Genomic DNA, 56,910 nt, shown 5'->3' on the forward strand with positions numbered 1-56,910 from the left:
GGCTCGCTCCCACAATGGGATGCAGTGGGCACAAACTCCATCAATAACGCCAACTCCCCTGTGGGAACGAGCCTGCTCGCGAAGGGGCCAGTCCATCCACTATTCGTGCTGCCTGATACACCGCTTTCGCGAGCGAGGGCGCTCCCACAATGGACTGTGGTGGAAAACTAACTTCATGAGTAACACCAATTCCTGTGGGAGCGAGCCTGCTCGCGAAGAGGCCATCTGATACAACATCAATATCGGCAATTACCTCGCCTCCAGGCAGTCCCCTTGCCATGTCCCTCCCACAACTCCGCCAGGCGCCAAATCCCAGCCACAAAAAAGGGGACTTAACGTCCCCTTGTGGTGGTGTTGCTTAACGCCAGGCCATCAGTAGATATCTTTCGACAACAAGGTGAACGGTGTCTTCACCAGGATCTTCAGGTCCAGCCACAGGGACCAGTTATTGATGTACTTGAGGTCGATTTCGACGCGTTTCTGCATCTTGTCCAGGGTATCGGTCTCGCCGCGGCAACCGTTGATTTGCGCAAGTCCGGTGATGCCAGGCTTGATTCGGTGACGTGCCATGTAAGCGAGAATTTTCCCGGAGTAGTAGTTGTTGTGTGCAACCGCGTGAGGCCGTGGACCCACCAGCGCCATATGCCCTTGCAGGACGTTGAACAACTGCGGCAGTTCATCCAGCGAAGTACGGCGGATGAAGCGCCCGACGGCCGTGATACGCGAGTCATTGCGGCTGGCCTGCTTGACCTCTTTGTCATCGTGTACGCGCATCGAACGGAACTTCCAGACCTGAATCACCTTGCCGTTCCAGCCATGGCGGTCCTGCTTGAAGAACACAGGACCCGGTGAGTTGAGTTTCACGGCCAGCGCGATCAGCAGCAGCACCGGGCTCAGCAGAATGATGGCCAGCAGCGCCACGCTTTTTTCCACCAGGCTTTTGCTCAGTGCGGCAGTGGGCTGGCTGGTCAGCGGGCTTTCATTCAAATAGATCGCCGGCAGACCGTCTACGACCTTCACCGAGTGATTGAGCAGCGTCAGGCTATTCAAGTCCGGTACCCAGACCACATCAACGTTGGCATCCAGCAAATCGACGTACATCGCTTCGATTTTTGCGGCTTCCGACAGCGGCAGGGTGATGTACAGGCGTCGGATGTCATGAGCCTTGATCAGCTCCAGCAGATCTTCCTGGGCGCCGACGATGCGAGGCGCGTCCTGTTCCATGGGCGCAGAGTTGCCGGTGCTGACCATGCCCACCAATGGCAGGTTTTCCAGGTGGTTCAACTTCCTGGCCAGCCCAAGCGCCAACTCGCCCGTGCCGACGATAAGCGTTTTATGTTCGCTTTGACGTGAGCGCTGGTAGTACTTCGAGAACGCATGCAGCGGTGCGTATAGAAAGGCCTGTCCAAGGAACCCGTACACTGCCCAGCTCAGGATGACCTGCCGGGAAAACAGTTCATCGGCCTTGCAGATAAACGCCATGCAAGCCAGTGCCGCCATCGTCATGGACCAGCCCATGAACAGGCGTCCCAACCCAGTCAGGTAGTTGTCCCTTTTCCGGTACACGCCACTGAATGTATAGGCCGGGACCGACGCCAGTACCGTCAATGCCGCGCACACCCGGTAGTAGTACTCGACCATGCCGGTGTGTTGTTCAGCGAGTATGAACAGCAATGAAACGACAAAGCCCTGGGCCAATGCCCATTGGCCCCAAAAGGTAAGTCCCTTGAGGCCGGTAGTTCTATTGATACGTAATGAAAGATCCATGCGATATCCCCAAAAGACGTCCGTTCAGGTTTCGACAGCCGAAAACCAAGTTGTTGATGCAGACTTATTGTTGTTATTGCAGCGAGTGTCCTGAGGCAAACAACGTCGATAGGCCGAGCTGTCTTCAGTCAATAGATTAAGTTATTGGGTGAAGTCCCTGTCTGACGAGTTTTAACAAGATGGCAATGTGCCAACTTTTTAGAAGTGAAACAGTCTGGCGTTAGAAAAGGTCGACCATTGGAGGGTGAATATAAAGTGTGGAGTTGGGTATTGTAAGGGGAGAGGGAGGCAGGAGTTTTAAACGGGAGGGGAGGTAAGCGGAGTGCTCTTTTTATTGTTGTAGTCGCACTGCTCTATGGTTTTTCGATTCGCTCAGGCCGCACGTGTGTCGGACACAACTTCCTGTATCAGGCAATAACCACGATTTCTGACTGCGCGAAACAATCGTTCACCGTTACTGGCGTTTTTAAACTTGTCTTGCAGGCGACTCAGGCACATTTCCAGGCCACGGTATTGGTCCGGTTCCCTGCCGATGCTAAGTATCAACTCATCCCGGCTGACGACGCGTTCTTCATGGCCGAGCATTTTCCTGACAAGGGTAGCTTCCAGACCGGTCAGACTGATCTCGACACCTTCTTTAACCAATACATCCTGATCATTATCGAGTTGCCAGGCTTCGCTGTAAGGCGCCTCGCCCGCAGGTTCTCGGGAGTTGGCACTGGTTTCCAGCGAAAGACTCGGCACGCTGGCAAAAGGATTTACAGATTGCGCCGCCGCCCATTCGGCTTCGAGGGTTGCCAGTATTTTCTGTGTGTCATATTCGATGGTGTGCGGGACGTTCTTCCTGGTCATTCTCGGATAGGTAAACTCCATTAGCACCGGCATGGAAGAGGGTGGCACAACGCCTTCAATGAACATTTGTGCCTGGGAGGTCCCAAATGCGTTGAAGCGTTCGCTTGACAGTATGCTCTCAAGTTCACGCTGCGACGTTGTACTGTGCGTCACGACGACAAAGTATTTTCTTGGGAGGGTTGTACTAATTTCCATGTCTCTCTCCTGAGGTACACACACCAGAATTGGCGAAAAGATCATCGGCAGGGGAGCAATAACTCCCTTGAACGTAATCGAAAGGCAGGGTGATGGCCCGAAATGACCCTCGATGGGCTTCACTCGATGAGCTGTAGAATAAGCTTTTATTGTTATGGTTTGGTGTTAACACGGTCATGGAATTGAATAAATAATCATCATTGCGGCGAGTATCAGATACAAATACAGAGAGGCGGCTTATATCTTTGTATAGTTGATAGCGGCGTCTGGGCATGGTGGTACATGCGTTCGTGCATTTACCCGGCTCAGGTCGTCGAAATCAGACCTCTCATGAGACGGTAGCCATAGCCTCGAATGCTCTGGATCGCGTTTGTGCCATACGTTTCCTTGATTTTTCCACGCAGGCGGCTGATCGATTTTTCGAGCGCTCGAGGGTCGTAGAATTTGGTGTTGAGACCCATGATGCTGGCAATTTGATCGTGACTTAGTATGTGATTTCCGGTTTGTGAAAATGCCTCGAGGATTTTCATTTCCGCAAACGAAATATCCAGTTTCCTACTGGCGTCCATCAGGCAAATACGGGTGGGGTCCAGCACCAGATTCGTTTCTCTTTGCCATTCTTCAGTGTTGAAGAATTCGGCAAGCAACTCGGTGCTTTCGTCGAACAAGGTATTGAACTTGATGCAGTAATCGGCCCCTGCAAGATAGTACTTTATCTTGTTATAGGCGCCGCGACCGGCGATGACCGCACAAATGATAGGGGATAAGTTGTCACTGCGCAGGTTTTCCACCAGCGCGAGACCTTCATCGAGGGCTTGAGGGCCGTCGATGATGATGAAGATGGCCCGATAAGAACCCGGGTGATCATGCTTCTTAGATGAATGACTGTACGAACTGGCATCCAGCGTTATATCGGTACGCACATGCCTTGCGACTAACGCCCTAAAATGCTCGGCCACGCCGCGGGTACGAGCCAAAGTGAGAACACCTGGTTCTTCATTTGTCCGGCGCTGGCTTCTAGTCGCTAAGTTCCCTGTAAGCATCATGCATTGACTCGAATAGGTGCTGACATCGGGATGTTAAAGCACTGGTTCTCGTCTGTGACTGACAATTGGTAACATTTAGACAGAAATCAGACGTGGATCTCGAGTTTTCTAACAATAATTAAGCTTTTCAAGCTTTTAGTTGATTTTCTCGAAGGTCTGAATTAGTGAAATGGCGCGCTTAGATGGTGGCGATATGGAATTGTGCCACTATTTTGTAACTATGGCGACTGGTTTTTTAATGTCCTTTTGCCACTGTCAGGCTCCTCGCTGGTCGCGTCACTCCTGTCGAGCTGCCCGATCTGTTGAATACTTATAACGTGAAAACGGTCACAGTTTATTGAGTTCTTTCTCTCGCGCGCCTTTATTTGCAAAAAGTGGATATCCGGACGATTAATAACAAGTCTTGAGCCAGTGATTTGATAAAGCCTATTCTGCGCCGCCGGGGCAGGTCATCCGTGTGAGTCTACCCGTTGTTTTTAGTTGTGCATGCTTATATGCATTCGGCCTGACGGAGGATTAATGGATTTTTTGACCCTGGTTCATGTGTTGATTTTAGGGGCAGTAGAGGGCCTGACGGAGTTTTTGCCCATCTCCAGTACAGGGCATCAAATTATCGTTGCGGACTTGTTGGAGTTTGGCGGCGAACGCGCCATGGCGTTCAACATCATTATTCAGTTGGGTGCCATTCTTGCCGTTGTTTGGGAGTTTCGTCCCAAGATTCTGGATATCGTCAAAGGCTTGCCGACCCAGCGTCGTGCACAGCGATTCACACTCAGCCTGCTGATCGGTTTTCTGCCGGCCGTCGTGTTGGGCGTGTTGTTCGCCGACAAAATCCACGAATACCTGTTCAACCCGATCACCGTCGCGGTGGCGCTGGTGGTGGGTGGTTTTGTCATGTTGTGGGCAGAGCAGCGGGAACACGCGGTACGTGTCGAGCATGTCGACGATATGCACTGGTCCGATGCGCTGAAAGTAGGGTTCGTGCAGTGCCTGGCGATGATTCCGGGCACGTCCCGTTCCGGATCGACCATCATCGGCGGCCTGCTGTTTGGCCTGTCACGCAAGGCCGCCACGGAGTATTCGTTCTTTCTGGCGATGCCAACTATGGTCGGCGCCGCTGTTTACTCGGGCTACAAGTACCGGGAGCTATTCCAGTCCAGTGACCTGCCCGTATTCGCCCTGGGCTTTGTGACTGCATTCTTCTTCGCGATGATCGCCGTACGCGGCTTGCTCAAGTTCATTGCCAGCCACAGCTACGCCGCATTCGCTTGGTATCGAATCGGTTTTGGCGTGCTTATTTTGGCGACCTGGGTATTCGGGTGGGTCAACTGGACGGCGGCCGCTGCCGCCTGACCGCTACTGTAGGAGCGAGCTTGCTCGCGATTAACGGCAGAGCCCCGCTGGGTAGCAGTCTGTCACGTCCATCGCGAGCAATGAGCCATCAACGCCCTTCAAGCAACGCGGCCGCCTGGTCCAGCAACGCCAACGGTTCCTTGGCCTTGTGGATATCCACCGATAACAACTGCCGAAACTTGCGCGCCCCCGGAAAACCGGTGCCCAGCCCCAACACATGCCGAGTGATGTGGTGCATTGAGCCGCCTGCATCGATATGCGCGGCGATGTACGGTCGCAGTTGCGCCAGCGCCTCGGCACGAGTGATCACCGGCGCAGTGCTGCCGAACAACTGCTGATCCACTTCAGCCATCACATAAGGGTTGTGATACGCCTCGCGGCCCAGCATCACCCCGTCGAATGTCTGCAAATGCTCGTGGCAGGCCTCCAGCGTCTTGATCCCGCCGTTGAGAATAATCTCCAGCTCCGGAAAATCCGCCTTCAACCGCGCCGCCACGTCATAACGCAACGGCGGAATGTCACGGTTCTCCTTCGGCGACAACCCCTCCAGAATCGCAATCCGCGCATGCACGGTAAAACTCGTGCACCCGGCCTCACGAATCGTCCCGACGAAATCACACAACTCTTCGTAACTGTCGCGCCCATTAATGCCGATGCGATGCTTCACCGTCACCGGAATCGACACCGCATCGCGCATCGCCTTCACACAATCGGCCACCAACTGCGGATGCCCCATCAGGCACGCGCCAATCATATTGTTCTGCACCCGATCACTCGGACAGCCGACATTCAGATTCACCTCGTCGTAACCGTGGTCCTGGGCCATGCGTGCACACGCCGCCAAATCCAACGGCACACTGCCGCCGAGCTGCAACGCCAGCGGATGCTCGGCCTCGTCGTGGCGCAGGAAACGCTCGTGATCACCGTTGAGGAGCGCGCCGGTGGTGACCATCTCGGTGTAGAGCAGGGCGTTTTTTGAGAGCAGGCGCAGGAAGTAGCGGCAGTGGCGGTCGGTCCAATCCATCATAGGGGCGACGGAAAAGCGGCGGGAGAGCGGGGCGGGTGTAGCGATGGGTGCGGGCATTGGGGATCTGGAATCGGTGAGGCTGGGAGGTGGGGGAGTTTAACAGGAATGCGGGGGTGGGGCTGAGGTGGCTTTTTAACCTTAACCCCGGGGCAAATGGTTGGCGACAGGCGTCATCCCCAGTTACCTGCTATTAATCAATGACTGCTCGAGTGCTGGTCCTTCAGGGAGCGCATCATGAATCCGTTTATTCGCATCGGCATTGTCGACGATCACCCGCTGTTACGTGAGGGCGTTGCCAATACATTGAAAAAACGGCTGGACCTTCACGTCGTCGAGCAGGGCGCCAATGCGGACGATGCCAGGGAGATTGCCCAGAGGATGCTTCCGGACGTGATGTTGATGGACGTCAATATGCCAGGCGATGTTTTCGCCGCGGTTCGATTCATTTCCACTCAACTACCGGACGTGAAGGTGCTGATGCTGACGGTTTCAGAATCCGAAGATGACGCCTTTTCGGCACTGGAGGCAGGCGCACGCGGGTATGTGTTGAAAGGAATCAGCGGACCGGAACTCGTCCTGGCGATCAGGTCGGTTGCCAAGGGTGAGACATTTATCACCCCCGAGGTTGCCAACAAACTGCTGGGTAACATCAAGGAAAACGGAGCCGAAATTCAAAATTTGGAACTGAGCCGTCGCGAGGAGCAGGTCATCCGAGAAGTTTCAGCGGGGCTGACCAATAAGGAAGTTGCGACAAAGTTGTTGATCAGCGAGCAAACCGTCAAGAACCACATGAACAGCTTGATGCAGAAGTTGCACGTCCGAAATCGCGTCGAAGCGGTCACAGCTCTACGGCGCTATTGGGAACGCGAAGCGGTCGGGCGAGTTCAGGCCGGCGTGGAAAAAACACAAATGGATCCGCAGAATCGCTCCTGACTAGAGTTTGAACTGTGCTTTTACCAAAGTGCCAGCGGCGCAGGAATCGATACTGAACAACCCGCCCAGAGACTCCACGCGATAGCGCAAACCGGCGAGCCCCAATCGGGATCTACCGGATTTCTCAAGCAACATTGCATCCGCCGCCATGCCAGGACCGGCGTCCTTGACGCTGATGATCAATACCCCATCAATGTATTGCGCCTGGATAGCCTGACCCTCGCCGTTGGCATGACGGTAAGCGTTGTTGAGGGCTTCTTGCACAAAACGGTACAAACAGAGTTTGAGCGGAAGTGGCGCTGCTTTCGGTAGCTGCGCCAGGGTTAACGTGACCTTGGTGCCCGTGCGTTGCTCGTGCCGTTGCGCCACCAGTTGCAACTCTTCCTCCAGGCTCAAATCGTTGATTTCCGGAAGTGCCAAGCCTCGGGATAAATCGCGGACCTCACGCAGTGCGTCAGTGGCGGCACCACGAATGGTTTCCAGTGATTCCTGATCGACAGCGGAGCAATTCTCGACCAGGTCGTCGAGCCGGATCAGAATCAAGGTCAATAACTGCGCCGGCCCATCGTGCAGGTCTGCACCAATACGCCTCAAAGTGAGTTCGTTGACTCGGGAAAACTCTTGGGTAGCCGTCGACATCTTGCGCTGGAGTTCGGCATTGCTGATGTGCAAACGGGTTTGCTCCAGCAGTCGTAAGCGCAGTGCCACTTGTTGTCGCTGGATAATCTTGTCACCGCGTCGCACGATGAAGAAAAGCAGCATCAGCATTGATAACGTCGCGGCGCCAACGACCACCCATACCTCCTGTCGGACGCGTTTGATCTCGCGCTTCAGACTGTCGGCCTTTTCATAAAACTCGCCCACCGCAATGACTTTTCCGGAGCTTGCATTGCGCAGGGGTGCATAGATCTCATAGAGCGGCAGGTTGAGCTTGCGCTCGAACTCGTTTTCATCCTGATTCGGATCCTCAAGGTCGGTGACCACTTTGCCCTTGAGTGCTTCGCTGATCTCATCGAGTGGGAATTTTTGGTTGGTGACGGCTTTATTTGTGCTGTAGACCACCGTGCCATCCGCTCGCCAGATTTTGATCGAGACAATGTGCTGTTTTAGTGAATGACTTTGCGTGAGGCGGTCCAGGGACTGGACACTTGCCGCCGAGAGATTGTTGTCCCGGCTCATCTCCTGCACATAGGGCTCAAGAAACGTATCCATGTACTGAGCACCTGCTTCTGCTGCGCTATTGACCGCAGCACTTTCTATTCGAACGCTCACCAGATTGCCGACGAAGAACATGGTAAGTCCCAGGATGAGGGAGGCGGCAATGACAAACTGGGTCGAGCGACTCAGATTGTGCGTCAGTGTCGTGATCCGGGTGTGCCAGCTAACGTTGCGAGCCCTATCGGAGACCGGAGCCGGTCCGATCAACGTCTCAGTCTCCTGCGCGTTATTAACAGTCCCGTTCTTTGATTCGACGCCTGCATTTGCCATCGGCTTGGTTCCCTGAACGTGATAAGTCGATTGGAAAACCTTGCAACTCAACGGACATCTGGTGATTACCTGGGCGGACGTTCCTGTGGGTGCCATGCCCATGACTGACAGTAGTTCACTGTAAAGCGATCCGGTAGCTTCATGGGTGGACTGACCATCTGTGGGCGTTGGGGGGCTGTATGAAAAGGTTGCCGCGGCGATGCGGGTCTTGCGCTGGTATTGCGAAGGGGGGCAGATCAATTTTTATGGATAAATAAATCTGAGAATCATCTGGCGGGCCTCCCCACCTCACGAATGCTACGTCGAAGTTTTTGCCGGCGGTGCCGCGCGTCCCCAGCCGTCGTCGGTTGAAGTCCTCAACGACATCAATGGCGATCTGGTGATGCTCTATCGCGTCGTGCAGAACCACTCGAAGAGTTCGTGCGCCAATTCAAATGGGCACTGAGCTCGCGCCAGGTGTTCGAATGGCAGAAAATGACCCGCCCTGAAACCCTCACCGACATCCAGCGCGCTGCCCTATTCTTCTTCCTGCAGCACCATGCCTTTGCCGGCAAGGTCACCAGGCAGACGTTCGACACCGCCACCACTGGCCCGGCCATCAACCTGCTGCGGGTCGAGGAAAACCTCTCGGTCGCCTCGCAGCGCCTGTCCGGCACCTATGTCGAAAATCTCCCCTGGCTTGAATGCGCTGAGCGCTACGATCGTGCCCATACTTTTCACTACATGGACCCGCCTTACTGGCAGACCGCTGGCTATGGCGTGGACTTTACGTTTGCGAACTACGAACGCATGGCCGACTTCATGCGCCGTTGCAAAGGCAAGGTGATGGTCAGCATCAATGATCACCCGGACATCCGGCGCGTGTTTGATGAGTTTCATTTCGAAACGCTCGACATCCGTTACTGCAACGCCAATCAGCGTCAGGGGAAGGCTGACTTCAGCCGTGAGCTGGTGATCATGAACTGGGAGCCAGTAGTTTTTGGAGGATTGTTTTAGTTTTCAATAAGGGTTTTTTAACGATAAGTTGAAACAATCGAATAGGCTAAAATTTCAAGAACTGGACACTGGCCCCAGTCTGGGGCGCAGGGGGCAAATTCATTTTTCTGAAGTGATCTTTGCTTTGAAAAGTAAATCTGCCTCCCTTTGTTGAATTAATTTTTCCTGGCAACAATATAAATGATATCACTCGGCAGGAGCCGCATAATCGGCAATGCAATGGCGATCATGCAGTAAATAAAAATTTTGGTAATTATCCCCAATTTTCCGGTATATGAAATTCTGGTGTAAAGACCTTTTAGTCCTATAGTAGGTAGCGTCCCGGACTTGATCACAGTGAAATTTTTATTTTTCAGTAGATCCGAAAGATTTTTGCTGTTGAAGTAGTGGACGTGTGGTGAGGGTAGATCCTTTTGCCAGAGCCTTTCGAAGAATCCAAGTTTTCCTATCCGACCAAAGAACCTGGACAGTTTGTAAAAAAAACCATCACTACTTGGCAAGTTAATGACCAACAGGCCACATTCATTCAAGCGATCATGGCATGCCGCTAGCACATTGTCGATACCCGGTATGTGCTCAATCACATCGTTAAAAACAACAATATCAAAAGTTTCAGAAGCTTCCAGCGCGTCAGGAAAGTAGCCTCTACGAACTGGAAGACCTTTTGCGACCGTAGATTTAAACACCATCTCATCAGGCTCTACACCTAGTACATCAAATTTTATCATGGCGGATTCTACAAACCAGCCATGTGCACAGCCTACATCAATCAGACTTCCCCCTGTAGGTTTAAATTTAGAAATGACATCAATCAACGTATTGAAATTACTAGTTCGAATTTCACGAAGGCCTGTTTCTCTATCCGCTTCATTGATAAGCTCATGTGATGACAAGTCATTAATAGTCGGTTGAAGATCACCTTTCTCATAATGACAGGTTGCACACTCAAAATGCCAGGGTTGGATCCCCGGGACAAGAGTTTCATTACAGATGGGACAATTATTGTTCATATGTCTCAGTACCCTATATTTAGCGGAAAAGTACTACATCAATGTCGTCATGTCTATATCAGTGACTCACACGTTCATAACGAGCCGCCGCCTTATGGGCTGCGTGCTCGGATCGGAAGTCGAAGACGTTTCCAGCGACTGATGTTGATTTGCGGTTGATTTTGCTGGAGTCCCTCTAACTGAACGGCCTGCAGTATCGAATGGTGGCTGGAAGTCACCATTCGACTACAGCTAGGCCTGGTTTTTTTTGAATGTTTTGAACGCTATAAGCACTGTTCATAACTAAAAAAACTTCTGCGGTAAAATTCCGCTGACTTCCTGTTTTTACAGCATTTGCCGGCACATATTCCACGTGTACTATTGTTATTTTTGTTTAACCCAAAAAGAATAGCCGCTAATTGTATTTTGCTTTTTGTATCCTTCTGTGCTTAGGATGTGGGTGGCTAGTGTGGTTTCATTGTTTAGGTTTAGGACGATTAATGATGTTTTTATAGAGTGGAGAGCGGCCCTTACCAGTTCACCGTTTCCTTCAATTTTACCAATCGTAAAGTCATGCAGAGCACGTCTTTTCTCATATTTTTCATCTCCGATGGTCGGCCTCAAAAGATCTAAATATAGTCCCCGGGTACTTACGAGTCGAGGATGCTCTTCGAATCTCGAAATGATGCCTGCGATTTCATCTGGCGCGAGCAACATCCCATCCCCATCCCCCATAGCAGTTGCTTTCTGGGCAACAAGAAGGTCGGATCTTGGGATTTTCCATGCTGCAAAAGTTTCAATTTCACCAATGTTAGCCGAGCGAAGTGTATTGAATGGGAGTGAGTACAATGTTAGGCCAAGTAAAATTGCAAGCAGGGGGGCGACAAGGAATCGGTACGCCTTTCGTTCAAATAGCTCGGTAGTTATCATGCAGAAAGATACTGCAGAAAACACCAAGATTGGGAAAGACCAAACTACCCTCCAATAAACTGGAGGTGTTGTTACGTACCTTGATATCAAGTCAGATAACCACGGGTTAAGGTAGATCGCAAAAAATATAAAAGAAGGAACAGCCAGTCTCCATTTGGTTATTGTATCTTTGGCTAGAACTGGGCCAGTCAAAAGTAAAATACCTACCAAATATTGCTGGTGAGCCCCAAATACATTGGTCCATACGCTCTCTGCTGTCTCGGTTTCATAATCCATAATTGCCGTTCCCTTGATTTGCAAGGCAACATTTATCAAGTAAGGGAGAGGGATCAATAAGACAGCTAGTGCACAGTAGAATTTTCGCTTTCCACCTTTTAACGCCAACGGGATATTAGATGCTAAAGCTCCAAAACCCGCGATTGGGCCGGCGAGCATCCCAAAATTAGATAGTCCAATGGCTGCTACTTGACAGCACACTAGTAGAAACAAATCAGCATTCGTGCCCCGTTTGGAAAAATAACGCGCAGTAAGGTAGAAAATAGCTGGAACAATTACTGACAGTAAAACAGATTTTCCCTGAAAGAGACGGACGAATGAAAAATTTGCAGGGCTACGATGCATCTCTCCGAGCAGCAAAGTAAGCAGAAATGTTATGATTCCAGCAAAAATCCAACTATTAGGTATTAGTTCCCTTGTTAAAAGAAAGGTTGCAGCTATGCTTGCAATAACCCATATAGGCAAAAGGTAGATGTAATAAACGTCCATTGAGGGAATGGAGAGTAAGTAAGAAAAAGCGCCAGAAAGCAATTCGAAAGAAGCAAAGCGATAACTTGGAAATATAAGTGGCAGTCCAGTTTCCCCAAGCATCGGGTCACCTGCAAGAAGACTGTGCTCTGGATTTGACGATGAATATGCTGCGATTGCGACATAAAATGCGTCATCCAAATCACTTCTCGAAACGGTGTAAGAAAGTGTGATTGCAGTGGCTGCAAGTAATAGGATTGTTAGTGGAGAAAATTTTCTCCATATTTTAGCTGTGTGTGAGGGCTTTGATTCTGTTTTTGTCTCTGGTGATATAAGGCAAGCTATTAACAGCAATAATATAGAAAGGCTCCAGAATGCTATCCATGACCAGTATAGAGATGCAGGCAGTATAAGTAGTATGGCTAGAGCGCAAGGACGTGTATATTTATAGATTGGCTTGCCTGTCTTGGCTGTGGAATTTGTATTCGGTGAGTTGGTTTGATGTGTTTTTGGTATATAAACATATGCTAAAAATAATGAGGCTATTACAAGGGGGGCGAAAACCAGAAGATTTTTTAGGTTCCATCCAAACAAAACGCAAGCGTTCGCCGAGATGGTCCATCCAGCAAACGCAATCAAAAAAGTAGAAGTAATTGTCCGTAGTGTCATCTCACTTGAGTCATTGAAAAATGATGGCTGCGGAACTCGGTGGATTTTTCTTGGGTCGAAATTAGTATTATTTACTTCGAAAATTTCATCTGCCATAAGAAATCATCCGGTTAGGAGTGTTTTCCACGAGTGAAATGCTTGTGGAAAATAGTGTGGTGAGTATTATCATTATGATTTTTATTTTGAGGGGGGGTCACTATTAATTATAAGTGTTTGTTTGAAGGCTAGTGGCTTAGCTTTTAATGGTGATTATGATGCCCGCAACAATCATGATTAAACCAATGAAATATTGTGCCTGGAAGCGCTCACCAAAAATAAAATGACTACCGAGGGGCACAAAAACGAAGGCTAATGCCATAATTGGGTATACGCGACCAAGCTCGATCTTCTGCAAAACCCAAACCCATGCTACAGAGGTGACGCCATAAATAATCATGGCAGTAAGGAGTGGTAGGGCAGATTTTACTGATAGTAGAGTCCCGGTTAAAGCAAGCGATGTTGAGCTAAGTTTAAATAGCAACTGCCCAATGGCCAAACCCAAAACGCAGAAGAAAGCCACCATGTACGCAACCATTATACAAACTCTTTTTTGTTAACAATGGCATGAAAGGAAAAGAATAAGTTAAGGTCAATTGATGGAATGGGGAGTGGCCACCAAGACTCCTTTGCATCGGGAAAGTAGTGTCTCAGAATTGCAATAAGATTATGGCATGAGTTTACATGCTCTCTTGCCATGATGTAGTCATATGCAATTCCTTGAGAAATTGCATATCTTCGTGGTCCAAAGTGTCTACCGAGCCGCCAAGCAAGCCCAGGATCTGTTGGGATCAGTATTGAAAGAACACCTCCGTCCTTCACTACTCTGACCCACTCCTTTAATACCAGGTGTGGTTGGTAGATGTGTTCTAGGACATGAGTTGCTATTAGTCTATCGAAAGTGTTGTCTTCATATTTTAGCTGGCTACCTTCTTGGATTTCAAATTTAAACTTTCCTCTGTGATTTTTTTCAAGTTTAGACTTTGCAATGTCCAGTGTTTTATGGTCTAGGTCGGTGAGGGTGTATTCTTCAAAGTTGTGTTGTACAAAGTTGACGTGTTCACCAGTACCAGCGCCAATTTCTAAGACTTTACTAAAGTTCGATTCATCGTTGTATGCTTTCTCGGTAAGCTTGTGGCTTGCGCGCATGACTAAAGACTGGAGTGGGCTCGAATAATTTGAATCATCATAAAGTTCAGAGAATTTTTCCCTGAAATCAATCCAGGCTTTATCTTCTTTGTGCATTCTGTGCTCCGTTATTTTTATCTTGGATAAGGGGGCTTCTAAGTTTTTGCAGGGGGTTGTTTGGGACGGAGTTTATGTCATACCCCAAAAAGGCCAGTGTAAGCTGTAGTCCAATTATAATGGGTAAAGCGGAAAGCATTACAGTGCCAGCAGATGAAGGCAAGCCTGTGCTGGCAGAGTTTATCCATTGATAACTACCAAATGTGAGCCCGAAAAAAAAGAAGCTCAAACCAAGTGGAAGCTCAATGGAAGCAAGGGACATGTCTCTCAAATAATAATTGTAAAATATCCGTTTGACAAAATTTCGAGTATGCTTAGCAAAGAACTCGCCAATGATTTTAGATACTCTAAGATTGCTAATCTCTTCCCCGTATTTCGCATGCATCGGAATGTCCGCTACTACCGCGCGGAGTGTGTTTAGTCGAAATAACATGTCGGTTTCGAAAAAATAGCGGTGGCTTATTTTTTTAAACGGCAGGCTTTTCGCTACCTCTCGGTGAATAGCGGTGAATCCATTTGTTGGGTCGAATAAGTTCCAATATCCGGATGATAGCTTGGTCATAAAGGATAGAGCTGCATTGCCGAATAAACGTAAATTTGGCATTGCGCGGATTTCTTCGAGATCAAAGAAGCGATTTCCCTTAGTGTAATCAGCTCTACCATCAATAATTGGAGAAATAAGACTAGGGATCAGTCTCGGATCCATTTGGCCATCACCATCCACTTTCACGATGATGTCCGCGTCTTCATCGATAGCTGCTTGGTATCCCGTCATTACGGCACCACCAACGCCTTGATTTTCAACATGACGGATTACTCGAAGGCGCTCATCATTGCAGTTGCTTTCTACGAAGTCACCTGTTCCATCCGGGCAGCAATCGTCAATTACGTAAATTAGACTAATTTCTGGCCCGATCGCTTCAATTACTCCTAAGACGTGGTTTCTTACCTTGAAACTAGGAATCACAACTGCGACTTTATAGCTTAAGTACATTCGGGCTTACCATGATGACATAAGTTATGTGAGGGCTTCTAATGGATGCATTGTATGGCGACAAGTTAGCAGCTCTTAGTAGTCGATTATAGTCATTGGAGCTATAGCTCTCCCAGAACGCTGATCACTACTTAGTGATAGCGGTGAGTAGACTATGGATAACCGCATTTTATAGGTTAATACCTTCAAAGTGCGATTAGTTTGGTGTTAAATAAAACATACTCCAAGCCTCTTCTGGTTGATTGGACATTAACAGCTGAAGCCAAGCCCTTCGTCGTTCTCAAAAAATGGTTGTTCAGCGGCACGCCTAAAGGGGACACTGCCAAAGCCGACGGCCAAGAGCACTATACGTGGTTGCGCCACGTACTTGAACTCCTACCGTAAGCTAATTCGATTGAGGAGTTCGAAGCTTTGCTTTCGTGAAATTGCTTGTCAGAGATGCCCTGGCGGAAGGTCGGTTTAATGGCGCGCATACGATTGATCTGCGCTCTGCGCGGCGGGAGTGGCTTCAGTTCGTTCAATTTACATATCACAGCGGTTCGCGCACTGAATCGTAGCCACTGCGTTCTGCGGCATGCTAGCAGCCAGCAGCAAATAGATGTGCAAGATAGTGTGAAGGTCCTTACGGCTAATGTTCTTGATCGAGCAGAGGTTGTACTTCACCTGCTAGATCAGATACCACCGTCCTATACGAGCTAGGCCTTGATTTATGTGACCTGCGTTTCGCCAATCCAGCGTTTTTCCGCTCAGCCAATGGAGATAGCTCCATGACGGCCGCTTCCAAAGCGGTTTCATTGTGATAGACCTTTTTCCGTGCTCGGCGGCTTCGAGTACGAGTTGGTTTTCGTTGATCTTGAAAAGCAGGGAAGGGACCTAGTCTGAGTTGGGCATCACTATTCCTCTGTGAAGTGGAGAGCGTAGCACCATGTAAAGTTCATGGATCGAGTGAGTACGGAGGATGGGCGCCAAGGGGCTAAGGGTTTTTGACGTTAGCGACAGTGCTCATGATTGGTGCCGAAAAGGGTTGCTTAAAATTTGCTACAGAGGATTAGGGGGGGCGAGCGGAATTTGATAAAACGCGAATATTACTGGTACGAAACTGGTACGGGGGTTTTATTGTAGTCTTTTAGGTCCTTATTTATTGATCCGCGGTGGTAGGTCGGTCCAATCCATCATCGGCACGATGAAGAGGTAACGGGAAGAGGTCGGCAATCGGGGAGGGGGGATGGTTTTCCGTACGTCAGTTCAGGGCGCAGTGGCGATCTTGCCCTTGATCACAAATGCATCAAACACCTTCTGTCCATCATGCGCTGCCTGCTGAACATCCATGAATGTTAGTTTTTTGTGGATGGTCTTTCTGCGGATTTTCTTCTGTTTTTTGGCTTTGGCCATCGAAACCCTCAACGATGAGTATTCATGGTGAGTGGCCTCCGTGAAGCCAAATGGGCGCCCAAGCTGGACGCCCCTTTTCACATCACGACGACTCAGCATCCATGCGTCGCGCAATGACATCCAGCACATCACAACCATCACGCAGCGGCACGCAACAGAGCAACGCAAAGTCGCTGAGAATTACTGAGTCGGTAGTGATGTCGCCCCGCATCGCGAGGTTTTCAAGGATCTGCGTCAGAGCTCGAATTCTGTAGCTGGCAGTGCTGAGCAGTGAGTGCAGGGGTTGTGTGGTGTTGACGAACAGCGAGGGAAGGTCGTCGGCGTTGCTGGTTAAAGCCATGTATTCGTTCATGAGTGATCACCATGTAGTAGAAAGGACCTACCACTCAATCGTCGCCAAACAATCGGGTGGTAGCTGTACGCGGGTTGGCGAACCGGGCCATGGTAAAACCGGCAGACCTTAAGGTCTCCCACGCACAGCCACCAAAAAAAGGCAGCCAAGTACGTTCAGAAACGCTCCGAGATAACTCGGAGGCTCCTGTACCAAGGCATCGAGTCGCCAAACCCGATACGCCATTTTGGGCGCGTCCGGACTATAGGGCTCATGACAAAGGCACAGCAATGCGCAAGTGTACGGATATTTCCCAGCGTCGTGTAGGACGGTGCTCTTTCTGACGGAGTGGCTCATAAAACCAGCAAACCTGAACCAACGCTGTCACCCCGCCAAGTTTCACAATCCCCACCCACCCAGCAGCCTAGGATGAAGGCGCAAATCCATCCCGCCACGCCTCCACCCCACAGGACACAGAAAATGATCTCAAACCTCGCCAAAGTCGCGCTAATCGCCGGTGCTTTGTTGTTGAGCGCCTGTTCGGGAGTGAGCACGACAAATCGCTATTCCGCAGAAAGCGTACCGTCCAGCGGCTTTGGTCCGGGGCCAACCCATAGCGCCGACAAGATGAGTTTCCATGGCAGTGCGCTTGGCAATAGCTTTGGTGAGTACAGTTCGGGGCTATTGCACGACGACTGATTTGATACCAGCGTAAAAGGGCGGCGCCAGGTAACAATGCTATTCACTTAAGTCTGAGACTTTAATTTATGGCGACAGACGCAGGGGGCCGCTTCGCGGCCCAACGGGGATGAATCCCCTCGCCACAGGCTCTCGCTGTTTGAAGATGACTTGAGTGAGCTGTCTTTTCCGAAAAAGCGGTTATTCGTTACTTACCCTCAGGCACCGCAATCCACTGCCCCAACACCTTCTGATAATTCCCCGTCACCTTGGCCAGATGCAGCCACTGATCCACATACAACTTCCAGGTCATGTCATCACGCGGCAGCAGGTAAGCCTTCTCGCCGTACTGCATATATTGTGTCGGATTCACCGCACACAGCCCCGGTTTGAGCTTCTGCTGATACAGCGCCTCCGAGGCGTCAGTGATCATCACGTCAGCCTTCTTATCCAGCAGCTCCTGAAAGATGGTGACGTTGTCGTGCAGCTTCAGTTGCGCCTTGGGCAGGAAGGCGTGGACGAAGGCTTCGTTGGTGCCGCCGGCCGGTTCGACCAGGCGCACCGTGGGTTGGTTGATCTGCTCAATGGTCTGGTATTTCGCTTGGTCTTCACAGCGCACCAGCGGGATTTTGCCGTCGACGTCGAGGGTGGTGCTGAAGAAGGCCTTTTTTTGTCGTTCGAGGGTGACGGAGATGCCGCCCATGCCGATGTCGCATTTGCCGGCGAGCATGTCGGGCATCAGGGTTTTCCAGGTGGTGGGCACCCAGTCGACCTTGGCGCCGAGGCTGTCCGCCAGGGCGCGGGCCATGGCGATGTCGATGCCTGAGTATTCGCCGTTCTCGGCTTTGTAGGTATAGGGTTTGTAGTCGCCCGTGGTGCAGACGCGCAGTTGGCCTTGTTGAATGACGCTGTCCAGGTGCGATGGGCCTTCCTGTGCCTGGGCGCCAAGCGATAGCGCGAGCAGGCTACTGAACATCAGGGTGCTGTTGATCGTTTTCATTGTTGTCGGGCTTTTGTAGTGGAGTGGTTTTGAACGGGCAGTGTAGTGAAACTTTTAGCAAAAACGGGCATTCACTACAGCTCGCCCATTGCCGTTTCCGGGCTCAAGGTTCCGAGCCAAGCCACCAATCCCACGATCAACGCCGCTGCTGCCAGCTCAACCACGACGCTGCGCCGTAAGGCATTTGCCGCCACCCGATATTGCCCATTGCGCAAAGAGCGCGCCAGAAGCGGCCCCAAATGAAAGCGGTTCAGCGCGGCGAGAACCAGCATGCCGGTAAACAGCGCGACTTTGGCGAACAGCAAAATCCCGTAAGTGCCAAGCAACACCCCTTCGATTTTCGGCCCGGCGATGTAGAGGTAGTTCACTACCCCGGTCACCGCAATGACAACCACGATCACTGCGCCAACGGATTCAAACCGGGTCACGGCACGGGCCAGCAGGCGGACGTGATTTTCGGTGTGCAGCGCGTCGCCCCGCGACATCCAGGCAAACGCGACCAGTGCCCCCAGCCAGGCGCCTCCCGCCAACAGGTGCAGAATGTCCGCCGTGAAATGCCAAACACCCTCATCCATTGCACCATGGCCGCTCCAGGCCAGAGAGGCGAGGGCTATGCCGCCAGCGATAGTTGCCAGCAACACGCTGAGGGTGGGGGCGCGTCGGTTAAGCATCGTTGCGATTGCAGCGACAACCAGCGCAATGATTCGAACCGTCCAGGCCAGGCCGACATCCGTTTCCAACACCATCATTTCAATGTGCGGGCGCAGTGCGGCGATGTCCGACTCACCGCTCATGGCACTCGCCAGCCACACTATGCCGGCGACGGACAGCACTGCGCCGAACGCAATGGTTCCCATCAATAGTGAGCGAAACGGCAACACCGTCCCTGTTATCCGTTCTTGTCCTTTGAGGCTGTACAGCCCAAAGAGCGCCACCCCGAACAGCAGCATCAAATCCATGTACAGCGCAAAACGCAGGATGATGTTAGCCAGTTCGCTCATCGATCATTTCACTTTGAACGTAACGTTGCCGGTAATCGGGTGGGTGTCCGAAGACACCGCCCGCCATTCGACTTTGTAGGTACCGGCGGGCAGCGGCGAACTTGGGGTGATGAACATGGTTTTGGGGTCGCTGCCGCCGCTGACCTTGGCCTTCATGGGCATGGGCGAATGGGCCATGCCGGGCATTTCGGTCATGACCAGTTTTGCCCCGGAAAACTGGGTCACGAGGTTCTCCGAGAATTGCAGTTCGATGCGGTTCGGCGCTGCGCCTTCAGCGCCTTCGGCAGGTGTGGAGGAGAGCAGTTTTGGGTGGGCCTGGGCGAGGCTGCTCAACAGCAGGCCGGTTGAAAACAGGGTGGCAACAGCAGTGATTCTGAACGCGCGCATGCAAGGCCTCTTTCCGCTTCAAGCGGTTGGTGGTGGGTTATTGGATTAATGGATTCAGAACCACATCCGCACGCCGAGAACCAGTCGTGCTTCGCTGCGGTCCTCGCCTTCGTCGGTGGCGTAATCGGCGGTTTTGCCGTAAGTGCGATTCCAGGTCACGCCGATGTACGGCGCGAATTCCCGGCGGATTTCATAGCGCAGGCGCAGGCCGGCTTCGCTGTTGGACAGCCCCGAGCCAATGCCCCGTTGCGGATCGTTTTTGCCATGGAAATTGAGTTCGGCGGTCGGCTGCAGGATCAATCGGTTGGTCAGCAAGATGTCGTAGTCGCCCTCCAGTCGTGCAGCCGTCTGGCCGCCCTCGCCGATGAAGGCCGTGGCCTCGGCTTCGAAGTTGTACAACGCCATGCCCTGCACGCCCAATGCGGCCCAGGTTTGCGGGGCGCCGGGTTTGAAGTCCTGGCGTACGCCGCTGACGACGTCCCACCATGGCGAGATGGCATGGCCCCAGAGTGCCTGGATTTCGGCGTCGTCGGTCTTGCCGTTGGTGCGCTCGCCTTCGGAGCGCAGCCACAGGCGATCGATGTCGCCACCGATCCAGCCCGATAGATCCCAGGCCAGGGTGCTGCCGTCATCGGCGTCCTGCCATTCCAGTTTGTCGGCGAGGAAGTAGGTGTTGAGTACGCTGTCGTGCACGGAGTGGCCGTGGGGACTGGCGTAGACGGCGGCGCGGTCGGTATCGGTCAGTGGCGGGATGGGGGTACGGCTTTCGGTCGGTGCAGCAGGCTGCATCTGGCCGTCGTCCATGGGCTGCATCTGGCTGTGGTCCATGCCGGTCATCTGGCTATGGTCCATGCCCTGCATGTCGTGGGTAGCGGCCAATGCCGAAGGAAGTGCCAGCCCCTGGGTGACGAGGGCCAAGGCAATAGCGGTGATTCTGGTCATGGGTAGCGCCTCATTCTTCCACGCGAACTTCACGGAACATGCCCATTTCCATGTGGTACAGGAGATGGCAGTGATAGGCCCAGCGCCCGAGCGCATCGGCGGTGACCCGATAGCTGCGCCGTGACCCCGGCGGCATGTCGATGGTGTGTTTGCGCACCATGAAGTCGCCGTTCTCGTCTTCGAGGTCGCTCCATAGGCCGTGCAAGTGAATGGGGTGCGTCATCATCGTGTCATTGACCAGCACCACCCGGACGCGCTCGCCGTACTTGAGGCGCAAGGGTTCGGCGTCAGAGAACTTCACGCCGTTGAACGACCAGGCGAATTTCTCCATGTGCCCGGTGAGGTGCAATTCGATGGTGCGACCGGGATCGCGGCCATCGGGGTCTTCGAAGGTGCTGCGCAGGTCGGCATAGGTCAGGACCCGACGCCCGTTGTTTCGCAGGCCAAGGCCGGGGTCGTCGAGTTTGGGCGAGGTGGACATGGCTTGCATGTCTACCAACGGGTTGTCGTTTTCCGATTCGGGGTGGGCTTGCATGCCGGGCATGGCCATGGCGCTGTGGTCCATGCCGGCCATGCTGCCGTGATCCATCCCGCCCATGCCCATGTCATCCATGGTGACCAGTGGACGCGGATCCAGTGGAGGCACTGTCGCGGATAAACCGGCCTTCACCGCGAGGCTGCCACGGGCGTAGCCGGTGCGGTCCATTGACTGGGCAAAGAGGGTGTAGGTCTCGAGGGTCGGCTCGACGATCACGTCGTAGGTCTCAGCCACGGCGATGCGAAACTCGTCGACGCTCACCGGTTTGACGTGCAGGCCATCGGCGGCCACCACGGTCATTTTCAGGCCCGGAATGCGCACGTCGAAGTAAGTCATCGCCGAACCGTTGATGAAGCGCAATCGCAGCTTCTCACCGGGGCGGAATACGCCCGTCCAATTGGCGTCAGGCGCCTGGCCGTTCATCAAGAAGGTGTACGTAGCACCGCTGACGTCGGCCAGATCGGTGGGGTTCATCTTCATCTCGGCCCACATCTTGCGGTCGTCGACGGTCGAGCCCCAGCCTTTCTCACTGACGTCGTGGATGAAATCACCCACGGTGCGCTTGTTGTAGTTGTAGTAATCGGATTGTTTTTTCAGGGTCTTCATCAGGCTGGCCGGGTCTTCATCGGTCCAGTCGGTCAGCATCACCACGTAATCGCGGTCGTACTGGAAGGGCTCCGGGTCCTTGGCATCGATCACCAGCGGGCCGTACACGCCGACCTGCTCCTGAAGCCCTGAATGGCTGTGGTACCAGTAGGTGCCGTTTTGCCGGACCTTGAACTGATAGACGTACACGCCTCCCGGTTCGATGCCTTTGAAGCTCAGCCCTGGCACGCCATCCATGTTGGCCGGCAGCAAGATGCCGTGCCAGTGAATGGAAGTGCTGTCCTTGAGCCGGTTTTTTACCCGCAACGTCACCGTATCACCCTCACGCCAGCGCAGGAGCGGGCCGGGTAGGCTGCCGTTGATGGTCATGGCGGTACGCGGATTGCCGGTGATATTGACCGCTGTTTCGCCGATGAACAGTTCGAAATCGCTTCCTGCCAGCACCTGTGGTTCGCCGGGGCTGGTGATCGCCCAGACCGGCGTGCGCCACAGCCCGAGACCGCCAAGCAGCCCGCCGGCAGCCAGTCCCTTGACGAAGGTGCGTCTTGAAGTGTTGGAGTGCATGCCGTTTTTCCCGTCAGCCTGGTGAACGTGTCGACGAGGCTAACGGGCGGCGCCTTTCAGAAGGCTGAGGCGGGGATTACAGTTTTGACAGGTGGGGCGTGGGTTACTGGCGTTTGGTGGTCTTGTCCGACGACGCCACGGTGCCGCTCCCGCAATTGATGTAGGAGGAGGACTTCAGCCAGCGTTGATCCGGATAGTAGGAAAACAACAGTTGCCCATCCTTCATCGAATCAATCAGTCGATGGGCAATTGCCGGTCGGACCGCCGGGCAACCCAGGCTTCTGCCGATGCGCCCGTTGGCGCGGGCCAGCACCGGACTGACGTACGGTGCGCCGTGAATGACGATTGCCCGATCAAAGGCGTTATCGTTGAAGCCCGGTTCCAGGCCTTCCATGCGCAGTGAGTAGCCGTTCTGGCCTCGATAGCTTTCCTGCGTGCGGAACAGCCCGAGACTGGTGGCGTAGCTTTCGTTCTGGTTGGAGAACTGGGTGGCCATGTTTTCGCCGCTGTTGCGGCCATGGGCGACCAGTTCGTGGAACAGCAGTTTGCGCTTTTTCAGGTCGAACACCCACAACCGTTGTTCGGTCGAGGGCAGGGAGTAATCGATCACTGCTAGTCTCTGTGCCGGGGCTTTGCCTTGGGCGCGGGTGCATTGGGTGGCACGGACCGCCAGGGCAATAACCTTGGCATTGGCATTTGGAGCAGCTTTGGCCAGCGCGACTTCAAGCGATTCGGCGTAGGCTGTGGAGGTGAAGGCCGACGTCAACAGCAGCGCTGTGAGTAGAAAGCCAAAGCGATGTAGCGCCATAAAAATGTCTCATCAGGAATATGTCGAGTCTAGCAGCGAGTGGAACGCTAGCTTTTTGATTTGCGGGAGATTAAGGATTATCCATGGTGCAATTAACAAGGTTATTCGTCATAAGCCGTGCTTTTGTTATGGTCTTTCTGATCAGCGGCACTGCGTTCGGTGAAACGTCGCCGATTGTGCCGGTATCTCCGGAATCCAGTGTGTTGAGCGCAGCACCCGACGATGTCGTTGGCCAAGCGATCCAAGCGGTACTGGAACCGCTGCAATCGGCGTTCCCGCCGTTGCTCACCTCACGCAAGCATCAGCGTGCAGACATCAATCGTGTGGTGCTCGATTTTTATTCTCATCGCAACTATCGCGCCGCCTGGACGAATGGGCGCGATGTTACCCAGCTGCTCAAAAGTCTGAATGAGACTGAAATCGATGGCTTGAACCCTGCGGATTACCGGGTCGGCGAATTGGCCGAGGCGCAACTGTCGATGCAGGCTGCCGCACCGACGCCGGCGCAATCAGCGGCTTACGATATCGGGTTGACCCGTACCTACATCACTGCGCTGTTGCAATTGCGACGCGGCAAGGTCGACCCGTCCCGACTGGATTTTCACTGGAACTTCGATCCGGAAGGGGTGGACCCCCGTGAGGATGTGACCAGTTTCTTTACCGCCCTTGATGATCACGATGTGGCCCGTGCTTTCGCTCAAGCGCCACCGCAAGAGGCGGTGTATCGCAGCATGCGCGACGCCTTGGCGCAGTTGCGGCAGGTTCGGGATGCCGGTGGTTGGCCGAGAGTCACCGAGGGGCAATCGCTCAAGCCGGGCATGGACGGTGCGGCCGTTGCGCAATTGCGTGCCCGACTGGTGGCCGGCGGGTATCTGGAGTCGCACAAGGGCAAGCGCAACGATTACGACGACAAAGTCATCGTGGCGGTGAAGAAATATCAAGTCGAGCAGTACCTGGGCGCGGACGGCGTGGCAGGGGCGGCGACGCTGGCTGCGCTGAATGTGCCTGTCGAGGCGCGGATCGATCAGGTCAGGGTGAACATGGAGCGGGCGCGCTGGTTGTTGTACAAACTTCAGGGCACCTTTGTCGTGGTTGATATCGCCGGGTACAAGATTGCGCTGTACCGCGATGGTCAGCCGATCTGGCGATCGCGGGTACAGGTTGGCAAGCCGTTTCGCAGTACACCGGTGTTTCAGTCCGAGATCACCTATGTCACGTTCAACCCCACCTGGACCGTGCCGCCGACGATTCTGGTCAAGGACATGCTACCCAAGATCCAGCAGAACCCGGACTACCTGGCGGCCAACCGGATCAGGGCCCTGGACCGGCAAGGCAACGTGCTCGATCCGTCGACTGTCGATTGGTACAACGCGCGAGGCATCACATTGCGTCAGGATGCCGGGCCTGAAAACTCGTTAGGGCAGGTGGTTATTCGCTTCCCTAACGACTATGCGATTTACCTGCACGACACGCCGCATCGCGAGCTGTTTGCCAAATCGGTGCGCGCCACCAGTTCCGGATGCATCCGCGTGGAGAATCCGCTGCAACTGGTCGAACTGTTGTTTAATGACCCGACGCGCTGGAACAGCGCGGGCATTCAAAAACAGTTGGCCAATGGCAGGACCGAAAACATCAGGCTTCCGGTCAAGGTGCCCGTGCTGTTGGCTTACTGGACGGTTGACCTGAGTAAAGAGGGGCGGGTGACGTTCAAGCCTGATGTGTATGGCTATGATGATCCGGTACTTCGGCAGTTGAACCTGCCTTCGAAGCTGCCGGCACTGGAGTTGCCGCGGGGGGAAACCGCGATGGCGGTGACAGGACAAAGCCAGCCGTAAGCAGTGGAAGGTGCCCATGGTTTTCTCATGAATCCAGGGCCGCGCTTCGATTTTTTATGAGGGAAAGGCTCTACGGCGGCCTTTACGCTTTGTTGTGACTATTTGATTTTGACGTCAAAAGGTTGGCCCTGCCGCTAAAAACGATCACAATAAAAATTGGTCACAAATGATCGGACGAAATGGATAGGAAAATTGAAGATGGATGTTGCGCAGAAAAACTTGTCACGTATCGCAGGTCCACTTCATGTGAATGACCTCGATGGGTGCCGCAACATTCAAAAAGGATCGGTGTTCATCATTGCTTCGGGGCCGTCCGCCAGGGATTTTCCGCTGGAGAAGTTTGCCAATGTTCCGATGATCACCATGAATGGTGCGATTTCCAAGTTCATCGGGACAGGTATCAAACCGTTTTTTTATGTGTGTACCGACCAGGGTTTTCCCCGGCAGCAACCTGAATTGTTTTCAGATGCCATGCGCCTTAGCGAGCGGGTCGGGCTGTGGGAAGAGCACATCTGGCATACATCGGTAAAGCCCAAAGGCGAGTTGTATCTGCTGCGTCGAGCGCCCAAGCTTTCCTGGGGTGATTTTTTCCGTACTGACAAAGACTTGGTCAGAAGCCGCAAGCTGGGCAGTGGCCGTAGCCGGACATTGGGTTTCAGCAAGAATCTCAAACGCGGTTTTTTCGACGCTCGCACGGTGGCCTATCTGGCCTTACAACTGGCCTATCACCTGGGGTTTACCAAGGTATTTCTGGTGGGTGTCGACTTGAATCAGTCAGCGAGCCGCTTCTATGAAACGCCAGGGGGAGTCGTTTCTCCTTGTCGGCTTGATGAGCATTTTCAAACAAGAATCCTGCCGTCGTTCGAGATCCTTTCGAAGTACGTCATGAACAAGGATTTTCAAGTCTACAACTTGTCCGATGTTTCCAGAATTCCTGTGGAGCTGGTGCCTCGTGTGGGGCTGGATGAGTTGGACGGGTTTATCTGACAGGCAACATGGGTAGATAGCAACGGGCGCTTTGGAGCGCCCGTTTTTTTATATGCCCCAGTGATCGTCTTACGATCAGCACAGTCCAGCGACGCGGTATGCAGGTCGGAGCCACTTGATAGGTGGTTCCCATTTATCCCCGATAACCTCGTAGACTGCGCGCACAAAAAATAAGGGCTTTGGGTCGGTGTCCATGGTTGCCCTTAAAGGACGAGCTTCTTTGCCCACACGTTTGCACGATATTCACCACTCTCCCGGCGTCGCATTGACGCGCATACCGCTGCGCAAGGCCGCGGTATTGTTCATTTTCACGGTGTGCTTGTGCCTGTGCGCCTTGCTTTACCTTCAGCTGGAGCAATCACGGCGTCATGACCTGAGTCAGGCCCGGGTCGCCTCGTCAAACCTGACGCGTGCCATGGCGCAGCAGGCCGAAGACACCTTCATGAAGGCGGATCTGGTATTGACCAGCCTGGTGGACTGGATTCAGGTCGATGGTTTTGGCCCGCCCTTGAGGCCCCGTTTGCAAAAGACCTTCGCCCGGCGCGTGCAGTCGCTGGAGCAGTTACACGGCATCTTGCTGTTCGACCAGAAAGGCCAGTGGGTCGTGACCTCGTTCGAGAATCTGCCCCGGGGGGGCGGTGTGGCCGATCGCGAATACTTCAAGTTTCATCAGCAGAATGTGTCGACCGTGGCGCACATCGGCCCGGCCATACGTAGCCGGGAAAATGGCGAGTGGATCATTCCGATTTCCAAGCGGGTAAACGACAAAAACGGCCAGTTCCAGGGCGTATTGCTGGCCGGGATCAAGATGTCGTACTTCGACCAGTTCTTCAAAAGCTTCAGTATCGATGACAACGGCTCGATGTTCGTGGCGTTGACCGACGGAACGCTGCTGGCACGCCGACCGTTTGTAGAGTCGCAGATCGGCACGTCATTGGCCCAAGGCGAAATCTTCCAGAAACTCTTGCCTCAGGCGCCTTCCGGCAACGCGATGTTTACATCGGTGGTGGATAACATCGTCCGCTTGTATGGCTACCGGCAGTTGGAGGCTTACCCGCTGGTCGTCTCCGCGGCATCATCCAGGGATTCGATTCTGGCGGGATGGTATGACACGGCGCTTCGTTCCAGTGTCATCGTCGCGCTGGTCATGTTCGTCGTGGGCTTGTTTGGTTGGGTATTCATCCGTCAGGTGCGCGCCGGCGAGCGGGTCGAGGCGGATTTGCGTCAGGCCCAGCAAGCGCTGGAGCTGATCGCCACCCATGACAGCCTGACCGGATTGGCCAACCGCCGTTTGTTCGAGCGGGCACTGGAGATCGAATTCGGACGCGGCGCACGCCAGCAAAGTCCTCTGAGCCTGATCATGCTCGATATCGATTACTTCAAGCGCTACAACGACACGTACGGCCATGTGGTGGGCGATCACTGTCTGGCCGAAGTGGCACGAGCGGTGAAAGGTTGCTGTCAGCGAAAGGCCGACCTGGCGGTGCGCTACGGCGGGGAAGAGTTTGCGGTGTTGCTGCCCGACACCGACCTGCATGGCGCCATGGCCATCGCCGAACACATCCGCCGTAGCGTCATGGACAAGAGCATCAGCCACACCGGCGCGCCCACGGGGTACATCACGGTCAGCCTTGGCTGTTATTCGTTCATTCCGACGGGGCGCGACAGCATGGATGTGTTCATCCAGCGTGCGGATGCGGCGTTGTATCAGGCCAAGCATTCGGGGCGAAATCGCTTGGCGGTGTTGTCGATGGAGGGCGGTGCCCCGGCGCTGATGCGGTCGGATCGTTGAAGCGCTTGCCCTGTTGTTTCACCTGAGAAACACCTTGTCGAGCCGGCCGTCCGCCTGTCAGAACTTGCTCAATTGATCGTCTAGAGTTCCGTTAGCCCTGTCGAATCCGGCAGGTCTTCCAACCGCACGGACGATCGCCAACATGTTGATAACCCGAGCATTGACAGCCGTTGCACTTAGCCTTGCAGCCTCCGCTATCTTTCCGCTGGTCAGTCACGCGCAATCGAAAGTCACACCAGAAGAAGCTCACGCCATCGGTGTCGAAGCCTACGTGTATTTCTATCCGCTGCTGACCATGGACATCACCCGCAAGCAGTTCACCAACATCGAGCCGGGCAAAGAGTTCGGCAAGGGGCCGATGAACATGTTTGTCAGCGTGCCGCAGTACCCGCCGGCGGATTTCAAAGGCGTGGTGCGTTCCAATTTCGACACCTTGTATTCCATCGCCTGGCTTGACTTGACCAAGGAACCGCTGGTGATCGCCGCGCCGGACACTGCCGGGCGCTTTTATTTGCTGCCGATGCTCGACATGTGGAGCGACGTGTTTGCCTCGCCGGGCTGGCGCACCACGGGCACTGAAGCCGCGCAGTTTCTGGTAACGCCACCGGGGTGGACCGGTACGGTGCCTGCCGGGCTGGATCATCTGCCGGCTCCTACGCCTTATGTCTGGGTCATCGGCCGGACCAAAACCGACGGCGCGGCGGACTACGCGGCGGTGCACAAGATCCAGGCCGGTTATACCGTGACGCCATTGTCGATGCTGGGCAAAAGTCCTGAGCCAGTGAGCGTCAAGATCGACCCTGCCGTGGACATGAAGACGCCGCCAAAAATTCAGGTCGACACGATGTCCGCGGCCAACTACTTCGCCTACGCCGCGCAATTGCTCAACGTGCATCCGGCCCACAGCACCGACCAACCGATGCTGGCGCAGATCAAACGGATCGGCATCGAGCCCGGCAAGGCGTTCGACATGGATGCGCTGGACCCGGAAATCAAAACCGCACTGCAATCCGTGCCTGAAGAGGCGCAGGCCCTGATGAAGTGGAAGGTGGAAACGCTGGCGCGGGTGGTCAACGGTTGGTCAATGAATACCGACACCATGGGCGTCTACGGCAACTACTACCTCAAGCGCGCAATCGTTGCCCAGGTGGGGCTGGGCGCCAACTTGCCCGAGGATGCGATCTATCCGTTGAACATCGGCGATGAAAATGGCAAGGCCCTCGATGGTGCAAACAAATATGTGCTGCATTTTCCCAAGGGGCAGACACCGCCGGTGAACGCGTTCTGGTCGGTCACGTTGTACGACCCCGAAGGCTTCCAGGTCGGCAATGAGCTCAACCGTTTTGCAGTCAGTAGCTGGATGCCGTTCAAGAACAACGCCGATGGTTCGCTGGACATTTATTTCCAGAACGAAAGCCCCGGCAAGGCACTGGAGAGCAATTGGCTGCCGGCACCCAAAGGGCCGTTCAACCTGACCATGCGCCTGTATGGGCCGAAGGCCGAGGCGTTGAACGGCAAGTGGAACCCGCCGCCGGTCAAGCAGATGTAACCGTCAGGCAATGGAGGCAGGCGACGAGGACTCACCATCGGCTGCCTGTCCCGCCGCCGGCACCACCGGTTCCACCGCCTGCCGGACCGGTGCCGCCACCTGCGCCCGATCCTGAGCCAAAGCCAGAGCCGTTGGCGCTACCCGATGTGCTACTTGATGATCGGGTTGCTCCGCCGTCCCCGGCGTTACCGCCAGAGGGGGAGGCGGGCATGTTATCAGGGGGCATGACTGGACGGCTGGTAGTGCCGGATTTGGTGGCTGCTGCCCCCGCATCATCGCCGGGTGCAGCGAAGGAGGCCTGCGAGGTCACAGACAGTAATCCTGCAAGCATGAGCGAAGTGATTTTGAGGTTCATCAAAGTGCCTCTCCTGAAAACCAGCGGTTACCTGATTTTGATGTGAAGGGCAGGGTGTTGGCCGGTTAGGTGACGATTGGCTGTGATTTCGGCAAAGTCGATCACCCATCCATGTTTTATCGAAAACCGTGTGGGAGCGAGCCTGCTCGCGAAAGCAATCTTTCACTCAACAGTGTTGTTGGCTGGCTCACCGCTTTCGCGAGCAGGCTCGCTCCCACAGTCGTTCGGCGGTTTAGCGACGATCGCGATCAGCCAGTTTCTGCTCCAGGTCCTGACGTACCTGTGGCCACTCCTCGTCAATGATGCTGAACCGCACCGAATTACGCTTGCGCCCGTCGGGCATGATGCGTTCGTGGCGTACGATGCCTTCCTGCTGCGCACCGAGCCGCAGGATCGCTTTGCGCGATGCCTGATTATTTTCGTCGGTGGTGAACTGCACCCGCACGCAATCCAGTACTTCGAAAGCATGGCGAAGCAGCAGGTACTTGGCTTCGGTATTGACGAAGGTTTTTTGCCAGCGAGCCGAGATCCAGCTGCTGCCAATTTCCAGCTTGCGGTTGATACGGTCGATTTTCCACAGACGTGTCGAACCGATGACCTCGCCGGTGTCCTTCAGCACAATGACGAAGGGCATCACCGTACCCGCATCACGGCCATCAAGGGCTTTTTTCAGGTAGGCATCGACGGTGGTGGAGGAGGGCACAATCGTGACGGTGAGATTCCACAGTTCACCGTCCGCGGCGGCGTGCACCAGTGCATCGGCATCGGTGTATTGCAGCGGGCGCAGACTGATTCGGCTGCCTTGCAGGGTGGCATCTGTCATCTAAGGGGTTCTCGGCAGGCAGATCGGATGTCGGCGTCTATTACGCCGCACCGGTATCCGCTCACGCAACCACTGAGAGGTCTCGAGATCACAATCTGAGTTCTCCTGCAGGTCGATTGGCTAAATCAATTGTCGACGGTAACGGTTCATCCCTTATACATAGCGGCCATTGGCGGAACGATCCGTCGCCTGCGTGCATAAGGACTGAACGATGAGCGAACCACGCCTGATGAACCCTACGCTGTACCTGCAGCGCCTGGGCTTCGATGCGCCTCCGGCGCCGACCCTGGAAACCTTGCGCCAGCTTCAATTGCGACATACCGGCACTTTCCCGTTTGAAAACCTCGCTACATTGTCGGGTGAGCCGGTGCTGATCGATTTGCCTTCAATAGAACGAAAAGTCCTGCACGAAGGGCGCGGCGGTTACTGCTATGAACTCAACAAGCTATACCTGCATTTGCTTCAGGAGCTGGGTTTTGACGCGCGCGGCATCAGTGGTCGCGTGGTCATGGGCCAGCCCGAAGGTGCATGGACGGCTCGTACGCATCGTTTGAGCCTGGTGACCCTGGATGGCGTGCGCTACATCACTGACGTCGGCTTCGGCGGCATGGTGCCCACCGCGCCACTGTTACTTGAGAGTACTGCTGAACAGCTCACTCCCCATGAGTCCTATCGCATCGAGCAACATGCTGACGGTTACACCCTTCGCGCCAGGGTCGGGGATGAGTGGCGAGCGATGTACATCTTCGATCTGCAACGGCAGGAAGACATCGACTACACCGTCGGCAACTGGTACGTCTCCACCCATCCCGAATCATCGTTCGCCAGGCAGCTGATGGTGGCGCGGACCGGGGAAGGGTGGCGACGTACCCTCAACAATGGCAGTTTCGTGATCCATCGCATGGGCCGGGACAGCGAGCGCCGGCAGGTGACAGATGTGCAGGACCTGGTCGCTCTGCTGGAGGGTGAGTTCAATATTCGTGTGCCGGTTAATGCAACATTGCTGCATACGCTCGCGCGCTTGATCGAGCCGCAATGACCATCTGATCGTGCACACAAAAAAGGGGCGGATTGCATCAATCTGCCCCTTTTTGCTTCATGTTCACGGTTGCGCTTCTGGCGCCATCACGCGATGAATCTCCCTGAGAGCCTCTGAGAGTTTTTTCTCCAGGCTTTTCAATTCGGAGGCCGTGATCCCCTTCTTGATATGCCCGACAGCGTTGGACTCTGCAGTCCTCCCTTGGTCAGCCAGCAATGCCCGGCGCAGGGTGTTGTTGATTGCAGTCTGGTAGCCATACCCCTCGCTTTCTGCCAGCACACGCGCTGCATCGATGACAACATCATCGAGCATGATGGTGATTCGGGTCTTGCCTTTGCCGGAGGCAACTGCCCCGCGTTTGGCATGGCTGAAGTCGTATTCATCTTTCATCGGTCAAGCCTCCAGGTACTGTCGGCGCTCGTTTTTGCTGGCGAGGCGCGCTGAAATAATTCGAACGAAATTTGGCTCACGATAGGTGTACGCAACGACCAGCAATCGACCCTTCGCATCCAAACCGATGGTGATCCAGCGCTGTTCATCATGGTGATCGTCCTGAAGCGTCAGGGCGCGTTCGTCATGAAACACCGACTCTGTCTCGGCTAGGCTGATGCCTTTGTGCTTGAGCTTGTTGGCTGCGTTCTTTGCCTTATGGAACTGAATTTCGAATGGCTTCATTATGCATACTTTATATGTATGTGAAAGAGGGGGACCACGACCGATGGTCGACAGGAACTGAAAAGACTAGCGGGCGGAGGAGAATGGCCCGGCAGGATGTATTTCAAGGTTTGATGCGCGGTGGCACACAGTCTGCATGACCAACCGTTCATAATTTGAACGGCTAGTTGTATACAATTCTATAGACAGTTGTCCTGAGTCTTGCATACAGTGTGCGCATAACAAAAACCAGGGAACCCCCTAACATGAAAACGCCCCATGTTTCACACCAACGGCCCGAAGATGAAAACCTCGGGATCGGCGCGAATATGGCTTACGGCCTGCAACATGTTCTGACCATGTACGGTGGCATCGTCGCGGTGCCTTTGATCATTGGTCAGGCTGCCGGTTTGTCGCCGGCGGACATTGGTTTGTTGATTGCTGCTTCATTGTTTGCGGGGGGGCTGGCAACGTTGCTGCAAACCCTGGGCTTACCGTTTTTCGGTTGTCAGTTGCCGCTGGTACAGGGCGTTTCGTTCTCCGGTGTCGCGACCATGGTGGCGATTGTCAGCACGGGGGGGGAGGGCGGCTTCCAGGCGATTCTGGGGGCGGTGATTGCGGCGTCTCTGATCGGCCTGCTAATCACGCCGGTGTTCTCACGCATCACCAAATTCTTTCCACCGCTGGTCACGGGGATCGTGATCACCACCATCGGCCTGACGTTGATGCCGGTGGCCGCGCGCTGGGCCATGGGTGGCAACAGTCATTCCCCGGAATTCGGCAGCATGGCCAATATCGGCCTGGCCGCGGTGACGCTGGTGCTGGTGCTGTTTTTGAGCAAGATCGGCAGTGCGACCATCTCCCGTCTGTCCATCCTGTTGGCCATGGTCATCGGTACGGTCATCGCGGTGTTCCTTGGCATGGCGGACTTCTCGTCTGTCACCCAGGGTCCGATGTTCGGCTTCCCCGCCCCGTTCCATTTCGGTCTGCCAACCTTCCACTTCGCCGCGATCCTGTCGATGTGCATCGTGGTCATGGTGACCCTGGTGGAAACCTCGGCGGACATCCTGGCGGTCGGTGAAATCATCGATACCAAGGTCGACTCCAAGCGCTTGGGTAATGGCCTGCGTGCCGACATGCTGTCGAGCATGATCGCGCCTATCTTCGGCTCCTTCACCCAGAGTGCTTTCGCCCAGAACGTCGGGCTGGTAGCGGTGACCGGCATCAAGAGTCGCTACGTGGTAGCCACCGGTGGCTTGTTCCTGGTGATTCTCGGCTTGCTGCCATTCATGGGCCGGGTCATCGCCGCGGTGCCGACCTCCGTACTCGGCGGCGCCGGGATCGTGCTGTTCGGTACCGTAGCCGCCAGTGGCATTCGTACGCTGTCCAAGGTGGACTACCGCAACAACGTCAACCTGATCATCGTTGCCACCTCCATCGGCTTCGGCATGATCCCGATTGCCGCACCGAACTTCTACGATCACTTCCCAAGCTGGTTCGCCACGATCTTCCACTCGGGCATCAGCTCCTCGGCCATCATGGCCATCGTGCTGAACCTGGCCTTCAACCACCTGACTGCCGGTAACTCCGATCAGCAATCGGTATTTGCAGCGGGGACCGAGCGGGTCATCCGTTATCAGGATCTGGCGGCGTTGCGCGAAGGGGATTACTTCAGTGACGGCAAGCTGCATGACTGCGATGGCAAGGAGATTCCGGTGATGGAGTCGGCGCATGGGGCGGTGGAGCCGCGACCGGTGCTGGCGAAAAGCAGTGAGCATGTCTGACATGCGCAGTTGAAAAGGGCCGACCTGTCGAAAGACAGGTCGGCCCTTTTTTATGGATCGAAAGATCCTGGTATTTATGCATGGCCACAAAAAAGCCCCTGAACCTTTCGATTCAGGGGCTTTCGGTCTTGCTGTCTGGCTCCACGACCTGGACTCGAACCAGGGACCCAGTGATTAACAGTCACTTGCTCTACCAACTGAGCTATCGCGGAATGGCGCCTATGTTACTGATTCAAAAAGAGAAGTCAAGCATCCGATAGTCATTTGGCGGAATCAGGGGGACAGACGGTTAAACATCGTCGAACGATGGTGCTCGCAACGGCATCGAATCGGCCTAACCGCCGAAAGTAATCGTGGCCAGCATCAGTTTGGCGTACAGCGCCGTGGCGCCCAGTTGCACCAGCCACAAGGCCAGGCCGCCGAGAAATACGCCGGCCGCGATTTGCATCACCAGGTTATTGCCGCGTTTGGCCTGGTGGCGAGGGGTGAAGACGTCCAGATCATCCAGGTCGTCGCGGTCGGCGCGCAGGTTGTCGTTTTTCATGTCGGTTCTCTTCGGAAATCTCGGGTGTACACAAAACCTGTAGGAGCGAGCCTGCTCGCGATGGCAATGTCCAATTCAACACATCTTTGACTGAACTGTCGCCTTCGCGAGCAGGCTCGCTCCCACATTTGATCTGTGTGCAGTTTAGAGGCCTCGGTCAGGCCGTCGGGAAATATCTGCCACAAATAAAAAACGGGAAGCCATCTGGCTTCCCGTTCTTCGGATCAGGCCGCGGTTCAGATGACCTGAACGATGGCATCCGTCACAGTCTTGATGTTGCTCTGGTTCAATGCAGCCACGCAGATACGACCGGTGTCCAGGGCATAGATGCCGAACTCGTTGCGCAGGCGGTGAACCTGTTCAACGCTCAAGCCGGAGTAGGAGAACATGCCACGCTGACGCCCAACAAAGCTGAAATCACGCTGTGGTGCGTTCTTCGCCAACAGGTCAACCATCTGGGTGCGCATGCCACGAATACGCAGGCGCATTTCAGCCAGTTCAGCTTCCCACTGGGCGCGCAGTTCCGGGCTGTTGAGCACGGCAGCTACGATGGTTGCACCGTGGGTTGGCGGGTTGGAGTAGTTGGTGCGGATCACGCGTTTGACTTGCGACAGCACGCGCGCGCTTTCTTCTTTCGACTCGCTGACGATCGACAGGGCGCCAACACGCTCGCCGTACAGCGAGAAGGATTTGGAGAACGAGCTGGAAACGAAGAAGGTCAGGCCCGACTCGGCGAACAGGCGCACGGCGGCGGCGTCTTCGTCGATGCCATCGCCAAAGCCCTGGTAGGCCATGTCGAGGAACGGTACGTGACCTTTGGCTTTCACGACTTCCAGCACGTTTTTCCAGTCCGCCGGGCTCAGGTCGACACCGGTCGGGTTGTGGCAGCAGGCGTGCAGCACAATGATCGAGCCGGACGGCAGGGCGTTCAGGTCTTCCAGCAGACCTGCACGGTTTACGTCGTGGGTCGCGGCGTCGTAATAACGGTAGTTCTGTACCGGGAAACCGGCAGTCTCGAACAGCGCGCGGTGGTTTTCCCAGCTCGGGTCGCTGATCGCCACGACAGCGTTCGGCAGCAGTTGTTTGAGGAAGTCGGCACCGATCTTCAGTGCGCCAGTACCACCAACGGCTTGGGTGGTGATGACACGACCCGCGGCGATCAGCGGCGAATCTTTGCCGAACAGCAACTTTTGCACGGCCTGGTCGTAGGCAGCAATACCGTCGATTGGCAGGTAGCCACGGGAAGCGTGTTGAGCGGCGCGAATCGTCTCGGCTTCGACAACGGCGCGCAGGAGTGGAATTCGCCCCTCCTCGTTGCAGTAAACACCCACCCCCAGGTTGACTTTGTCGGTACGGGTATCGGTGTTGAATGCTTCGTTGAGGCCCAGGATTGGATCGCGTGGTGCCATTTCGACAGCGGAGAACAGGCTCATTTTTGCGGCAGCTCTAATGGAGAATGGAGGGACGTGTGGCGCTCCAGCCGAATGCACTAGAGCGGTGCACAAACGGGGAGCTAGTATAGAGGCCATCTGCGATCGATGGCGACAGACGATTCGGCATTTACGTTAAGTTTTTCCGATTATTTTCCGACCGTTAGTCGATTGGTCACGGTAAAGACAAAAACAGATGTAAGACGTTTGCCTTGAAAGCGCGGGCAATCGACGCCACATTGAGCACAATCCAGTTTTTTCCTCGGGCGACCAGTGTCGTTTGCGGCCTTTCCCGTTCCTGCCGGTTTGACTGTGCAGGCGCGATCTCAATGCTCCGAGAACAGAGAGATTTTTCATGTCTGAATTCCAGCTAGTCACCCGCTTCGCGCCCGCTGGCGATCAGCCGGAAGCCATCCGTCTGATGGTCGAGGGCATCGAAGCAGGCCTGGCGCACCAGACGCTGCTCGGTGTGACCGGCTCGGGCAAAACCTTCAGTATCGCCAACGTGATCGCCCAGGTTCAGCGCCCGACGTTAGTGTTGGCCCCGAACAAGACCCTGGCCGCGCAGTTGTATGGCGAGTTCAAGGCGTTCTTTCCGAACAACGCCGTGGAGTATTTCGTTTCCTACTACGACTACTACCAGCCCGAAGCCTATGTACCGTCCTCCGATACCTTCATCGAGAAGGACGCCTCGATCAACGATCACATCGAACAGATGCGTCTGTCCGCGACCAAGGCTTTGCTGGAGCGCAAGGACGCGATCATCGTCACCACGGTGTCGTGTATCTACGGTCTGGGCAGTCCGGAAACCTATTTGAAGATGGTGTTGCACGTGGATCGCGGCGACAAACTCGATCAACGCGAGTTGCTGCGGCGTCTGGCCGATCTGCAATACACCCGTAACGACATGGATTTCGCCCGCGCGACGTTCCGGGTGCGGGGGGATGTGATTGATATCCATCCGGCGGAATCGGATTTTGAAGCGATTCGCATAGAGCTGTTCGATGACGAAGTGGAAAGTCTTTCAGCCTTCGATCCGCTGACCGGCGAAGTCATTCGCAAACTGCCGCGTTTCACGTTCTACCCGAAGAGTCACTACGTAACGCCTCGGGAAACCCTGATGGAGGCCGTGGAAGGGATCAAGGTCGAGCTGCAGGAACGTCTGGAATACCTGCGTTCCAACAACAAACTGGTGGAAGCCCAGCGCTTGGAACAGCGCACCCGTTTCGACCTGGAGATGATCCTTGAACTGGGCTATTGCAACGGGATCGAAAACTACTCGCGCTATCTGTCCGGACGCGAAGCCGGTGCACCGCCGCCGACCCTTTACGATTACCTGCCGCCGGACGCCTTGCTGGTGATCGACGAGTCCCACGTCAGCGTGCCGCAGGTCGGTGCCATGTACAAAGGCGACCGTTCGCGTAAAGAGACACTGGTGGAATACGGTTTCCGTTTGCCGTCGGCGCTGGATAACCGGCCAATGCGTTTTGACGAATGGGAAAGCATCAGTCCGCAGACGATTTTCGTCTCGGCCACACCGGGTAACTATGAGGCCGAGCACGCCGGGCGCGTGGTCGAGCAGGTGGTGCGTCCGACCGGCCTGGTGGACCCGCAGGTGGAAATCCGCCCGGCGCTGACCCAGGTCGATGACTTGCTGTCGGAAATTACCAAGCGTGTAGCGCTCGAAGAGCGGGTTCTGGTCACCACGCTGACAAAACGCATGGCCGAAGACTTGACCGATTACCTGGGCGACCACGGCGTGCGCGTGCGTTACCTGCACTCGGACATCGACACCGTGGAGCGGGTGGAAATCATCCGCGATTTGCGTCTGGGTACCTTCGATGTGCTGGTGGGGATTAACCTGCTGCGTGAAGGTCTGGACATGCCGGAAGTGTCGCTGGTGGCCATCCTCGATGCGGACAAGGAAGGCTTCCTGCGTTCCGAGCGCTCGCTGATCCAGACCATCGGCCGGGCGGCGCGCAACCTTAATGGTCGGGCCATCCTGTATGCCGATCGCATCACTGGCTCCATGGAGCGCGCGATCGGTGAAACCGAACGTCGCCGCGACAAGCAGATCGCCTTCAACCTGGCCAATGGCATTACGCCCAAGGGCGTATTCAAGGACGTTGCCGACATCATGGAAGGCGCCACCGTGCCGGGCTCGCGCAGCAAGAAGCGCAAGGGCATGGCCAAGGCTGCCGAAGAAAGTGCCAAATACGAAGCCGAATTGCGCTCGCCGGGCGAAGTCGCCAAGCGTATCAAGGCGTTGGAAGAGAAGATGTACCAGCTCGCCCGGGATCTGGAGTTTGAAGCGGCGGCGCAGATGCGAGACGAGATTGCCAAGTTGCGGGAGCGTCTGATCACGGTTTGAGATTTTCGGCGCCTGTGATGGCGTCTTCGCGAGCAGGCTCGCTCCCACAAGGTTCGGTGTGATCCCTGTGGGAGCGAGCCTGCTCGCGAATGGGGTGCCACGGTCTCAGTGAGCTTCCCCAGCCTTCAACCCCGCCGGCAATGTCTTGGTCAGCAACACTGCCAACATGCTGATCCCCAGCGCAATCCCGACAAAATGAAACGCATCGTTGTAGGCCATGATCGATGCCTGCTGATGAGCGATTTCACTGAGCTTGCCCAGCGCCGCGGTTTCGCTGCCCAGTGTGTTGGTCAGCGACGCCAGGCGTTCGGCCACTTGAGGGTTGCTTGGCACAATGGACTCGCGCAAGTAGTCAAAGTAGGTCTTGGTTCGCGCATCCAGCAACGTGGCGAGGAGGGCGATGCCAATGGCGCCGCCGAGGTTGCGCAGGATGTTGAACAGGCTCGACGCTGACCCCGCATCCTGGGGCAGGATGTACGCCGTGGCGATCAGCGAGATGGTGACCATGATCAGCGGCTGCCCCAGCGCGCGGATGATCTGGATCTGATTGAACTGCGGCCCGGCGAAATCCGGGTTCAGCACCCCGGACGAAAAACTCGCCAGACCGAACAGGCCGAATCCCACGGTGCACAGCCATTTCGGCGACACATACTTCATCAGCTTGGGCACCAGTGGAATCAGAAACAGCTGCGGCACGCCCATCCACATGATTACTTCACCGATCTGCAGGGCGTTGTAGTTCTGGATTTGCGCCAGGTACAGCGGCAGCAGATAGATCGAACCATATAAGCCGACCCCCATCCCGACACTGGAAATGCTCGAAAGTCCGAAATTTCGATTACCGAGAATGCCGAGGTTGATCAGCGGGTTGGGCTTGGAAAACTGCACGATCACAAAAGTGATCAGGCTGATCAGTGCAATGCTGCCGAGCGCCACGATCAGGTCCGATTCGAGCCAGTCCTTGCGATGGCCTTCCTCAAGAAATACCTGCAAACAACCCAGGCCGACGCCGAGGGTAACAATCCCGGTGTAGTCGGTGCTTTTCAGCAGTTCCCAGTGCGCTTCCTTCTTCTCCAAGCCATACATCAGGCCGGCGATCATGATCAGGCCGGGCGGTATGTTGATGTAGAAAATGTATTCCCAGCCCCAGTTCTCGGTCAGCCAGCCGCCCAGGGTCGGGCCGATGGAGGGGGCGAAGGTGGCGGTCATGGCGAACATCGCCATGCCTTTGGCGCGGTGATGTTCGGGCAGTTTGATCAGGGTCAGGGTGAACGCCAGCGGGATCAGCGCGCCGCCGGTAAAGCCCTGAAGCGCACGAAAAACGATCATGCTTTCCAGGCTCCAGGCCATGGAGCACAGCAGCGAGGCGACGAGGAAACCAAGGGACACCCACACCGCCAGGCGTCGCGCCGACAGCAACTGCACCAGCCACGCGGTCAGCGGGATCATGATGATTTCCGCCACCAGGTACGAGGTGGAGATCCACGAGCCTTCTTCCAGGGTCGCCGATAGTGCGCCCTGAATGTCCTTGAGCGAAGAGTTGGTGATCTGGATGTCGAGCACCGCCATGAAGGCGCCGAGCATCACGCTCATCACCGCGATCCAGTCCCGCCGGGTCGGTTCGCCGACCGGGCGGATCAGTTGATCACCGGCCATCGTCTGGGGTGTCTTTGCTGCTCACTGTGTTGGTGACATCGTCAGGGGTGTCCTTGATGTTCACCTTGGCGGTCACCGACATGCCCGGGCGGATCTTGCCACGCAGCGGATTGTTGGCGGCGAAGGTCAGTTTGACTGGAATCCGTTGTACAACCTTGGTGAAGTTGCCCGTGGCATTGTCCGGTGGCAACAGGCTGAATTGCGCGCCCGAGGCGGCGAACAGGCTATCGACCCGGGCTTCGATCGGCGTGTCGCCGTAAGCGTCGAAGATCAGCTCGGCTTTCTGTCCGGGCTGCATATGGCCGATCTGGGTTTCCTTGAAGTTGGCCTGAATCCAGATGTCCTCATCCGGCACGATCGACAGCAGGTAGGCGCCAGCCTGCACATATTGGCCTTCACGGGCCGAGCGCTGGCCGATCAGGCCACTGATAGGCGCGTGAATTTCACTGCGCGTGAGGTTCAGTTCGGCCTGGGTCAGGTCGGTTTTGGCGTTGGCAATTTGCGCATCGAGACGTTTGATCTCGGCGCTCAGCGCGTTAACTTGCTGGCGTTGGGCCTGGGCGTCCGCCTGGGCTTTGCTCAGTTGCGAGCGGGCGATATGGGATTCGGCAGAGAGGGTCGTAACCCGTTCTTCCGACACGTAGCCGGGTTTGCGCAGGGTCTCTGCCCGGTTCAAGTCAATCTGCGTACGGCCCAGGCTGGCCTGGCTGGAGGCGACCTGCGCATCACTGGCGGCAATCAGGCTGGCCTGTTGGGTCAGTTTGCTCTGGGCTTGCAGGCGCTCGGCCTGGCGGGTGGCGAGGGTCGCGTTGGCGCGATCGACGGCGAGGCGGAAATCATCGCCTTCCAGCCTGATCAGCAGTTGGCCTTTTTCGACGTGCTGGTTGTCCTGCACCAGCACCTGGTCGATGCGCGCGCCCAGTTGGCTCGAGACGCGAGTGATCTCGCCCTGAACATAGGCGTTGTCAGTGCTTTCATAAAAACGCCCCTTGAAGAACCAGTGGGCGAAGAGGCCCCCGGCAATCAGCAGGACGATCAGCAGGAAAATGGACAGGCGACGCTTGAGTTGGGCAGGCATGGGGCAAACTGTAGTCGAGAATATGTAAGGAAAGTTATCAGCAGGCGAATCTGGCATACAGCCGATAAGCGGTAAATGCCATCGGCTGATATTCGGCCATTCAGCACGTCATACGGGCGTTCCAGACGCAAACTTGGCTTAAATGCCCTGTTCGCTGGAGCGGGGTGGGTGTCGCCTGTTACCATTCGCCCTTTGTTTAATCTTTGCTTTTCACTCTTTTCGAGACATGCCATGACCACCGTCCGCACTCGCATCGCGCCATCGCCTACCGGGGACCCCCACGTAGGTACCGCCTACATCGCCTTGTTCAACTACTGCTTTGCCAAGCAGCACGGTGGTGAGTTCATCCTGCGGATCGAAGACACCGACCAGTTGCGCTCGACCCGCGAGTCCGAGCAGCAGATTTTCGACGCCCTGCGCTGGTTGGGCATCGACTGGAGCGAAGGCCCGGACGTCGGCGGTCCACACGGTCCGTATCGTCAAAGCGAGCGTGGCGACATTTATCAAAAGTATTGCCAGCAACTGGTGGACATGGGTCATGCCTTCCCGTGCTTCTGCACCGCCGAAGAGCTGGACCAGATGCGCGCCGATCAAATGGCCCGTGGCGAAACCCCGCGTTACGACGGCCGTGCGCTGTTGCTGTCCAAGGAAGAAGTCGCGCGCCGTCTCGCCGCTGGCGAACCGCACGTGATCCGCATGAAGGTGCCGAGCGAAGGCGTTTGCGTGGTTCCGGACATGTTGCGTGGCGACGTTGAAATCCCGTGGGATCGCATGGACATGCAAGTCCTGATGAAGACCGACGGCCTGCCGACCTACTTCCTGGCCAACGTGGTCGATGACCACCTGATGGGCATCACCCACGTATTGCGTGGTGAAGAGTGGCTGCCATCGGCGCCAAAACTGATCCTCTTGTATGAATACTTCGGCTGGGAACAACCGGAGCTGTGCTACATGCCGCTGCTGCGTAACCCGGACAAGAGCAAGCTGTCCAAGCGCAAGAACCCGACCTCGGTGACCTTCTACGAGCGCATGGGCTTCATGCCGGAAGCCATGCTCAACTATTTGGGGCGCATGGGCTGGTCGATGCCGGACGAGCGCGAGAAATTCTCGCTGCAGGAAATGGTCGAGAACTTCGACCTCAAGCGTGTTTCTCTGGGCGGGCCGATCTTCGACATCGAGAAACTGTCCTGGCTCAATGGCCAGTGGCTGCGTGACTTGCCAGTAGAAGAGTTCGCCGCGCGGGTGCAGAAGTGGGCATTCAATTCCGAATACATGATGAAAATCGCGCCGCACGTCCAGGGCCGGGTTGAAACCTTCAGCCAGGTCGCGCCGTTGGCCGGTTTCTTCTTCGCCGGTGGCGTGAATCCGGACGCCAAGCTGTTCGAATCGAAGAAGCTCTCCGGTGATCAGGTCCGTCAATTGATGCAGTTGATCCTGTGGAAGCTCGAAAGCCTGCGTCAGTGGGAGAAGGACAGCATCACGGCAACGATCCAGGCGGTTGTCGAATCCCTGGAGCTGAAACTGCGTGATGCCATGCCGCTGATGTTTGCGGCGATCACCGGGCAGGCCAGCTCGGTATCGGTGCTCGATGCGATGGAAATCCTCGGTCCGGACCTGACCCGTTTCCGCTTGCGCCAGGCGATTGACCTGCTGGGCGGCGTGTCGAAGAAAGAAAACAAAGAGTGGGAAAAGCTGTTGGGCGCGATCGCCTGATTGCGCATGCCCGATCTGTAGGAGCCGGCTTGCTGGCGAAGCGACCTTGCTGCTTGCATTGATCTTGCGGCCGCCTTCGCTGGCAAGCCAGCTCCTACAGTTGAAGAAAACCCCGGATTTTCGGGGGGAGGGCGGTAAGTGATTGTTATGCCGACAAAAAATTTTAAATTTTTTGAAAAATAAGTTTGACAGGCTTTCGTTACACCCTTAAGATTCGCCCCGTCCTCAGCGATGACATCAACGATGAGGGGCTATAGCTCAGCTGGGAGAGCGCTTGCATGGCATGCAAGAGGTCGACGGTTCGATCCCGTCTAGCTCCACCAATTTACACTTCAAGGCCTGGCCACACCGGCCTTGAAGCGATCAACACTCAGCGTTGATCAGTTGTATAGAAGGGTTTGCGTCCCCTTCGTCTAGTGGCCTAGGACACCGCCCTTTCACGGCGGTAACAGGGGTTCGAGTCCCCTAGGGGACGCCAGTTTCACAGAAGCGATGTTGCAAGATGTCGCTCCGCCGCGAGGCGAAAAATCCGGGGCTATAGCTCAGCTGGGAGAGCGCCTGCATGGCATGCAGGAGGTCAGCGGTTCGATCCCGCTTAGCTCCACCAATTTACAGTTCAAGGTCTGGCCACACCGGCCTTGAATCGATCAGCTCTCAGCACTGATCAGTTGTATAGAAGGGTTTGCGTCCCCTTCGTCTAGTGGCCTAGGACACCGCCCTTTCACGGCGGTAACAGGGGTTCGAGTCCCCTAGGGGACGCCACGATTACCCGCTCTGCGGGATTTTATAAGGGTCATTCAATTATTGAATGGCCCTTTTGTTTGTCTGGCGTTTGGCCAAATCCCACCCTTTCTCCCAAACTGTTCTTCAGACCAGCGGTCACATCCACGACTTGCAGAAAATTATTATGAGAATAATATTCTAGTCGTAATATTCGGAGGCAACGATGAACGATAAAAAAGCTCAAACCCGCGAACGCATCCTCAAGGCCGCCAGCGCAGCGCTGATTCAGCGCGGCCCGGCCGAACCGAGCGTGGGCGAAGTGATGGGCGCGGCCGGCCTGACGGTCGGTGGCTTCTATGCGCACTTCGAAAGCAAGGACGCGATGATGCTGGAGGCCTTCAAGCAATTGCTGGGTCGCCGTCGTGACTTGATTGCCGACATGGATGCCGAGCTGACCGGTGAAGAGCGTCGCGCTTTGGTCGCTGCGTTCTATCTGTCACGCAAACACCGTGATTCCAGCGAGTCTGCGTGCCCAATCCCGGCCTCGATCGGTGAGCTCGGACGTCTGCCCGAGGACTTCCGAATCGCGCTGAACGAGCACCTGGAGCTGATGGTCGCGCAGTTGGCGGCCAGTCCTGAAGAAACCGACAAAGCGTTGGCCGACATGGCCTTGATGGTGGGTGGCCTGGCGCTGGCACGTGCGCTGGGCCCAGGTGATTTATCCGACCGATTGCTTCGCGCTGCCAAGTCGGCGGTGCGTTGACCTGAAGGCAAAGCCTTGGGAGTGAGCGATGAGCACGTTGAAGTGGGTTCGTGGCGTTAATGGCACCTTGGGTTGGTTTGCTCCGAAACTGGTCGCAAGCAAAATGCGACTGGCGTTCATGACGCCGCGGGATTTTCCGCCGCGGGATTGGGAATTGCCGCTGCTGGCCAAATCCGAACGAATCACTTTGCGTTTCGGTCTCTCGGCATTGCGTTGGGGGCAGGGGCCGACGGTGTTGTTGATGCACGGCTGGGAAGGTCGGCCGACACAATTTGCCAGTCTCATCACTGCACTGGTCGATGCCGGTTACAGCGTCATCGCCCTCGACGGCCCGGCACACGGTCGCTCTCCGGGAACCGAGGCGAATGTGGTGTTGTTCGCTCGCGCCATGCTTGAGGCCGCCGCCGAGTTGCCGCCGTTGCAAGCGGTCATTGGTCACTCCATGGGTGGCGCCAGCGCAATGCTGGCCGTGCAGCTTGGCCTGCGTACAGAAACCCTGGTGAGTATCGCCGCCCCGGCGCGGATTCTGGGAGTGCTGCGCGGCTTCGCCCGCTATATGCGGTTACCTCCGAAAGCCCGTTCTGCCTTTATCCGCCAGGTCGAGAGGGACGTTGGCATGCGTGCCGCCGCGCTGGATGTGGCGCACTATCAACTCGACATGCCCGGCCTGATTGTTCATGCGGAAGACGACAATTTCGTCCCGGTCAAGGAATCCCAACTGATCCATGAAGCCTGGTTCGACAGCCGGCTGTTACGTCTGGAAGAGGGCGGCCATCAACGGGTGCTTGCCGACCCTCGGGTGATTGATGGCGTCCTATCACTGCTGGCCGGCCGCAGTCTGCAATCGCGCCAATCGGCCTGAGCTTCCGTTACACTGCCCCGGTCGAAATCATCTGACCGGGAGTGGGGCATGGGCTGGGATCGGGCAACGCCATTTATCATCGATCTGCAAGTAGGCGCTGAGGACATTGACGGTCTGGGTCACGCTAATAACGCGGTGTACGTGACCTGGCTCGAGCGCTGCGCATGGCGCCACTCTCAGCGCCTTGGCCTGGATCTGGTCGAGTATCGCCGACTGGACCGGGCAATGGCGGTGGTGCGGCACGAGATCGATTACCTGGCAGCCGCCTATGAAGGCGACGAGCTGCAATTGGCGACCTGGATCGTCGATTGGGACCAGCGCCTGAAAATGACCCGTCACTTCCAGTTGAAGCGCCCCAGCGATAATTCGACGTTGCTGCGAGCGCAAACGACCTTCGTCTGCATTGAGCTGTCCACGGGCAAGCCCAAGCGCATGCCGGCGGAGTTCATAGAGGGTTATGGCCCGGCGTTGTTACACCATCTGGAAACAACAAAAATCTAAATGTGGGAGCGAGCCTGCTCGCGAAAGCGGTCTTTCAGATCCATCGATTTTGGATGTGCGGTCGTCTTCGCGAGCAGGCTCGCTCCCACAAGGAATCTGCGATTTCTTGCGTAATCCAGTAAACTGCCGCACGTTTTTCGTCGAGTGTGTTTTTCATGCAAATTGCTTTGGCGCCCATGGAGGGGTTGGTCGACAACATCTTGCGCGACGTACTGACCCGTGTGGGCGGTATCGATTGGTGCGTGACCGAATTCATTCGGATCAACGATCAACTGCTGACACCTGCCTATTTCCACAAATTCGGCCCTGAGCTGCTGACCGGTGCCCGCACCGCGTCCGGCGTGCCACTGCGCGTGCAATTACTCGGATCGGATCCGGTGTGCCTGGCGGAAAACGCTGCGCTGGCCTGCGAGTTGGGTTCCGAGGTGATCGACCTGAACTTCGGCTGCCCGGCCAAGACGGTGAACAAGTCCCGGGGGGGCGCGGTGTTGCTCAAGGAGCCCGAGCTGCTGAACCGGATCGTCGAGCATGTCCGTCGCGCCGTTCCGGCGCACATTCCGGTGACGGCCAAGATGCGCCTGGGCTTTGACAGCCCGGACGGTTCATTGGTGTGTGCCACGGCCCTGGCCGAGGGCGGCGCGGAGCATATCGTGGTCCACGCGCGGACCAAAATCGACGGTTACAAGCCGCCGGCGCATTGGGAGTGGATTCCCCGGGTGCAGGACGTGGTCAAGGTGCCGGTGTTTGCCAACGGCGATATCTGGGACGTCGACGATTGGCGCCGTTGCCGCGAGATCAGCGGCGTGGAAGACATCATGCTCGGTCGCGGTCTGGTTTCGCGCCCGGACCTGGCCCGGCAGATTGCCGCAGCACGGGCGGGCGAGGAGGTCGTCGAGATGACCTGGGCCGAGCTGTTACCCCTGGTCCAGGACTTCTGGCTGCAAGCCGTGGCACAGATGACACCGCGACAAGCGCCGGGCCGCTTGAAGCAGTGGCTGGCGATGCTGACCCGCAATTATCCCGAGGCGGTGGAACTGTTCACTGTCCTGCGTCGCGAGACTGAACTGGATCAGGTGTCGCGATTGCTGGGATTACAGGTGGCCGAGGCGGCTTAAAAAATCTGAAAAAATCTCTTGAAATGTAATCAGCGGTCCCTATCTAAGGATTACGCGATGCCGAATTCGGGTCGCGGAGACAAAAACCTTGCTGATTTTTTTCAGGAGATTTGAACCATGACTACTGCATTTTCCCTGGCGCCTCTGTTCCGTTCCTCGGTAGGTTTCGACCGTTTCAACGACCTGTTCGAAACCGCCCTGCGCAACGAGCCTGGTAGCACTTATCCTCCTTACAACGTCGAAAAACACGGTGACGATGAATACCGCATCGTCGTGGCGGCAGCCGGTTTCCAGGAGGAAGACCTGGAGTTGCAAGTCGAGAAGGGTGTGCTGACCATCAGTGGCGGCAAACGTGATGCCAGCGAAGGCGTGACCTTCCTGCATCAAGGCATCGCACAGCGAGCCTTCAAACTGTCCTTCCGTCTGGCGGACCATATCGAAATCAAGGCCGCGGATCTGCGCAACGGTCTGTTGAGCATCGACCTGCTGCGAGTGATTCCGGAAGAGGCGAAAGCCAAGCGCATCCCGATCAACGGGACGCAAAAACCGGCTCTGCAACACTAAGCCAGAGCCAAAAAGAAGGGCGCCATTGGCGCCCTTTTTCATGCCCGTGTTTTAACGCTGACCGGTTACCGTCCTCGTTTGCGCAGCGTGCGAATGGCGGGACGAAAACAGCAGGCCGCCTGCAATTTGCCAGATCACCGCGAACGCGCCGACCAGAAACACGATGTCGCCGAAGGTGCGGACCCAGCGCAGGGTTTGCAGCAGGTCTTGCTGCATGAACGCCTCGCTGCGGGCATACCACAGGCCTTGGCTGGCACTGGCATGGAACTGCAGGATGCCGATGGGCAACAGACTGGTGACGATCATCAGCATCAGGCCGCCATTGAGCCACCAGAAGCCAGTGTTCATCAGGCGATCATTGAACTGCAGATTCGGTCGCAGATAACGCAGGATCAGCAGACTGAAACCCAGGGCCAGTGATCCGTAAACCCCGAACAAGGCAGCGTGGGCGTGCAATGGCGTAGTGTTCAGGCCCTGAATGTAATACAGCGCAATCGGCGGGTTGATCAGGAAACCAAACACCCCGGCACCGAGCATGTTCCAGAACGCGGTGGCGATGAAGAACTGTAGCGGCCAGCGAAGTTGTGACATCCACGCTGCGCGGTCCTTGAGGCGCCAGTTTTCCCAGGCTTCGTAGCCCAGCAGGATCAGGGGAACCACTTCCAGGGCGCTGAACGTTGCACCCACCGCCATCACGGGCGTGGTGGTGCCGGCAAAGTAGATGTGGTGGAAGGTGCCTGGTACGCCGCCGAGCATGAACAGCGAGGCCGAACCGAGGGTGGCGGTGGTGGCCAGGCGCTTGGAGACCAGTCCCATGCTGGTGAAGATGAACGCCAGTGCCGTGGTGGCGAAGACTTCGAAGAACCCTTCGACCCACAGGTGCACGACCCACCAGCGCCAGTACTCCATGATCGACAGGTTGGTGCGTTCGCCATAGAACAGGCCGGCGCCGTAGAACAGTCCGATGGCGATCACCGAGCAAGCCAGCAGCGCCAGCAGGTTTTTATCGCCGGGCTGACGCAGGGCAGGCAGCATCGCGCGCAACATCAGCACCAGCCAGAATACGATCCCGGCAAACTTGGCGATTTGCCACAGACGGCCCAGGTCAACGTATTCGTAACCCTGATGGCCAAGCCAGAAACTCCATTGCTGCGGCATCAGTTGGGCGATGGCGAGGAAGTTGCCCGTGTACGAGCCGACGACCACCAACACCAGGGCCCAGAACAGCACATCGACACCCAGTTTCTGCCATTTCGGGTCTTTGCCGCCGTTGATGAACGGTGCCAGAAACAACCCAGCCGCGAGGAAGCCGGTGGCGATCCAGAACATGGCACTCTGCAAATGCCAGGTTCGGGTCAGCGAATAGGGGAACCACTTCGATAGCGGCAGGCCATAGAAATCCTGGCCTTCGACCGTGTAGTGCGCGGTCACGCCGCCCATCAGCACTTGAAAGCCAAACAGCGCACCGACCAGTAGCAGGTATTTGCCTAAAGCCTTTTGCGAGGGCGTGAGTTTGATCAGGCTCAGCGGGTCCTTGGCCGGAACCTTGGGTTCGCCTTCTTCGTGATTGCGCAGGAACGCCCAGCCCCAGACCAGAAAACCGATACCCGCCAGCAGCACGACAATGCTGACAATCGACCAGACCACGTTTTCGGCGGTGGGGTTGTTGTCGATCAAGGGTTCATGGGGCCAATTGTTGGTAAAGGTCGCCGTCTGGCCATCACGTTGGGTGGCGGCCGCCCAGGCGGTCCAGAAGAAAAAGTACGTCAACTGCTGACGCCGCGCGGTGTCGGGCAGGGTGTTCTCTTTCATCGCGAAGCTTTCACGACTTCCATGCAGCGCAGCGTCGTTACCGAACAAGGCATGGTAATACGCAGCGGTTTTTTCGATGGCCTCGATACGCCGTTCGCTGAGCACCAGCGTGCCATTCACCAGGCGATTGCCGCGGTACTCGCGTTTGAGTTGGTGGCGCAGCAAGGCCTGCTGATCAGCTTCGAGATCCCCATAGGCCTTGGCGTAGTTCTGCTGCGCCGCCAGGTCCAGCCAGGCGAGCAGTTCGCGATGCAGCCAGTCGGCGGTCCAGTCCGGTGCCTGATAGGCACCATGGCCCCAGATCGAGCCCAGTTGCATGCCGCCGACACTCTGCCAGGCGGTTTGGCCGTCGAGGATGTCGGAGGCGCGGAACAGGGTTTTGCCTTCGACGGTTTGCACCTGTTCGGGTATCGGTGGCGCCTGTCGGTAAATCTCGTGGCCGAACCATCCGAGCAGGCAGAAGGTTACGCCGAGGACGCCAATCAGCGACCACCATAATTTGCGGTATTCACCCATGGAATCACCTCAATGATCAAAAAAAAGCGCCCGCATAACGGGTATGCGGGCGCAGAAAACCCGGCCCTGTGATCGGGAAGAGTGGCCGGGGTGTTGCACGGGAGAATGATCGGCAGCTGCGATCATTCATCGGTGGGGCGGGACGTTTGTCCGCTGGCCGATTGCGTGGGATCCAATTTACGATTTGGCCGGGATGGCGTCACTTGTACAGAGGGTCAGGAATGTCATACACAGGTATGAATAGCCACCTTCTGTGGGAGCGAGCTTGCTCGCGATGGTCGTCAACGATAACGCGGGAAACTTGATACCCCGAAGTGTTCTCAGGTTTTTCGCGAACAAGTTCGCTCCTACAGGGGCGGTGTCATTTCAGCAGTTTCTGGAATTCCTCGACCGGCAACGGCTGGCTGTGCAGATACCCCTGATAGAAGTGGCAACCCAGCCCTTGCAGGAATTCCAGTTGCTCGGGCGTCTCCACGCCTTCGGCAATCACTTTCAATTCCAGGCTGCGGGCCATGGCGACGATGGCGCGGATGATCTCGGCATCGTTGGGGTCAGTGGTGGCGTCGCGAATGAATGACTGGTCGATTTTCAATGTGTCGACCGGCAGGCGCTTGAGGTAGGTCAGTGAGGAGTAACCGGTACCGAAATCGTCCATGGCAAAGCTCACGCCGAGTTTTTTCAGGCGGCGCATTTTATTGATGGTGTCTTCCAAATTCTGGATGACAATGCCTTCAGTGATTTCCAGCTTCAGCATCGAGCAGGGCAGACCGTAGTGGGCGAGGCTCTCTTCGATGTGTTCGACGAAGTCATTCTGGCGAAATTGCCTCGGGCTGATGTTCACGCACAGGCTGAAATCCTGCGGGTCCACCAAGCCGTTGGCAATCAGTTGCCTGAAGGCCTGGCAGGCTTCGTCGACGATCCAGGTGCCAACCTCCAGGATCAAGCCGCTGTCCTCTAGCACCTTGATGAATTCCGTGGGCGATTGGGCGCCGAGTTCCGGATGGTTCCAGCGCACCAGTGCTTCGGCGCCGACGATGCGATTATCCCGGGCATCGAGCTGAGGCTGGTAGTGCACGCGAAATTCACCCCGGGAGAGTGCCAGGCGCAGATCGGTTTCCATGCGCAGGCGCTCGCTCGCGGCCTTCTGCATGGTGTTGTGATACATCTGCGCGGTGTTGCGCCCCGAATCCTTGGCGCGGTAAAGCGCGATGTCGGCACGTTTGAGCAGGTCGGTGGGCGTGGAGCCATGATCGGGAATCAGCGCAATGCCGATGCTCGGTGTCACTTGCAGGCGCTGGCCGTCGAGGAACATTGGTTCGGACAGCAATTCGCGCAGGGTGTCGGCCAGCTCCTGTATTTGAAGGGTGACGTCGTTACGCGAACCTTCGAGACCGCTGAGCAGAACCACGAATTCGTCGCCGCCCAGACGCGCAACGGTGTCTTCCATGCGCACGCTGGCCTCCAGGCGCGCGGTGATGATCTTCAGCACGGTATCGCCCACCGGATGGCCGAGCGAGTCGTTGATGTGCTTGAAGTGGTCGAGGTCGAGAAACATCAGGGCGCCACGCAGGTTGTGGCGTTTGAGCAGGGCGATCTGTTGGCTCAGGCGATCCATCAGCAATGCGCGGTTGGGCAGGTTGGTCAGCGGGTCGTGATAGGCCAGGTGACGGATCTGCGCTTCGGCGTTTTTCAGCAGGCTGACGTCCCGGGCGGTCAGCAGCAGGCACGCGGTTTCGTTGAGAGTGATCGGCTCCACCGAGACTTCGACCGTCAGCAACTCGCCGCGCTTGTTGCGCCCGAGCATTTCCAGGTGATGCACCCGGCCCTTGATCTGCAGTTCGGCCAGCAACGCCGAGCGTTGCTTCTCTTCGGCCCAGATGCCGACCTGATACACCGTGCGACCGATCACTTCATCGGCGCGATAACCGGTCAAGCGACAGAAACCATCGTTGACCTCCAGATAGCGCCCGGTGTCGCGCTCGGTGATGGTGATGGCGTCCGGGCTGGAGTGAAACGCCTTGGCGAACTTCTCTTCGCTGGCCTTGAGTGCCGCTTCCGAGCGTTGCTGCTGGGTAATGTCACGCAGCGTGGTGACGATGCACGGCTGATCGCCGACGCTGATCTGGCGGCTGGAAATCACGCAGGTCAGTGATTCTCCGTCCTTGTGCTGGACAAGGATCGCCACGTTGTTCAGCGCTTGTTCGCGAATCACCTGTTCGATGCGTTGCAGGCTCTTTGCAGAGGCGTCCCACAGGCCGATTTCGTCGGCGCTGCGCCCGATCACATCGGCGGTGGTCCAACCGAAGGTCTGGGTGAAGCTGGAGTTGATCTCGATGAACTGCCCGGTGTCCTGGTGGGTGACGCAGATCGGATCCGGACTGACCTGGAACAGCGTGGCGAATTTCTCTTCGGAAGCCACCAGCTGTTGTTCGCGTTCGACCTGATCGGTGATATCGAGCAGGGTGCCGGCCATGCGCAACGGCGCGCCGCTTTCATCGCGATAGAGGCGGGCACGGCTTTCCAGGAAGCGCGAGCTGCCATCCGGCAACTGCACGCGGTAAGTCAGTTGATAGTTGCCGGCCGGGCCTTCGCGCAGGCTGCGATAGGCATCGCGCATGTTGGCGCGCTCTTCGCCGGGCACGCCGTCGAAAAAATCTTCGAAGGACTCGTGGAAAGGCTTGGCTTCCAGCCCGTGCAATTGTGCGGCCCGGGCCGAGCCATAGAGCATGCCGCTGGGGATGTGCCAGTCCCAGGTACCCAGTTGCGCCGAGTCCAGCGCCAGATCGAGGCGTTCTTGGCTGTCTTTCAGTGCTTGCTCGGCGGCTTTGCGATCGGTGGTGTCGAGGAAGGTGCTCAGCAGATAGGGTTGGCCTTCGAGTTCGACCTTTTGCGCGCTGAGGATGCCGTCATGGATCTGTCCGTTGCTGGCGCGAAACTGCACCTCCATGCTCGTGAGTTCGCCTTTGGCCTTGGTGGCCTTGACCAGTTCGGCCCGCTGTTCGGGGTGTACCCACAGGCCCAGTTCCACGGTGGTGCGGCCGATGGCATCCTGCACCGGCCAGCCGAACAGGCTTTCGAAGTACTGGTTGGCTTCGGTGATCAGACCGTCTTCCTGGCGGGTCAGCAGGACCATGTTCGGGCACAGGTGAAACAGGGTGGCGAAGCGTTTTTCGGAACTGCTCAATGCCTGTTCGCGCTGGCGCTGGTGGGTGATTTCACGGATCACACCGATCATCCTTGGTCGACCATGCTTGTCGGGCAGCAGGCTGCCGTTGATTTCCAGCCAATGCAGGCTGCCGTCAGGCCAGCGAATGCGGTGGTGCATGGCTTGCTCAAGTGGAGCACCGGCGATCACTGCATGGAAGGCGCGAACGGTTTTTGCCCGGTCCTCCGGCGGCAACAGGTCGAGGTATTCCAGATCGGCGGGCAAGGGTTGCCGCGGATCGAAGCCGAACAACGCCTGGGTCCCCCGCGACCAACTGATCTGCCCGCGCTCGATATCCCAATACCAGGCGCCCAGACGTGCACCGTTCAGGGCGGCCAGCAATTGCGGGGCGCTTTCCCAGCTTTGCTCGGAACGCCTGGGATCAAGCGCCTGAATACGCGGCATCGGCGGAATACGGTCAACAGATTTCGGCATTGGCAAGCCTTGGGCTGAATAGGGCATTTGGCACAGGAATTCGCGGCTCTATAGGCGTAGCACAGGTTAGCCTTGAGTCCCTGGCAGATCGATCTGAGCATCCAGCAAGGCCATGAAGGCCCGTGCTGCATTCGATAGCGTCCTTTCTGTGTGCAGGATATAGCCTAGCTGGCGAGACAGTTGTATGCCCGGCAAAGGTATTCGCGCAACCTGATCATCCAGCATGGTGCGTGGCAGGACGCTCCAGGCCAGGCCGATCGACACCATCATCTTGATGGTTTCCAAGTAGTTGGTGCTCATGGCGATGTTCGGCGTCAGGCCCTGGGCTTCGAACAGTCGCTGGACGATATGGTGGGTAAAGGTGTTGCCACCGGGAAACACCGCCGGATGGCGGGCGATGTCTGCGAGGCTGACCTTGCCGTTGTCGAGCAGTGAATGCTCCGGGGCGACCACGAAGTCCAGTGGGTCGTCCCACACCGGCGTGGCCTTGACCAGTGCATGGGGCTCCGGCGCCAGGGTGATGACTGCCAATTCCGCCCGGCCGTGGAGGATTTCCTCGTAGGCCACTTCCGAGTCCAGGAACTGAATATCCAGCGCGACCTCAGGGTAGCGGCGGGTGAACTCCCTTAATAAAGGCGGCAAACGGTGCAGGCCAATGTGGTGACTGGTAGCCAGGGTCAGACGACCGGTCACTTCGCCCGTGAGGTTGGTCAGGGCGCGGCGCGTATCATCGAGGACATTCAGGATCTGGTAGGCACGGGGTAGCAGGGCACGGCCGGCCTCGGTAAGGCCGACTTCACGGCCCAGGCGATCGAACAGCCGGACCTTCAATTGCTGCTCCAGCCCGGCGATGCGCTTGCTGATCGCCGGTTGGGTCAGATGCAGCCGTTCACCGGCACCGGAGAAGCTTCCTGTCTCGGCAATGGCAATAAAGGCGTTGAGATTGGCCAGGTCCATGGGTGCATTCCAGTTGGTTATCCAAAGCATAAAAAATATGAATTTGAGTTATTTAATCTAACCCCATAGCATCAGCCTCACAAGCCAAAGGGTTATTGAATTACTCGAAACCCAGGGCATAGAAACAAGCTGATGAGGAAACCGTCTGATGGCCGGCAAAACGCTCTACGACAAGCTCTGGGACTCGCATTTGGTCAAGCAGCGCGACGATGGCTCTGCGCTGATCTATATCGATCGTCACATCATCCATGAAGTGACCTCGCCGCAAGCCTTCGAAGGCCTGCGTCTGGCCGGGCGCAAGCCTTGGCGGATCGATGCCAACATCGCGACCCCGGACCACAACGTACCGACGACCCCTGAACGCAAGGGCGGCATTGAAGCCATTGCCGACCAGGTCTCGCGTTTGCAGGTCCAGACCCTCGACGATAACTGCGACGAATACGGCATCGTCGAATTCAAGATGAATGACGTCCGCCAAGGCATCGTTCACGTCATCGGCCCGGAGCAGGGTGCCACCTTGCCGGGCATGACCGTGGTCTGCGGCGACTCCCATACCTCGACCCACGGCGCGTTCGGCGCCCTGGCCCACGGTATCGGCACTTCCGAGGTCGAGCACGTGCTCGCCACCCAGTGCCTGGTCGCCAAGAAAATGAAGAATATGCTGGTGCGCGTCGAAGGCAAATTGCCGTTCGGCGTCACGGCCAAGGACATCGTCCTCGCCGTGATCGGCAAGATCGGCACTGCTGGCGGTAACGGCCACGCCATCGAATTCGCTGGCAGCGCAATTCGCGACCTGTCCGTCGAGGGCCGTATGACCATCTGCAACATGTCCATCGAGGCCGGCGCTCGCGTAGGTCTGGTGGCCGCGGACGAAAAAACCGTGGCTTACGTGAAGGGACGTCCGTTCGCCCCGAAAGGCGCCGAATGGGATATGGCCGTCGAAGCCTGGAAAGACCTGGTGTCCGACGCCGATGCGGTGTTCGACACCGTCGTCGAGCTTGACGCGACCCAGATCAAGCCGCAAGTCAGCTGGGGCACCTCGCCGGAGATGGTATTGGCTGTGGACCAGAACGTGCCGGACCCGGCCAAGGAAATGGACCTGGTCAAGCGCGGTTCCATCGAACGCGCCCTGAAGTACATGGGTTTGACCGCCAATCAGGCGATCACTGACATTCAGCTGGACCGCGTGTTCATCGGTTCCTGCACCAACTCGCGGATCGAAGACCTGCGCGCGGCGGCAGAGATCGCCAAGGGTCGCAAAGTGGCGTCGACCATCAAGCAGGCCATCGTGGTGCCGGGCTCGGGCCTGGTGAAGGCACAGGCCGAATCGGAAGGTCTGGACAAGATTTTCCTCGAAGCCGGTTTCGAATGGCGCGAGCCGGGTTGCTCGATGTGCCTGGCGATGAACCCGGACCGTTTGGAGTCGGGCGAGCATTGCGCCTCGACCTCCAACCGTAACTTCGAAGGCCGTCAGGGTGCCGGTGGTCGTACCCACCTGGTCAGCCCGGCCATGGCCGCGGCCGCCGCTGTGAACGGTCGTTTCGTCGACGTCCGTGAATTGATCTAAGGAGCGCAGCATGAAAGCTTTTACCCAGCACACTGGACTTGTCGCGCCTCTGGATCGTGCCAACGTCGACACCGACCAGATCATCCCGAAGCAATTCTTGAAGTCGATCAAGCGCACCGGTTTCGGTCCGAACCTGTTCGATGAGTGGCGTTACCTGGACGTGGGTCAGCCGTATCAGGACAACTCCAAGCGCCCGCTGAACAAGGACTTTGTGCTCAATGCCGAGCGTTATCAAGGCGCCAGCGTGTTGCTGGCCCGTGAGAACTTCGGTTGCGGCTCCAGCCGCGAACACGCGCCATGGGCACTGGAAGAATACGGTTTCCGCAGCATCATCGCGCCGAGCTACGCCGACATCTTCTTCAACAACAGCTTCAAGAACGGTTTGCTGCCGATCATCTTGAAGGATGAAGAAGTCGATGAGCTGTTCAAGCAGGTCGAGGCCGAACCGGGCTATCAATTGCAGATCGATCTGCAGGCCCAGACCGTGACCCGTCCGGACGGCAAGGTATACAGCTTCGAAATCGATGACTTCCGCAAGCACTGCCTGCTCAACGGGCTGGACGATATCGGCCTGACCTTGCAGGACGGCGATGCGATCGCGGCGTTCGAAGCCAAGCATCGTGCGAGCCAGCCTTGGCTGTTTCGCGACGCTTGATTTTGCGTAAGGCGTGATGACGCCTTCGCGAGCAGGCTCGCTCCCCCAACGGAAAGAAGCTTCCAAGGGGGGGGGGGAAGGGCCGGAAAAGAGGACGGCGAAAAAAAACAAAAA

The 56,910-nt window shown here is 56.2% G+C and carries 47 protein-coding genes, 5 tRNA genes and 2 pseudogenes; 24 read left to right on the forward strand and 30 right to left on the reverse strand.

Going from position 1 to position 56,910, the window contains the following annotated elements; all coding sequences use genetic code 11:
- Window positions 1-372 precede the first annotated feature (372 nt).
- From ACSFE6_RS14655 to ACSFE6_RS14665, 3 genes are all read right to left on the reverse strand, one after another.
- On the reverse strand, window positions 373-1,767 hold the full coding sequence (locus ACSFE6_RS14655) for an undecaprenyl-phosphate glucose phosphotransferase (protein ID WP_435428279.1): 1,395 nt from the start codon (window positions 1,765-1,767) through the stop codon (window positions 373-375).
- A 372-nt stretch (window positions 1,768-2,139) separates the two neighbouring features.
- The gene (locus ACSFE6_RS14660) at window positions 2,140-2,814 is read right to left on the reverse strand and encodes a winged helix-turn-helix domain-containing protein (RefSeq protein ID WP_435428280.1); all 675 of its coding nucleotides are present in this window, start codon (window positions 2,812-2,814) and stop codon (window positions 2,140-2,142) included.
- A gap of 305 nt (window positions 2,815-3,119) precedes the next feature.
- Window positions 3,120-3,860: a winged helix-turn-helix domain-containing protein gene (locus ACSFE6_RS14665; RefSeq protein ID WP_435428281.1), complete on the reverse strand. Its 741-nt coding sequence runs from the start codon at window positions 3,858-3,860 to the stop codon at window positions 3,120-3,122.
- Between the two features lie 519 nt (window positions 3,861-4,379).
- Here ACSFE6_RS14665 and ACSFE6_RS14670 point away from each other — a divergent pair.
- Entirely contained in the window at window positions 4,380-5,213 is an 834-nt protein-coding gene (locus tag ACSFE6_RS14670) for an undecaprenyl-diphosphate phosphatase (RefSeq protein ID WP_435428282.1), read from the forward strand.
- 88 nt (window positions 5,214-5,301) lie between these two features.
- On the opposite strand, the gene dusA is transcribed toward ACSFE6_RS14670, so the two are convergent.
- Window positions 5,302-6,297 (reverse strand): tRNA dihydrouridine(20/20a) synthase DusA, encoded by a 996-nt coding sequence (gene dusA, locus ACSFE6_RS14675; protein WP_435428283.1) that lies wholly within the window; start codon window positions 6,295-6,297, stop codon window positions 5,302-5,304.
- 177 nt (window positions 6,298-6,474) lie between these two features.
- Between dusA and ACSFE6_RS14680 the strand changes: the two genes are divergently transcribed.
- On the forward strand, window positions 6,475-7,173 hold the full coding sequence (locus ACSFE6_RS14680; protein ID WP_435428284.1) for a response regulator: 699 nt from the start codon (window positions 6,475-6,477) through the stop codon (window positions 7,171-7,173).
- Here the strand turns inward: ACSFE6_RS14680 and ACSFE6_RS14685 are convergent, their stop codons facing one another.
- Window positions 7,174-8,661: a sensor histidine kinase gene (locus ACSFE6_RS14685; protein ID WP_435428285.1), complete on the reverse strand. Its 1,488-nt coding sequence runs from the start codon at window positions 8,659-8,661 to the stop codon at window positions 7,174-7,176.
- Between the two features lie 283 nt (window positions 8,662-8,944).
- On the opposite strand from ACSFE6_RS14685, the pseudogene ACSFE6_RS14690 reads away from it, so the two are divergent.
- A pseudogene (locus tag ACSFE6_RS14690) lies at window positions 8,945-9,657 on the forward strand (DNA adenine methylase); the annotation flags it as partial.
- A gap of 155 nt (window positions 9,658-9,812) precedes the next feature.
- Here the strand turns inward: ACSFE6_RS14690 and ACSFE6_RS14695 are convergent.
- The 5 genes from ACSFE6_RS14695 to ACSFE6_RS14715 form a co-directional block, all read right to left on the reverse strand.
- Window positions 9,813-10,667 carry a class I SAM-dependent methyltransferase gene (locus ACSFE6_RS14695; protein WP_435428286.1) on the reverse strand — a complete coding sequence of 285 codons (855 nt, stop codon included), beginning with the start codon at window positions 10,665-10,667 and terminating at the stop codon, window positions 9,813-9,815.
- Between the two features lie 363 nt (window positions 10,668-11,030).
- Complete coding sequence (locus ACSFE6_RS14700; protein ID WP_435428287.1) at window positions 11,031-13,085, reverse strand: DUF6077 domain-containing protein; 2,055 nt, start codon at window positions 13,083-13,085, stop codon at window positions 11,031-11,033.
- Window positions 13,086-13,221: 136 nt separating this feature from the next.
- A complete protein-coding gene (locus tag ACSFE6_RS14705; protein WP_435428288.1) occupies window positions 13,222-13,563 on the reverse strand; it encodes a 4-amino-4-deoxy-L-arabinose-phospho-UDP flippase in 342 nt (113 codons plus the stop codon).
- Complete coding sequence (locus ACSFE6_RS14710) at window positions 13,563-14,270, reverse strand: class I SAM-dependent methyltransferase (RefSeq protein ID WP_435428289.1); 708 nt, start codon at window positions 14,268-14,270, stop codon at window positions 13,563-13,565. Before ACSFE6_RS14710 ends, ACSFE6_RS14705 begins: the two co-directional genes overlap by 1 nt.
- Window positions 14,254-15,264: a glycosyltransferase family 2 protein gene (locus ACSFE6_RS14715; RefSeq protein WP_435428290.1), complete on the reverse strand. Its 1,011-nt coding sequence runs from the start codon at window positions 15,262-15,264 to the stop codon at window positions 14,254-14,256. The genes ACSFE6_RS14710 and ACSFE6_RS14715 overlap by 17 nt, the downstream gene beginning before the upstream one ends.
- Before the next feature lie 231 nt (window positions 15,265-15,495).
- Here ACSFE6_RS14715 and ACSFE6_RS14720 point away from each other — a divergent pair.
- Window positions 15,496-15,687, forward strand: a pseudogene (locus ACSFE6_RS14720) (transposase domain-containing protein); the annotation flags it as partial.
- A gap of 822 nt (window positions 15,688-16,509) precedes the next feature.
- Here the strand turns inward: ACSFE6_RS14720 and ACSFE6_RS14725 are convergent.
- Window positions 16,510-16,656 carry a hypothetical protein gene (locus tag ACSFE6_RS14725; protein ID WP_435428291.1) on the reverse strand — a complete coding sequence of 49 codons (147 nt, stop codon included), beginning with the start codon at window positions 16,654-16,656 and terminating at the stop codon, window positions 16,510-16,512.
- 82 nt (window positions 16,657-16,738) lie between these two features.
- Window positions 16,739-17,008, reverse strand: coding sequence for a short-chain dehydrogenase (locus ACSFE6_RS14730; RefSeq protein ID WP_435428292.1), 270 nt, complete (start codon window positions 17,006-17,008; stop codon window positions 16,739-16,741).
- 459 nt (window positions 17,009-17,467) lie between these two features.
- Between ACSFE6_RS14730 and ACSFE6_RS14735 the strand changes: the two genes are divergently transcribed.
- The gene (locus tag ACSFE6_RS14735; protein WP_435428293.1) at window positions 17,468-17,686 is read left to right on the forward strand and encodes a hypothetical protein; all 219 of its coding nucleotides are present in this window, start codon (window positions 17,468-17,470) and stop codon (window positions 17,684-17,686) included.
- Between the two features lie 187 nt (window positions 17,687-17,873).
- Here the strand turns inward: ACSFE6_RS14735 and ACSFE6_RS14740 are convergent, their stop codons facing one another.
- The 6 genes from ACSFE6_RS14740 to ACSFE6_RS14765 form a co-directional block, all read right to left on the reverse strand.
- Complete coding sequence (locus ACSFE6_RS14740) at window positions 17,874-18,665, reverse strand: transporter substrate-binding domain-containing protein (protein WP_435428294.1); 792 nt, start codon at window positions 18,663-18,665, stop codon at window positions 17,874-17,876.
- A gap of 74 nt (window positions 18,666-18,739) precedes the next feature.
- Entirely contained in the window at window positions 18,740-19,666 is a 927-nt protein-coding gene (gene copD / locus ACSFE6_RS14745) for a copper homeostasis membrane protein CopD (protein ID WP_435428295.1), read from the reverse strand.
- A gap of 3 nt (window positions 19,667-19,669) precedes the next feature.
- A complete protein-coding gene (copC, locus tag ACSFE6_RS14750; RefSeq protein ID WP_435428296.1) occupies window positions 19,670-20,053 on the reverse strand; it encodes a copper homeostasis periplasmic binding protein CopC in 384 nt (127 codons plus the stop codon).
- Between the two features lie 54 nt (window positions 20,054-20,107).
- Entirely contained in the window at window positions 20,108-20,995 is an 888-nt protein-coding gene (locus tag ACSFE6_RS14755; RefSeq protein WP_435428297.1) for a copper resistance protein B, read from the reverse strand.
- A gap of 10 nt (window positions 20,996-21,005) precedes the next feature.
- On the reverse strand, window positions 21,006-22,703 hold the full coding sequence (locus tag ACSFE6_RS14760) for a copper resistance system multicopper oxidase (RefSeq protein WP_435428298.1): 1,698 nt from the start codon (window positions 22,701-22,703) through the stop codon (window positions 21,006-21,008).
- Window positions 22,704-22,806: 103 nt separating this feature from the next.
- Window positions 22,807-23,511: a murein L,D-transpeptidase catalytic domain family protein gene (locus ACSFE6_RS14765; protein WP_435428299.1), complete on the reverse strand. Its 705-nt coding sequence runs from the start codon at window positions 23,509-23,511 to the stop codon at window positions 22,807-22,809.
- A gap of 83 nt (window positions 23,512-23,594) precedes the next feature.
- Here ACSFE6_RS14765 and ACSFE6_RS14770 point away from each other — a divergent pair, with 83 nt between their 5' ends.
- From ACSFE6_RS14770 to ACSFE6_RS14785, 4 genes are all read left to right on the forward strand, one after another.
- Window positions 23,595-25,346, forward strand: a complete 1,752-nt coding sequence (locus ACSFE6_RS14770) for a L,D-transpeptidase family protein (protein WP_435428300.1) — start codon at window positions 23,595-23,597, stop codon at window positions 25,344-25,346.
- A gap of 198 nt (window positions 25,347-25,544) precedes the next feature.
- Window positions 25,545-26,333 carry a 6-hydroxymethylpterin diphosphokinase MptE-like protein gene (locus tag ACSFE6_RS14775; protein ID WP_435428301.1) on the forward strand — a complete coding sequence of 263 codons (789 nt, stop codon included), beginning with the start codon at window positions 25,545-25,547 and terminating at the stop codon, window positions 26,331-26,333.
- Window positions 26,334-26,553: 220 nt separating this feature from the next.
- Window positions 26,554-28,125, forward strand: a complete 1,572-nt coding sequence (locus ACSFE6_RS14780; protein ID WP_435428302.1) for a sensor domain-containing diguanylate cyclase — start codon at window positions 26,554-26,556, stop codon at window positions 28,123-28,125.
- A gap of 142 nt (window positions 28,126-28,267) precedes the next feature.
- The gene (locus tag ACSFE6_RS14785; protein ID WP_435428303.1) at window positions 28,268-29,674 is read left to right on the forward strand and encodes a DUF1254 domain-containing protein; all 1,407 of its coding nucleotides are present in this window, start codon (window positions 28,268-28,270) and stop codon (window positions 29,672-29,674) included.
- 31 nt (window positions 29,675-29,705) lie between these two features.
- Here the strand turns inward: ACSFE6_RS14785 and ACSFE6_RS14790 are convergent, their stop codons facing one another.
- Window positions 29,706-30,032, reverse strand: coding sequence for a hypothetical protein (locus ACSFE6_RS14790; protein WP_435428304.1), 327 nt, complete (start codon window positions 30,030-30,032; stop codon window positions 29,706-29,708).
- A gap of 229 nt (window positions 30,033-30,261) precedes the next feature.
- Window positions 30,262-30,852 (reverse strand): GNAT family N-acetyltransferase, encoded by a 591-nt coding sequence (locus ACSFE6_RS14795; protein WP_435428305.1) that lies wholly within the window; start codon window positions 30,850-30,852, stop codon window positions 30,262-30,264.
- A gap of 211 nt (window positions 30,853-31,063) precedes the next feature.
- Here ACSFE6_RS14795 and ACSFE6_RS14800 point away from each other — a divergent pair, with 211 nt between their 5' ends.
- The gene (locus ACSFE6_RS14800) at window positions 31,064-31,891 is read left to right on the forward strand and encodes an arylamine N-acetyltransferase family protein (protein WP_435428306.1); all 828 of its coding nucleotides are present in this window, start codon (window positions 31,064-31,066) and stop codon (window positions 31,889-31,891) included.
- Window positions 31,892-31,954: 63 nt separating this feature from the next.
- Here ACSFE6_RS14800 and ACSFE6_RS14805 read toward each other — a convergent pair whose 3' ends face one another.
- Both ACSFE6_RS14805 and ACSFE6_RS14810 read right to left on the reverse strand, forming a co-directional pair.
- Window positions 31,955-32,281, reverse strand: a complete 327-nt coding sequence (locus ACSFE6_RS14805; RefSeq protein WP_435428307.1) for a BrnA antitoxin family protein — start codon at window positions 32,279-32,281, stop codon at window positions 31,955-31,957.
- A 3-nt stretch (window positions 32,282-32,284) separates the two neighbouring features.
- Window positions 32,285-32,566: a BrnT family toxin gene (locus ACSFE6_RS14810; protein WP_435428308.1), complete on the reverse strand. Its 282-nt coding sequence runs from the start codon at window positions 32,564-32,566 to the stop codon at window positions 32,285-32,287.
- Window positions 32,567-32,811: 245 nt separating this feature from the next.
- Here ACSFE6_RS14810 and ACSFE6_RS14815 point away from each other — a divergent pair, with 245 nt between their 5' ends.
- The gene (locus tag ACSFE6_RS14815) at window positions 32,812-34,329 is read left to right on the forward strand and encodes a nucleobase:cation symporter-2 family protein (RefSeq protein ID WP_435428309.1); all 1,518 of its coding nucleotides are present in this window, start codon (window positions 32,812-32,814) and stop codon (window positions 34,327-34,329) included.
- A gap of 136 nt (window positions 34,330-34,465) precedes the next feature.
- Here the strand turns inward: ACSFE6_RS14815 and ACSFE6_RS14820 are convergent.
- The 3 genes from ACSFE6_RS14820 to ACSFE6_RS14830 all read right to left on the reverse strand — a co-directional run bounded on the left by ACSFE6_RS14820 (window position 34,466) and on the right by ACSFE6_RS14830 (window position 36,306).
- A tRNA-Asn gene (locus ACSFE6_RS14820) sits at window positions 34,466-34,541 on the reverse strand.
- A gap of 122 nt (window positions 34,542-34,663) precedes the next feature.
- A complete protein-coding gene (locus ACSFE6_RS14825; protein WP_435428310.1) occupies window positions 34,664-34,873 on the reverse strand; it encodes a hypothetical protein in 210 nt (69 codons plus the stop codon).
- Window positions 34,874-35,109: 236 nt separating this feature from the next.
- On the reverse strand, window positions 35,110-36,306 hold the full coding sequence (locus ACSFE6_RS14830; protein ID WP_435428311.1) for an amino acid aminotransferase: 1,197 nt from the start codon (window positions 36,304-36,306) through the stop codon (window positions 35,110-35,112).
- A 352-nt stretch (window positions 36,307-36,658) separates the two neighbouring features.
- Between ACSFE6_RS14830 and uvrB the strand changes: the two genes are divergently transcribed.
- Complete coding sequence (gene uvrB / locus ACSFE6_RS14835; RefSeq protein ID WP_435428312.1) at window positions 36,659-38,674, forward strand: excinuclease ABC subunit UvrB; 2,016 nt, start codon at window positions 36,659-36,661, stop codon at window positions 38,672-38,674.
- Between the two features lie 105 nt (window positions 38,675-38,779).
- Here uvrB and ACSFE6_RS14840 read toward each other — a convergent pair whose 3' ends face one another.
- Window positions 38,780-40,270, reverse strand: coding sequence for an MDR family MFS transporter (locus tag ACSFE6_RS14840; RefSeq protein ID WP_435428325.1), 1,491 nt, complete (start codon window positions 40,268-40,270; stop codon window positions 38,780-38,782).
- A gap of 49 nt (window positions 40,271-40,319) precedes the next feature.
- Window positions 40,320-41,408 (reverse strand): HlyD family secretion protein, encoded by a 1,089-nt coding sequence (locus ACSFE6_RS14845; protein WP_435428313.1) that lies wholly within the window; start codon window positions 41,406-41,408, stop codon window positions 40,320-40,322.
- A gap of 231 nt (window positions 41,409-41,639) precedes the next feature.
- On the opposite strand from ACSFE6_RS14845, the gene gltX reads away from it, so the two are divergent.
- The 10 genes from gltX (at window position 41,640) to ACSFE6_RS14895 (ending at window position 47,649) form a co-directional block, all read left to right on the forward strand.
- Entirely contained in the window at window positions 41,640-43,121 is a 1,482-nt protein-coding gene (gene gltX, locus ACSFE6_RS14850; RefSeq protein WP_435428314.1) for a glutamate--tRNA ligase, read from the forward strand.
- A 247-nt stretch (window positions 43,122-43,368) separates the two neighbouring features.
- Window positions 43,369-43,444, forward strand: a tRNA-Ala gene (locus ACSFE6_RS14855).
- 79 nt (window positions 43,445-43,523) lie between these two features.
- Window positions 43,524-43,599: transfer RNA gene (locus ACSFE6_RS14860), tRNA-Glu, on the forward strand.
- Between the two features lie 53 nt (window positions 43,600-43,652).
- Window positions 43,653-43,728: transfer RNA gene (locus ACSFE6_RS14865), tRNA-Ala, on the forward strand.
- Window positions 43,729-43,807: 79 nt separating this feature from the next.
- Window positions 43,808-43,883: transfer RNA gene (locus ACSFE6_RS14870), tRNA-Glu, on the forward strand.
- Window positions 43,884-44,067: 184 nt separating this feature from the next.
- Window positions 44,068-44,607 carry a TetR/AcrR family transcriptional regulator gene (locus ACSFE6_RS14875; RefSeq protein WP_435428315.1) on the forward strand — a complete coding sequence of 180 codons (540 nt, stop codon included), beginning with the start codon at window positions 44,068-44,070 and terminating at the stop codon, window positions 44,605-44,607.
- Window positions 44,608-44,635: 28 nt separating this feature from the next.
- Entirely contained in the window at window positions 44,636-45,469 is an 834-nt protein-coding gene (locus ACSFE6_RS14880; protein WP_435428316.1) for an alpha/beta fold hydrolase, read from the forward strand.
- Between the two features lie 48 nt (window positions 45,470-45,517).
- Window positions 45,518-45,970 (forward strand): acyl-CoA thioesterase, encoded by a 453-nt coding sequence (locus ACSFE6_RS14885; RefSeq protein ID WP_435428317.1) that lies wholly within the window; start codon window positions 45,518-45,520, stop codon window positions 45,968-45,970.
- Between the two features lie 155 nt (window positions 45,971-46,125).
- On the forward strand, window positions 46,126-47,085 hold the full coding sequence (locus ACSFE6_RS14890; RefSeq protein ID WP_435428318.1) for a tRNA dihydrouridine synthase: 960 nt from the start codon (window positions 46,126-46,128) through the stop codon (window positions 47,083-47,085).
- 117 nt (window positions 47,086-47,202) lie between these two features.
- Window positions 47,203-47,649: an Hsp20 family protein gene (locus tag ACSFE6_RS14895; RefSeq protein WP_435428319.1), complete on the forward strand. Its 447-nt coding sequence runs from the start codon at window positions 47,203-47,205 to the stop codon at window positions 47,647-47,649.
- A 51-nt stretch (window positions 47,650-47,700) separates the two neighbouring features.
- Here the strand turns inward: ACSFE6_RS14895 and ACSFE6_RS14900 are convergent, their stop codons facing one another.
- The 3 genes from ACSFE6_RS14900 to ACSFE6_RS14910 form a co-directional block, all read right to left on the reverse strand.
- Complete coding sequence (locus tag ACSFE6_RS14900; protein WP_435428320.1) at window positions 47,701-49,977, reverse strand: nitric-oxide reductase large subunit; 2,277 nt, start codon at window positions 49,975-49,977, stop codon at window positions 47,701-47,703.
- Window positions 49,978-50,338: 361 nt separating this feature from the next.
- Window positions 50,339-53,617, reverse strand: coding sequence for a PAS domain S-box protein (locus ACSFE6_RS14905; protein WP_435428321.1), 3,279 nt, complete (start codon window positions 53,615-53,617; stop codon window positions 50,339-50,341).
- 66 nt (window positions 53,618-53,683) lie between these two features.
- Complete coding sequence (locus ACSFE6_RS14910; protein WP_435428322.1) at window positions 53,684-54,574, reverse strand: LysR family transcriptional regulator; 891 nt, start codon at window positions 54,572-54,574, stop codon at window positions 53,684-53,686.
- A gap of 148 nt (window positions 54,575-54,722) precedes the next feature.
- Between ACSFE6_RS14910 and leuC the strand changes: the two genes are divergently transcribed.
- Complete coding sequence (gene leuC / locus ACSFE6_RS14915) at window positions 54,723-56,141, forward strand: 3-isopropylmalate dehydratase large subunit (protein WP_435428323.1); 1,419 nt, start codon at window positions 54,723-54,725, stop codon at window positions 56,139-56,141.
- A 10-nt stretch (window positions 56,142-56,151) separates the two neighbouring features.
- A complete protein-coding gene (gene leuD, locus ACSFE6_RS14920) occupies window positions 56,152-56,796 on the forward strand; it encodes a 3-isopropylmalate dehydratase small subunit (RefSeq protein WP_435428324.1) in 645 nt (214 codons plus the stop codon).
- Window positions 56,797-56,910: the final 114 nt, after the last annotated feature.

The sequence above is a fragment of the Pseudomonas baetica genome, assembly GCF_051216495.1.
Taxonomy (GTDB): Bacteria; Pseudomonadota; Gammaproteobacteria; order Pseudomonadales; family Pseudomonadaceae; genus Aquipseudomonas; species Aquipseudomonas baetica_B.

Bases quoted from the DNA above. Each gene is read 5' to 3' on its own strand.
- ACSFE6_RS14875 (WP_435428315.1), top strand. From the start codon at position 44,068: ATGAACGATAAAAAAGCTCAAACCCGCGAACGCATCCTCAAGGCCGCC.
- ACSFE6_RS14755 (WP_435428297.1), bottom strand. From the start codon at position 20,995: ATGACCAGAATCACCGCTATTGCCTTGGCCCTCGTCACCCAGGGGCTG.
- ACSFE6_RS14740 (WP_435428294.1), bottom strand. From the start codon at position 18,665: ATGAAAACGATCAACAGCACCCTGATGTTCAGTAGCCTGCTCGCGCTA.
- uvrB (WP_435428312.1), top strand. From the start codon at position 36,659: ATGTCTGAATTCCAGCTAGTCACCCGCTTCGCGCCCGCTGGCGATCAG.
- ACSFE6_RS14760 (WP_435428298.1), bottom strand. From the start codon at position 22,703: ATGCACTCCAACACTTCAAGACGCACCTTCGTCAAGGGACTGGCTGCC.
- ACSFE6_RS14810 (WP_435428308.1), bottom strand. From the start codon at position 32,566: ATGAAGCCATTCGAAATTCAGTTCCATAAGGCAAAGAACGCAGCCAAC.
- leuC (WP_435428323.1), top strand. From the start codon at position 54,723: ATGGCCGGCAAAACGCTCTACGACAAGCTCTGGGACTCGCATTTGGTC.
- ACSFE6_RS14785 (WP_435428303.1), top strand. From the start codon at position 28,268: ATGTTGATAACCCGAGCATTGACAGCCGTTGCACTTAGCCTTGCAGCC.
- ACSFE6_RS14715 (WP_435428290.1), bottom strand. From the start codon at position 15,264: ATGTACTTAAGCTATAAAGTCGCAGTTGTGATTCCTAGTTTCAAGGTA.
- ACSFE6_RS14765 (WP_435428299.1), bottom strand. From the start codon at position 23,511: ATGGCGCTACATCGCTTTGGCTTTCTACTCACAGCGCTGCTGTTGACG.
- copC (WP_435428296.1), bottom strand. From the start codon at position 20,053: ATGCGCGCGTTCAGAATCACTGCTGTTGCCACCCTGTTTTCAACCGGC.
- ACSFE6_RS14805 (WP_435428307.1), bottom strand. From the start codon at position 32,281: ATGAAAGATGAATACGACTTCAGCCATGCCAAACGCGGGGCAGTTGCC.
- ACSFE6_RS14655 (WP_435428279.1), bottom strand. From the start codon at position 1,767: ATGGATCTTTCATTACGTATCAATAGAACTACCGGCCTCAAGGGACTT.
- ACSFE6_RS14910 (WP_435428322.1), bottom strand. From the start codon at position 54,574: ATGGACCTGGCCAATCTCAACGCCTTTATTGCCATTGCCGAGACAGGA.
- ACSFE6_RS14710 (WP_435428289.1), bottom strand. From the start codon at position 14,270: ATGCACAAAGAAGATAAAGCCTGGATTGATTTCAGGGAAAAATTCTCT.
- ACSFE6_RS14830 (WP_435428311.1), bottom strand. From the start codon at position 36,306: ATGAGCCTGTTCTCCGCTGTCGAAATGGCACCACGCGATCCAATCCTG.
- ACSFE6_RS14845 (WP_435428313.1), bottom strand. From the start codon at position 41,408: ATGCCTGCCCAACTCAAGCGTCGCCTGTCCATTTTCCTGCTGATCGTC.
- ACSFE6_RS14770 (WP_435428300.1), top strand. From the start codon at position 23,595: ATGGTGCAATTAACAAGGTTATTCGTCATAAGCCGTGCTTTTGTTATG.
- ACSFE6_RS14680 (WP_435428284.1), top strand. From the start codon at position 6,475: ATGAATCCGTTTATTCGCATCGGCATTGTCGACGATCACCCGCTGTTA.
- ACSFE6_RS14685 (WP_435428285.1), bottom strand. From the start codon at position 8,661: ATGGCAAATGCAGGCGTCGAATCAAAGAACGGGACTGTTAATAACGCG.
- ACSFE6_RS14900 (WP_435428320.1), bottom strand. From the start codon at position 49,977: ATGGGTGAATACCGCAAATTATGGTGGTCGCTGATTGGCGTCCTCGGC.
- ACSFE6_RS14890 (WP_435428318.1), top strand. From the start codon at position 46,126: ATGCAAATTGCTTTGGCGCCCATGGAGGGGTTGGTCGACAACATCTTG.
- ACSFE6_RS14815 (WP_435428309.1), top strand. From the start codon at position 32,812: ATGAAAACGCCCCATGTTTCACACCAACGGCCCGAAGATGAAAACCTC.
- ACSFE6_RS14700 (WP_435428287.1), bottom strand. From the start codon at position 13,085: ATGGCAGATGAAATTTTCGAAGTAAATAATACTAATTTCGACCCAAGA.
- dusA (WP_435428283.1), bottom strand. From the start codon at position 6,297: ATGCCCGCACCCATCGCTACACCCGCCCCGCTCTCCCGCCGCTTTTCC.
- leuD (WP_435428324.1), top strand. From the start codon at position 56,152: ATGAAAGCTTTTACCCAGCACACTGGACTTGTCGCGCCTCTGGATCGT.
- ACSFE6_RS14895 (WP_435428319.1), top strand. From the start codon at position 47,203: ATGACTACTGCATTTTCCCTGGCGCCTCTGTTCCGTTCCTCGGTAGGT.
- ACSFE6_RS14775 (WP_435428301.1), top strand. From the start codon at position 25,545: ATGGATGTTGCGCAGAAAAACTTGTCACGTATCGCAGGTCCACTTCAT.
- gltX (WP_435428314.1), top strand. From the start codon at position 41,640: ATGACCACCGTCCGCACTCGCATCGCGCCATCGCCTACCGGGGACCCC.
- ACSFE6_RS14705 (WP_435428288.1), bottom strand. From the start codon at position 13,563: ATGGTTGCGTACATGGTGGCTTTCTTCTGCGTTTTGGGTTTGGCCATT.
- copD (WP_435428295.1), bottom strand. From the start codon at position 19,666: ATGAGCGAACTGGCTAACATCATCCTGCGTTTTGCGCTGTACATGGAT.
- ACSFE6_RS14695 (WP_435428286.1), bottom strand. From the start codon at position 10,667: ATGAACAATAATTGTCCCATCTGTAATGAAACTCTTGTCCCGGGGATC.
- ACSFE6_RS14665 (WP_435428281.1), bottom strand. From the start codon at position 3,860: ATGATGCTTACAGGGAACTTAGCGACTAGAAGCCAGCGCCGGACAAAT.
- ACSFE6_RS14880 (WP_435428316.1), top strand. From the start codon at position 44,636: ATGAGCACGTTGAAGTGGGTTCGTGGCGTTAATGGCACCTTGGGTTGG.
- ACSFE6_RS14885 (WP_435428317.1), top strand. From the start codon at position 45,518: ATGGGCTGGGATCGGGCAACGCCATTTATCATCGATCTGCAAGTAGGC.
- ACSFE6_RS14730 (WP_435428292.1), bottom strand. From the start codon at position 17,008: ATGAACGAATACATGGCTTTAACCAGCAACGCCGACGACCTTCCCTCG.
- ACSFE6_RS14825 (WP_435428310.1), bottom strand. From the start codon at position 34,873: ATGAAAAACGACAACCTGCGCGCCGACCGCGACGACCTGGATGATCTG.
- ACSFE6_RS14905 (WP_435428321.1), bottom strand. From the start codon at position 53,617: ATGCCGAAATCTGTTGACCGTATTCCGCCGATGCCGCGTATTCAGGCG.
- ACSFE6_RS14725 (WP_435428291.1), bottom strand. From the start codon at position 16,656: ATGGCCAAAGCCAAAAAACAGAAGAAAATCCGCAGAAAGACCATCCAC.
- ACSFE6_RS14800 (WP_435428306.1), top strand. From the start codon at position 31,064: ATGAGCGAACCACGCCTGATGAACCCTACGCTGTACCTGCAGCGCCTG.
- ACSFE6_RS14795 (WP_435428305.1), bottom strand. From the start codon at position 30,852: ATGACAGATGCCACCCTGCAAGGCAGCCGAATCAGTCTGCGCCCGCTG.
- ACSFE6_RS14670 (WP_435428282.1), top strand. From the start codon at position 4,380: ATGGATTTTTTGACCCTGGTTCATGTGTTGATTTTAGGGGCAGTAGAG.
- ACSFE6_RS14660 (WP_435428280.1), bottom strand. From the start codon at position 2,814: ATGGAAATTAGTACAACCCTCCCAAGAAAATACTTTGTCGTCGTGACG.
- ACSFE6_RS14735 (WP_435428293.1), top strand. From the start codon at position 17,468: ATGATCTCAAACCTCGCCAAAGTCGCGCTAATCGCCGGTGCTTTGTTG.